The sequence below is a fragment of the Rhodococcus sp. BP-332 genome, assembly GCF_019836065.1.
Lineage (GTDB): Bacteria > Actinomycetota > Actinomycetes > Mycobacteriales > Mycobacteriaceae > Rhodococcoides.
Map to the genome: position 1 here is coordinate 284530 of NZ_JABUEC010000002.1, position 57671 is coordinate 342200.

The following is a 57671-nucleotide window of genomic DNA, read 5'->3' on the forward strand; positions in this document are numbered from 1 at the left end:
CGACTCCTGGCCGATCTGCCGGGCGGAGCGTCCGATCTGCAGCTTCGCCCGCGACGCGACCGTGGGATCCGGAGATCCGTCGGCCAGCGACATCGTCGCGTAGAGCGCCATGCTGCGTGCCAGTTCGAGCTGCACGTACATGTCCGCAGCGCGGAACGTCAGTGCCTGGAACTTGGCGAGCGGCACACCGAACTGCTTGCGCTGCTTCAGGTACTCCGTGGTGAGTCGCAGCGACTCCTCCATCGCACCGAGCGTCTCGGCAGCGAGAGCCGCCTGCGCACGGACGTTGGACGCCACGATGGCGGCACTGGCGTCGCCGCCGTCACCGAGCGGTTCCCCCGCGACGTCCGACAGCTCGAGCGACGCGCCGCGCAGACCGTCGTGGGTGCGGTAGGTCTTGCGCGTGAGTCCCTCGGCATCGGCCGCGACCAGGAACAGGCCCACGCCTCCGCCGGGCAGCGCTGCGCTGATGACGAAGTGATCGGCGCAGTCACCGTGCAGCACAGGGTTCTTCACACCCGAGAGTGCCCACGAGCCACCCGATCCGGCCGGCCTCCGGCCTTCACGCAGGTCCTCGGTGGCCGACGTCGACACCTCGGCCGCCGGCCAGCGGGTGCCCGGCTCGGAATGCGCGAACGCGAGAAGGGTCTGCCCCTCCGCGACGCCCGGCAGGATGCGCTGACGCTGATCGGTCGATCCGACCTCGGTGATGAGACCACCCGGAATCAGCACGCAGTCCAGCAGCGGCTCGGGTGCGAGGCGGCGACCGATCTCGGTCATGACCGCGAAGGTCTCGACCGGTCCGGCGTCCATGCCGCCGTCGTCCTCGGCGAAACTGAGGCCGAGCAGGCCCAGCTCGGCGAACTGCTTCCAGACCGATTCGGTCCAGCCGCGCTCGCTCTCCACCGCTGCCTTGCGCTTCTCGTTGTCGTAACTGCGGGCGAGCACGTCACGCACCGTGTCGCGCAGCAGCTTCTGTTCTTCGTCCAGTTCGAACTGCATGTCGTGCGCTCCTAGAGACCGAGAATGCCGGACGCGATGATGGTGCGCTGCACCTCGTTCGAGCCGCCGTAGATGGATGTCTTGCGGAAGTTCAGGTAGGTCGGGGTCGCACGCTGCGCCCAGACCGGTGTCGGCGAGTCCTCTCCGGCCGCGAACGGGAGCGAGTCCGGTCCCGCCACGTCGGTGAGGATCTCGGTGGCCAACTGCTGCAGCTCGCTGCCCCGGAGCTTGAGCACCGACGACGCCGGGTTCTCCTTGCCGGAGACGTAGCTGGAGACGATGCGCAGCTGGGTGAGCTCGAGTGCGAGCACCTGGTTCTCGAGCTCGGCGAACCGAGCGGCGAAGACCGGATCGTCGAGCAGCGTGCCGGTCCCGACCGTGGTCTCGGCCGCGAGCGCCTTGGCCTGCGCCAGCTTGGTCTTGGTGAAGCCGAGTCGCGTGATGCCGGTGCGCTCGTTGCTCAGCAGGAACTTGGCGTAGGTCCAGCCGGCGTTCTCCTCGCCGACGAGGTTCTCGACGGGGACGCGGACGTCCTCGAACCAGACCTCGTTGACCTCGTGGCCGCCGTCGATCAGCTTGATCGGGCGCACGGTGATGCCGGGGGTCTTCAGGTCGACCAGGATGAACGAGATACCGGCCTGCTTCTTCGGCGCGTCCGGGTTGGTGCGCGCCAGCACGAAGATCCAATCGGCGTACTGGCCGAGCGTGGTCCACGTCTTCTGACCGTTGATGACGTACTCGTCACCGTCGCGCAGAGCGACCGTGCGCAGCGACGCGAGGTCCGATCCCGCCTCGGGCTCGGAGAAGCCCTGGCACCACCAGATGTCGAGGTTCTGCGTGGGCGGGAGGAACTTCTGCTTCTGCTCCTCGCTGCCGAAGGTCGCGATGACGGGCCCCACCATCGAGATGTTGAAGGCCAGGGGCTCGGGCACCGACGCGAGCTGCAGCTCGTCCAACCAGATGTGGTGCTGCATCGGGGTCCAGTCCTTGCCACCCCATTCGACGGGCCAGTGCGGGCTCGCCATGCCGTGCTTGTTCAGGATCTGCAGCGTCGTGATCATGTCCTCGCGCTCGAGTTCCTCGCCTGCCGCGTTGCGCTCGCGGATATCGGCAGGGATCTCGGTACGGAAGAAAGTTCGCATCTCGTCGCGGAACGCAGCTTCCTCATCGGTGAGTGCCAGGTTCATCTGTGACCTTTCGAAGTCCTTCGCTGATCTCTAGCACCGTACTCTCCGGTAACCAGGCTCGGACAGGGGTGCCGTCGACCGATATTCTGGGCCCGACCATGACCGATCACCTCGACTCCCGGGCGCGGAGCACCTCTGTCCGAGTGGCCCTCGTGCGCCACGGCGAGACCGACTGGAACGTCGAGGGGCGTCTGCAGGGCTCCTCCGACATCCCGCTCAACGACATCGGGCGCAGCCAGGCCCGGACAGCGGCCGCCGCGCTGGCCGACGACTCGTGGGACACCCTCGTCAGCTCGCCGCTCTCGCGGGCGTCGGAGACCGCCGACATCATCGGCCACGTCATCGGGCTCACCCGCTCGGCCGACCACGAGGACCTGATGGAACGTCGCTTCGGACGTGCCGAGGGCATGACCGGCTACGAGGCGTGGGCGTACTGGCCCGACGGTGACTACCCGGGCGCCGAGTCGCACGAGGCGCTCGCCGAGCGGGGGCGTCGTCGACTCGACCTGCTGGCCGACGAGAACCCCGGCAGGTCCCTCGTCGCCGTGGCACACGGCGGCATCATCCGGGCCGTGCTCAGGTCCATCACCGGCCACCCTGCGCCGCGCATCGCGAACGCCGGCGTGAGCATCGTCGTCCGCGACGACGACGGCTGGTCGGTCCGCACCGTCAACTCGGTTCCCGTCCGCCACGGCCGACGGCTCCGCTGACGCGTCAGGAGAGGAACGTCTCCACGGGCGCGGGGCGCCCGTAGAGGTACCCCTGTGCGTACGTGCAGCCGAGTTCGGTGACGATGCGCTCCTGCTCCGTCGTCTCCACGCCCTCGGCGACGGTGCGCATGGTCAGCGCGGTGGCCATGGCCTCGATGGCCGTCACGATGGACACCGACGCGTCGTCGACCGGGACGCGGTCGATGAACGACTTGTCGATCTTGATGACGGTGATGGGCAGATCTCGTAGGCGACCGAGCGAGGAGTACCCCATCCCGAAGTCGTCGAGCACCAGCACGATGTCCTGCTCGGCGAGACGTGCGAGGACCCGATTGGCCACCACCGGATCGGCGATGAGGGCACTCTCGGTCACCTCGAGCCCGAGCACCGACCCGTCCAGACCGTGCGACGCCAGCAGGTCCGCGACGACGTCCGGGAGCCGCTCGTCACGCAGCTGCAGCACGGAGAGGTTCACCGACATCGACATGCGCGGCGCTCCCGCCGCCCGCAATCGCACCAGATCGCCCAGAGCCGTGTCGAGTACCCAGGTCCCGATCTCGGAGATCATGTTGGTGGCCTCGGCGACCGGGATGAACTCGTCCGGCCCCACCCAGCGGCCGCGATGCTTCCACCGCACCAGGGCCTCGTAGACCAGCACGTCGTGGGTCCGCAGCGACACGATGGGTTGGTAGTGCACCGCCATCTCCCCGCGCGCGACCGCGCCGCGCAGCGCGCTGCCCAGCTCGACCGACCGGGTCGCCGCGGTGCGCAGGGACTCGTCGAAGAACGCGTAGGCCGCCGGCCCGCGGAACTTGGCGTCGTACATCGCCGTGTCGGCCTCGCGGACCAGATCGTCCGCCAACCCGGCGGGACCGCAGGACGTCGCGATGCCGATGCTGACGCTCACGTACAGCGACGCCACACTCAACTCGAACGGTTCCGCGAACGCGGCCAGGAGCAGTTCCGCGAGTTCCTCGGCACGGGCCCGGTCACAGTGCGCCACCACCACGAACTCGTCGCCGGCGTACCGCACCACGTCCTCGTCGGCGGAGACCACGCGCCGGATGCGCTGCGCCGCCGCCTGGATGAGCTCGTCGCCCGCGCGGTGGCCGTACGAGTCGTTGACGACCTTGAAGTTGTCGAGGTCCGCGAACAGCACGGTGGTGGCCGACGCCGACGAGGACGGCCTCCGCGCAGCGCGTTCCAGGATCGACTCGAGCATGGACCGATCGGGGAGACCGGTGAGCGAATCGTGGGTGGCGTCGTGGCGGGCCTTGTCCTCGCTGCGCTGCACCCGGCTCAGCGCCCGCTCACCGCGGACGAACATTCCCACCAGGATCACGGCCAGGAATGTCGAGCGGACCACCACGTCCGCGGTCCCCACCGCGTCGCCGACGAGCGGCAGCGCGGCGCAGGTGGCGACGAGCGCGACGGACACCGTCATCCGCTGCCGGGTGAGCGCGGCCGTCACACCTCCCGCGCGGCCCACCCACGCCATCGACGGATGCAGCGACGCGGCGGCCAGCAGGACGAACGCGAGCAGATACATCGCGTCGAGGACGACCGCGGGCGGGGCGACCGAGCGGGCCGTCGCGATCGCGTAGCCGAGATCGCCGACGATGGTGACGAGCAGTGCGGCGACGAGGAGAACCAGGGACACGTTGAAGCGGCTCTTCGACAACAGCAGGAAGAACGCCATGGTGAACAGGCCGGCGTCGATCGCGGGGAACAGCCCGTTGAGCACCACGGACGGTACGTCCCGCGTGGTCGAGAGGACCGGAGCCACCAGCAGCACCCAGGACACGAACGTCATGCCCAGCGTGACCAGGACCGCGTCGATGATGGTCGGGGTGGGCCGCGAGTTTCCCCCTCGCCGCGACCAGCCCACGATGCCGAGGACGAGCAGCAGGTAGCCGAGCAACACCAGCACCTCCGGCAGCAGCCGGATCGCCGAGGGCAGGTCCGCGCGCACGCTCCGCGCGGACAGGCCCACCAGGAAGGACGTCGCCGCGCCGAGCATGCACCGCCAGGCGTACGTGTCGGTCGGGCTGTTGCGCCGCAGGCCGATCAGGACCACGACCATGCAGCCGATGGCGCCCACCGCGAAGACGCCGGTCCGGATCGATGCGGGCACGATCAGGTAGACGGCCAGCACCACGGCGGCCACCGTGAACGACGCCGCCAGGTAGCGCCCCGGCGACCGGACGGGCCCACCGAGGCGCGATCGGTCCAGCGCCGCAGCGGTCAGTCGTGGGGGAACGGGCGTCGACACCATCGACTCGTCCTCCTCGACCACCGCGCGTGAGCGTGTCCCCCGAACCACGACCTGTCCGACCACAATCTATCCGTCCACAACCTAGCTGAGCAGTGGAAAGACGAGCAGCGCCGAGGCAGCAGTCATGCCTGCGCGGACGGCGCCGAGGCTGCCGACAGTGCCCGAGATCGGATGCCGCCGCTCCCGCGCCGCGACACCGACGACGACGGTCCGTGCGAGGGCCAGGTGAGAGGTGGTTTCCGGTGCCGAACGGCCACTGTCGCGGCAGCCCGGGCGCCGTAACGACTCGATAACGAAGAGACCGATCGCCCCTCTCGATGCTGAGGTTCGGCCACTACTTCGGTAGGTCTGGGTGAGTGAGTACTTCCGAATCAGGTTCTGTCGACAACCCGACACCGGCGCTGAAGGACGCTCCGCCCGGGGTTCTCCGGCGCGCGATCGGCGCATCGGCGATGGGCAACGCGACCGAGTGGTTCGACTACGGCGTGTACGCCTACACGGCCACGTACATCTCGCGCGCGTTCTTCCCGGACGACCTCGAGTCCGCCACCCTGCTGACGCTGGGCATCTTCGCGGTGTCCTTCCTCGTGCGGCCGCTCGGCGGCCTGGTCTGGGGACCACTGGGGGACCGTCTCGGCCGCAAGCACGTCCTCGCACTGACCATCATCCTGATGGGCACCGCGACCTTCCTCATCGGTGTCATCCCGAGTTACGCCTCGATCGGCTTCTGGGCACCGGTTCTGCTGGTGATCCTGCGCATGATCCAGGGCTTCTCCACCGGCGGTGAGTACGGCGGCGCAGCCACCTTCATGGCCGAGTACTCCCCCGACCGCAAGCGCGGCTTCTACGGCAGCTTCCTCGAGTTCGGCACACTCGGCGGCTTCTCCCTCGGCGCCCTCGTGGTGCTGGCCGTCGACCTGCTCTCCACCGACGCGTTCATGGACACGTGGGGCTGGCGCCTGCCGTTCTTCGTCGCCGGGCCGCTGGCGCTCATCGGGCTCTACATGCGGTCCAAGCTCGAGGACACCCCGGTGTTCCGTGAACTCGAGAACGAGGACGCGGTGGAGCACAAGACGTCCACCCAGTTCCGCGAACTGATCGCCACCTACTGGCGACCGATCCTCACGCTGATGGGCCTCGTCGTCGCGCTCAACGTCTGCAACTACACCCTGCTGAGCTACATGCCGACCTATCTGGAGAGCCGGATCGGCCTGTCGAGCACGTCGTCGCTGTTCCTCGTCGTCATCGGGCAGTTCGCCATGATGCTCGTCATTCCGTTCGCCGGAGCACTGTCGGACAAGGTGGGGCGCAAGCCACTGTGGCTCGTCTCGATGGTCGGACTGCTGATCTTCGCGATCCCGATGTACATGCTGATGACGGTCAACTTCGGCTGGGCCATCGTCGCGTTCACCGTGCTGGGCCTGCTCTACGTCCTGCAGCTCTCGACCATCTCGGCGACGTTCCCGGCCATGTTCCCGACGCACGTCCGGTTCGCCGGCTTCGCCATCGCCTACAACGTGTCGACCTCGTTGTTCGGTGGCACGGCGCCGGCGGCCAACGAGTGGCTCGTCGAACGGACCGGCAACGATCTCGTCCCGGCGTTCTACATGATGGGCGCCTGCGTCGTCGGACTGATCGCACTGCTCTTCGTCGCCGAGACGGCGGGCGCGTCGATCCGCGGCCGCGGAGTCCCCGGTGTCGACACCGACGCGCATCCCTCGGCGTTGCAGAAGAGCTGACGCACCGCACCCCCGCGAGACTCTCGCGGGGGTGCGCTGGTGTCAGTGCTTGCCGCGGGGCGGTCCGCCGTCGCGCTGCAGCTGAATGAGCACTCCGCTGATCCTGGTGCGGCGCAACGCTTCCAACGTCTCGTCCGCGAGATCCGCCGGGAGCTCGACCAGGCTGTGATCCGGCCGGATGCTGATGTGCCCGAAGTCGCTGCGCCGCAGCCCGCCCTCGTTGGCGATGGCACCGACGATGGCACCGGGCGCCACCTTGTGCCGCTTGCCGACGCTGATCCGGTACACCGCCAGATCCTGATCGCCCTTGCGAGACTTGCGCAACGGCGGTGCGTCCCGATCGTCGAACTTGCGCTCGGGGCGCTCGCGCTTCTCCCTCGGCGGGGGCGGCGGCTCGGGCGACATGAGGAACGCGTCGCCGTCCCGCGACTGCGTCGCCAGCGCCGCGGCGATGTCCGCGAGCGGCACGTCGTGCTCGCGCTCGTAGTCCTCGATGAGTCGACGGAACAGACCGAGCGACGTCGAGGACAGCGACTGGGTGATGGAGTCGGCGAACTTGGCCACGCGCTGCGCGTTGACGTCGTCGACGCTCGGCAGCTGCATCTCGGTGATCGGCTGCCGCGTCGCCTTCTCGATGGCCTTGAGCAGATGACGCTCCCGCGGCGCGACGAACAGCAGCGCCTCGCCCGCGCGCCCGGCGCGACCGGTCCGCCCGATGCGGTGCACGTACGACTCGGTGTCGTGCGGGATGTCGTAGTTGACGACGTGCGAGATCCGCTCGACGTCGAGACCGCGGGCCGCGACGTCGGTGGCGACGAGCACGTCGAGCGCACCGTTCTTGAGCTGACCGATGGTCCGCTCGCGCTGCGCCTGCACGATGTCACCGTTGATGGCGGCGGCCGAGTAGCCCCGCGCCCGCAACTTCTCGGCGAGCTCCTCCGTGGCCTGCTTGGTGCGGACGAAGATGATCATCGCCTCGAAGTCCTCGACCTCGAAGATCCGCGTCAACGCGTCGAGCTTGCGCTGATGCGCCACCTGCACGTACCGCTGCGTGATGTTGGGGGCGGTGGACGTCTTCGTCTTCACCGTGATCTCGACCGGATCGTGCAGATACTGCTGCGAGATCTTGCGGATCGCCGACGGCATGGTGGCCGAGAACAGCGCCACCTGCTTGTACTCGGGGGTGTCCGCGAGGATGCGCTCGACGTCCTCCTGGAATCCCATCTTCAGCATCTCGTCGGCCTCGTCGAGCACGAGATACTCGAGGTGCGACAGATCCAGCGTGCCCTTCTCGAGGTGGTCGATGACGCGCCCGGGCGTGCCGACGACGATGTGGGCGCCGCGCCGCAGACCGGAGAGCTGGATGCCGTACGCCTGCCCGCCGTAGATGGGCAGGATGTGCAGGCCCTCGATGTGGATGGCGTACTTGCCGAACGCCTCGGCCACCTGGATGGCCAGCTCGCGGGTGGGCGCGAGAACCAGCGCCTGCGGCACCCGGTTGGCGACGTCGAGGCGCGAGAGGATCGGCACGGCGAACGCGGCGGTCTTGCCGGTGCCGGTCTGCGCGAGGCCGACGACGTCGTTCCCGGCCATCAACGGCGGGATGGTGGCTGCCTGAATGGGCGACGGCGTCTCGTACCCGACGTCCGCGAGGGCTTTCAGCACACGCTCGTCGATACCGAGATCGACGAACGAGGGGGTGTCGGTGGACACCGTTTCCGACTCGGAAGTGCTCATGTGCACCAGAGTCTAGTCCAGCGACCACCTGCAGAACGACAACTGTTCGAACAGGACAAAGCGGATACGGCACTACGATCACCGCAGCATCGCTTCATGTGATCCAATACACAACAAACCTGCTGCTACTGGAAGGTACAGACACCGTGCACGAATACTCGGTACCCGCGTCCTACACGATCCCGGACGACGTCTCGATGGCCGACACCGTGTTCCGCTACGCGAGCGAGACCCCGGAGTGGGTGGCGTTCCAACGGCGAGTCGGCGGCTCGTGGAAGGACGTCACGGCGCGCACGTTCGCCGACGAGGTCGCGGGCGTGGCCAAGGGCCTCATGGCCTCCGGCATCGAGTTCGGTGACCGCGTCGCCATCATGGCCGGCACCCGCTACGAGTGGGTCGTGCTCGACTACGCGATCTGGACCGCCGGTGGCTGCACCGTGTCCATCTACGAGACGTCCGCAGCCGATCAGGCGCAGTGGATCCTCGAGGACTCCGCGACCAAGCTCTTCGTGGTCGAGACCTCCGAACACCTCACCCGCATGAAGGACGTCACCGACAGCGCCGCGGATCTCCGCGAGACGCTGAGCTTCGACGGCGGTGCGATCGACGAGCTCACCACCCGCGGCGCCTCCGTGTCCGACGACGATCTGCACGCCCGTCGTCAGCAGGTGTCCGCGTCGTCGGCCGCCACGCTCATCTACACCTCGGGGACCACCGGCCGCCCGAAGGGTGTCCAGCTCACGCACTCGAACTTCTACGCCGAGACGACGGCCACCCAGGTGGCGCTGCACGACCAGATGACCGAGGGCAAGCGCACCCTGCTGTTCCTCCCGATGGCGCACGTGTTCGCTCGCGCTGTGTCGTTCGGCGCCTTCGAGGCCAAGGTCACGGTGGCGCACACGTCCGACACCACGACGCTGGTCGAGCAGTTCGCCGAGTTCCAGCCCGACTTCATCCTCTCGGTCCCCCGCGTGTTCGAGAAGGTCTACAACTCGGCCAAGCAGAAGGCGCACGACGGCGGCAAGGGCAAGATCTTCGATCAGGCCGCGGACGTCGCGATCGAGTGGAGCATCGCGCAGGACAAGGGCGGCGCCGGCCTGGTGCTCAAGGCGAAGCACACCCTGTTCGACAAGCTGGTCTACTCGAAGCTCCGCGCCGCGCTCGGTGGACGGTGCACCAGTGCGCTGTCCGGCGGCGGCCCCCTCGGCGCTCGACTGGGCCACTTCTTCCGCGGCATCGGCGTTCCGGTGCGTGAGGGCTACGGACTCACCGAGACCAGCGCCGCCGTCACGGTCAACACCACCGACAAGCAGCGCATCGGTTCCGTCGGCCGCCCGCTCGCGGGGCACGCCGTGAAGATCGCGGAGGACGGCGAGATCCTGGTGAAGGGTCCCGTCGTGTTCTCCGGGTACTGGCACAACGAGAAGGCCACCGAGGAATCGATCCGCGACGGCTGGTTCCACACCGGTGACCTCGGCTCACTCGACGACGAGGGCTTCCTCTCGATCACCGGTCGCAAGAAGGAGATCATCGTGACGGCAGGTGGCAAGAACGTCGCGCCCGCCGGCCTCGAGGACTCCATCCGGTCGCACCCGCTGGTCAGCCAGTGCCTCGTCGTGGGCGACGCCAAGCCGTTCATCGGGGCGCTCATCACGCTGGATCCCGAGGCTCTGCCCGGCTGGCTCGAGCGTCACGGTCTCGACAAGAGCACGTCCGCGAGTGATCTGACGACCAACGCCGACCTGATCGCCGAGATCGACAAGGCCGTCGACACGGCCAACTCGAAGGTCTCCAAGGCCGAGCAGATCAAGAAGTACACGATCCTGCCCGGTGACTTCACGATCGAGTCGGGAGAACTGACGCCGACCATGAAGCTCAAGCGCAACGTCATCCTGGAGTCGCACGCCACCGAGGTGGCCGACATCTACGGCGGCTGAACACTCGTCCGACCCACCCGAGGCGCGCCCGTGAGAACTCCTCACGGGCGCGCCTCGCTCGTTGTGGCTCGTCAACACGCCCACCGGAGCAAGCCGCCACTGCCATCGTGACGAATAGCAGTCATGACCACGACGACCACCGAACGCCAGACCTCGGGTGACTCCGCGCGCACGCGCGTCCACCCCTTCGCACGCATGCTCAGCGGAGTGGTCGCCGCCGGCGTCGTGCTCGGCGTGGGCGAGATCCTCTCGCTCCTCTTCAGCTCGGCGTCGTCACCGTTCTTCGCCGTCGGCTCCACCACCGTGGACCGAACGCCCGCGTTCGCCCGCGAGTTCGCGATCGACACCTTCGGCACCAACGACAAGGCCGCCCTGTTCGTCGGCATGTCCATCGGCATCGCGATCATCGCCGCCATCGCCGGCCTGCTCGAGCGCCCGTCGCGTCCCATCGGATCGGTGATCCTGCTGGTGCTCGGCGCCGTCGGTGTCTACGCGGTGCTGCAGCGGCCGACGTCCTCACTCGGTGACGTCATCCCCACCGTGGTGGGTGTCGTCCTGGGCATCGCGGTCCTGCAAGCCCTCACGCGAGCGCTCGAGGTGCCGGCGGGCACGGTCGACGGGTTCATGCCGCGTCGCAAGTTCCTCGTCCTGTTCGGCGCTGCCGCCGCGGTGGCCGTCGCAGCCGGCACGGTCGGCCGGTACCTCGGCGATCGTGTGGCCGGTGTCGCCGAGGACATCAAGAACTTCCGCCTCCCCACGGTCGCGGCGGGCGAGAAAGCCGCCGCCATTCCGGCCGGTACCGACATCGGCGTCGAGGGCGCGACCACCTTCGTCACGCCGAACAACACCTTCTACCGCATCGACACCGCTCTGCAGGTCCCGCAGCTGACCACCGCCGAGTGGCAGCTCAAGATCCACGGCAAGGTCGACCGCGAGATGACGCTGAGCTGGGACGACCTCATGGCTCGCACTCCGATCGAGCGCGTCGTGACGCTGACGTGCGTGTCCAACGAGGTCGGCGGACCGCTCGCCGGCAACGCGACCTGGATCGGGTTCCCCATCAAGGACATCCTCGACGAGGTGGGTGTGCAGGCCGACGCGGACATGCTGCTGTCCACGAGCATCGACGGCATGACCATCGGTTCGCCGGTCGAGGCCCTCACCGACGGCCGCGACGCGATGCTCGCGGTGTCGATGAACGGCGAGCCGCTGCCCGTCGAGCACGGCTACCCGGTGCGTCAGGTCGTGCCCGGTCTGTACGGATTCGTCTCCGCCACCAAGTGGGTCGTCGACTGGGAACTGACGCGATTCGACGAGGCGACGGCCTACTGGACCGACCGCGGCTGGGGCGACAAGGCACCGATCAAGACGGCGTCACGCATCGACGTGCCGGCCGCCTTCGCCCCCGTCGCACCCGGTCCCGTCCGTGTCGCGGGTACCGCCTGGGCGCAGCAGCGTGGCATCGAGCGCGTCGAGGTTCGTGTCGACAACGGACCGTGGCAGGAGGCGACGCTCGCCGAGCAGTACACGATCGACACCTGGCGCCAATGGTTCTGGGACTGGGACGCCACTGCGGGCAACCACAACATCCAGGTCCGCGCGACGGATCAGGACGGGAACACGCAGGTCGAGGAGCGCACCCCGCCGATCCCCGGTGGTTCGACCGGGTGGCACACCCGCACCATCATCGTCAGCTGACGTCAGGCGTTCTCGAGGACGTGGTCCGCGGCCGCGTCGGTCACGGTCCGGTGGATCTTCTCGTGCAGCAGGTCGTGTCCGGCGTCGGCGTACTCGCGCAGGGTGATCGTCGGGATGCCGCGCACGAGGTCTCGGACGCCGTCGATCGGCACCATGCGGTCGTCCACACCGTGCAGTGCCAGGGTGGGCGATCGGGTCGCTGCCGTCAGATCCTCGCGGGAGATCGCGCGCGGCGGCATCGCCACCAGCACGACGGCGGGCGCGCTCCCGCCGGTCGCGAGCATCCGCACCGCGGTCGCGGACCCCAGCGAGTGGCCCATCACCGCAGGTCGGTGGCCGGCCTCGACCACGACGTCGAGGAGATGTCGTGCGTTCTCCGCCAGCGCGTCGAGGTAGGCGGCGTCGTCGGCCGCCTCTCCTTCGGACAAGCCGTGGCCGATGTGGTCGAGGCCCCAGGTGGCGATGCCGTGTGCTGCCAGGGCAGCGCCGAACCGGTGGTACTGGCCGGTGTGCTGTCCCCGCCCGTGCAGGAACACGAGGGTCGCGGCAGGGTCCTCGGTGGGTCCCCACTGGCGGTAGTGGGCGCGACCTCGGGGTCCTTCGAAGAACGGCATGTGGCCATTGTGGCTGATGTGACTCAATAGTCACCGGTTCGACACAGAACCGAACCCCACGGTTCCCTCCGCCGTGCGAGCATCGAACCATGAGGTTGGTTTTCGTCATCGTCGTCGCCATCGTCGCGGCTCTTCTCGGGGCGCCCGCCGCCACCGCTGCGGAGCCTGCCCGAGTGGTCGGGGTGCGGCAGCTCTCGCCGACACACTCGGTCGTCGACGTCTACTCCCCCGCCATGAACCGCGTCGTGCCGAACGACGTGCTCCGCCCGGCTCGCGGCGGGTCGCTCCCCACGCTCTACCTTCTCAACGGCGCCCTGGGCAACGAGGACGGAGTCGGCTGGATCAACAACTCCGGCGCCCCGGGATTCTTCGCCGACAAGAACGTCACCGTCGTGCTCCCCATCGGTGGGCGTCTGAGTTTCTACACGGATTGGCTCGCCGACGATCCGATCCTCGGATCCAACAAATGGCAGACCTATCTGACGCAGGAACTGCCCGGCGTCATGGACCAGCACTTCGGCAGTACGCGCCGCAACGCGGTTGCAGGGGTGTCGATGAGCGGCGGTCCGGCACTCGATCTCGCCGTGCAGGCGCCCGGCCTCTACCGTGCCGCGGCGTCCATCAGCGGGTGCCCCGCCTCGTCGAACCCGCTCGCCCAGGCCGCGATCTCGATCATGATCGGCGGCGCCCTGAACAACCCCTTCAACATGTGGGGCCCTCCCGGCGCTCCCGCATGGGCGCAGCACGACCCGTCCCTCCACGCCGACCGCCTCCGCGGAACGGCTGTCTACGCAGGATCCGCGAGCGGTGTTCCCGGCCCCGTCGACCGCATCCCGCCCGGCAGCATTCCCCCGTTCGGTGGAGCAGCCGTCGAAGCCATGGTGAACACGTGCACCGGCATCTTCGCCGACGCGGTGCGGAGGGCGGGCGTGCCTGCGACCATCTCGATGCGCGGCGAGGGCTCGCACAGCTGGGCACTGTTCGAGGACCAGCTGAAGGAAGCGTGGGGCACGACGATCGCACCGGCCCTCGGGACCCGCTGACCTGTCGGCCGGTCTCGTTAGGGTGGCGGCATGTTCGTCACCGGAGACACCCTCGTCCACAGCGCAGGCGACCTCGCGCTGGCGTCTCGGTGCGAGTACGCACTCCTGCGCACGCTCGACGCGAACCTCGGCCGCATCGAGACCGAGCAGGTCGACGACGCGATGTTCGCCCGGCTCGCGCGCCTCGGCAGTCAGCACGAGGCCCGCGAGCTGCTGAGACTGAAGCGCGAGCATCCGGACGGCGTCGTGACTATCGAACGGCCGGCCGAGAGCATCCCGTCCGCGCTGGCCGCCGCCGCACAGGCCACCCTCGCCGCGGCGCAGCAGCGCGTCCCCGTCATCTACCAGGGCACGTTCTTCGACGGCGAGTTCCTCGGCTTCAGCGACTTCCTGATCCACGACCCGTCGACCGACACCTATACGGTGCACGACACCAAGCTGTCGCGCACCGAGCGCGTCCCGTCGGTCCTGCAGATCGCGGCGTACGCCGACGCGCTCGAGGCTGTCGGAGTTCCCACGTCCGCCACGGGCCACCTCGTCCTCGGTGACGGCACCGACCATCTCGTGCACCTGCCGGACGTCCTCCCCGTCTACCGCCGCGCACGGCGCGAGATGGTGGCCCTGCTGTCCGGCCACCTGACGCAACTGCTCCCGGCATCCTGGGCCGACCTCGACATTCGCGCCTGCTTCCGGTGCGAGCACTGCACCCCCGAGGTCGAGGCACAGCGCGACCTGTTGCTGGTCGCCGGGATGCGCGTCTCCCAGCGGTCCACGTTGCACGCCGCGGGGATCACGACCGTCGACGAGTTGGCCGCACACACCGGTTCCGTCGCGGACCTCTCGGAGCGGTCCCTCGGCACCCTGCGCGCGCAGGCCCTGGCCCAGGTTCAGCAGGAGCAGTCGGGGTCACCGGTGGTCGACGTGCACACCCCGAGTGCTCTCGGCGCACTGCCCGCTCCGGACGAGGGCGACATCTTCTTCGACTTCGAGGGCGACCCGCTGTACGCCGAACGCGGCTCCTCCGACTGGGGGCTCGAGTACCTCTTCGGCGTCATGGAGTCCGACGGCGCGTTCCGGCCGTTCTGGGCCCACGACCGGCACGAGGAGAGGGCCGCCTTCGTCGCCTTCGTCGAGTACGTACGCGCACGCCGCGAGGCGTTCCCCGGCATGCACGTGTATCACTATGCGGCATATGAGAAGTCGGCTCTGCTGCGTCTGGCCTCGCGGTACGGGGTGTACGAGAACGAGGTCGACGACCTTCTCCGGCAGCAGATCCTCGTCGACCTGTATCCCGTCGTGCGGTCCGCCCTGCGCATCGGCGCACCGAGCTACAGCATCAAGAAGCTCGAACCGCTGTACATGACCGATCACCGCGGCGACGTGGCAGACGCCGTCGCTTCCATCACCGAGTACGCGCGCTGGTGCGATCTGCGCGACCGTGGCGACCTCGACGAGGCGGCCGGCGTCCTCGCCGAGATCGCCGACTACAACGAGTACGACTGCCGCTCCACACTGGAACTGCGCGACTGGTTGCTCGGTCACGCCGAACGCGCGGGTGTGGTGCCCCGCGGTCCGCTCGACGCGGCCGAACCGGTCGACGAGGACCGGGACGCGGTGCGAGACGCCCTGTGGGAGTTCGCCGGTGAACCGGTCTCACGCACGACCGACCAGCAGGCGATCGCCCTGCTCGCGGCCGCTGTCGGCTACCACCAGCGCGAGGAGAAGCCCTACTGGTGGGCGCACTTCGACCGACTGGCCTCGCCGATGGACGAGTGGGCCGACACCCGCGACGTGTTCATGGTCGAGGAGGTGGAGTCCATGACCGAGTGGGCGACACCGCCCGGCAAGCGGGTCCAGCGGCGCACGAGCGTGGTGCGCGGTGAGTTCGGGCCCGGCAGTGGGCGCGTGGGGTCGAAGGTGACCGTGCTCTACGCGCCGCCTGCTCCGGACTGGATCGCGCCCGACAGACGCGCGAACCCGCAGTATCGCTGGACGATGCCCGGAACGATCGTCGAGGTGTCCGAGGACGGCGCCCACCTCACGCTCGAGGAGTCGCTGTCCAAGGGCGCCGAACCCCACGATGTCGCACCGGTCGCCACGACGCCCGATGCCTTCGTCAACACGACCACGCTGCGGGAGGCCATCGCCGCCACCGCGGCGGAGGCAGCGGATCGCCTTCCCGAAGTCCGCGCCTCGGCCGTGGTCGACCTCCTGCGTCGTGATCCTCCCCGGACCCGGTCCGGCGCACCGCTCGCCGAGGTCGTCGACGAGCAGGTCGCTGCGGCCATCACGGCGTCGCTCCTCGATCTCGACGATTCCTACATCGCGGTCCAAGGGCCGCCGGGAACGGGGAAGACCTACACCGGATCGCGAGTGATCGCCGCACTCGCACGCGATCACGGCTGGCGCATCGGGGTGGTCGGCCAGTCGCACTCGGTGATCGAGAACCTTCTCGGCGGTGTTGTCGCCGCCGGGCTCGATCCCGAGAGCGTCGCCAAGAAGGGGTCGTCCGACAGCACGCACTCGTGGCTCGGCGTGGACTCGTACTCCGGGTACCTGGCCACACACACCGGCGGATGCGTCGTGGGTGCGACGGCCTGGCCGTTCACCAACCGCAAGGAGTTCGCAGAGCAGGAGCTGGACCTGCTGGTCGTCGACGAGGCGGGCCAGTTCTCGCTCGCCAACACCATTGCGGTGGCGCGGGTGGCACGCAACCTCCTGCTGCTCGGCGATCCGCAGCAGCTGCCGCAGGTGAGCCAGGGCAGCCACCCCGAACCGGTGGACACCTCTGCTCTGGGCTGGCTCGCGGACGGCTCCGACACGCTCCCGGCCGACCTCGGGTACTTCCTGGCCACCACTCGCCGCATGCACCCCGAGCTGTGTTCCGTGGTGTCCGACCTGTCCTACGACGGACGGCTCCGCTCGCACGACACAGTGCTGAGACGGCACCTGGACGGCGTCGACCCGGGAGTGCACACAGTTCTCGTCGACCACGAGGGCAACGCGACGTCCTCGCGAGAGGAAGCGGTCGAGATCGTCCGACTGGCACGGTCACTGGTGGGATCGGCCTGGACGTGTGACGGGGAGACACGGCCGCTGGGCGCCTCGGACCTGCTCGTGGTGGCGGCCTACAACGCCCAGGTCGCCACCGTGCGCGCGGCGCTCGACGATGCCGGACTGCACGAGGCCTCGTGCGGCACCGTCGACAAGTTCCAGGGTCGGGAGGCCGCCGTCGTGATCGTGTCCATGGCCGCGTCGGCCCCCGAGGACGTGCCGCGCGGCATGCAGTTCCTGTTGTCGCGCAACCGCATCAACGTCGCCTTGTCGCGGGGGCAGTGGGCCGCGTACGTCGTCCGCTCACCCGCGCTGACGCACTATCTGCCCTCGACACCGGCGGAGCTGTCGTTGGTCGGCGCCTTCATGCGGGTGAGCCCCGACGAGTGATGCCGGTCAGCCGAAGGCCCGGCCCTCACCGCGGTAGGTGGGCAGTGTCGTGCGAGAACCGTCCGCGGACACGAGGTGTGCCTCGGTGAAGCGCTCGCACACCTCACCGGCCTTGGCATGCCGGAACCACAGCCGATCCCCCACCGCCGCACCGGATCCCGCCACCGGCGTCTGGACCTCCCCGGCCCCCTCGGTGCGGATCAACGCCCCGCGTCCGATCAGTGACGGCACACGAGAGGCCCCCGTCGGTCCCGAGGCGATGTACCCACCCGAGAACGCTGTCGCGATGGTCCGCGTCGGCGTGCGGACGACGGGGAGTGCGAAGAACAGCGCCGGTCGTGCAGTGAACGCGTCGTAGCGATCGAACAGCGTCGGCGCGAACAAGCCGGAGCCCGCCGTCACCTCGGTCACCGCCGGATCCGCAGCCGACACCTCGATCGACCCGGTGCCGCCACTGTTCACGATCTCGAGCACGCCCACCTCGTCCTGCACGGCATCGACCACGGCGCGTCGCCGGAAGGCCAACTCGGACGCCGACTTCCGCTTCATCCACCGCACTGCTCGTCCGGAATCGGGCAGCCCCGCGATCTGCGCCTCGTAGAACATGACGCCGACGACGGACGCGCCGCGCCGGACCGCCTCCCGCGCCAGCGCGGCCACCTCGGCCGGACGACGTAGCGGCGACCGACGAACGCCGATGTGTGCGGGTCCGATGCGGAGCGACGCGTCGACGTCGAGACACACCCGCACCGGAGCTGCCCACGGACCGGCGGCGTCGATCACGTCGAGGTGTGCTCGCGAGTCGATCATGAGAGTGATGCGGCGGCACGCGTCGGCGTCCGCGGCCAGGGTGGCGAGCGCCTGTCGATCCACGGTCGGATAGCCGACGAGGATGTCCGGTACCTCGTTCAGCCACAACGCCTCTCGCAGCGAGTAGGCCATGACGCCCGCGAACCCCCGAACGGCCAGCGCACGCTCGAGGACACCGCGGATACGGACGGATTTCGACGCGAGACGGATGGGCGTACCGCCGGCCCGTCGCACCAGATCCGCGAGGTTGGCCTCGAGCGACTCCTCGTCGATCGCGAGCAGCGGCGGGTCGAGCTCTGCCGTCGCGGCACCGAGCCGATCGAGCCCGGTCACGACGGCACCGCCTTCGCCGCGATGCGCGCGGCCAGGTCGTCGAGTTCCGCGATGACGGCGAGAGTGTCCTGGTCGACGAGCCACCGGAGAACCACCCCGTCGATGGTCGCCAGTGCGGAACGCGTCAACGACGCCATCGGTTCGGTCCACCGCATCCGTGATGCCTCGGCCGCCGCCTCGAGGAAGCTCTCCGTCTCGGTGTCCATGACGCGGTACTGCAACGTGCCGATGCCGGGTCCGGCTCCCGCGGAGCGCACCGAGTAGGCGGTGATCTCGTAGGTGAGCAGCTGCCGGTCGGCCGTGCTCTCGATGACCGACCAGAGTGCGGCCACGCCGCGGTGCAGTATCTCGCGCAGCGCACGGGGGCCGGCGCAGTCCCGCCGACCGTCGGCGGCGGCAGCGTGCAGGGCCGTGCCGACGGCGGCGCCGAGCTCCTGGACCAACGCCTCGCCCATGGCCGTGACGAGCGCTTCCTTGTTCTCGAAGCAGTAGTGGACGACGCCGAGCGAGACCTCCGCGTGTTCGGCGACGGCGCGCACGGTGACGGCGGCGATCCCGGCCTCCGCTGCCACGGTGAGCCCGGCCTCGATCAGCTGCGAACGCCGGAGATCGGCGGGGAGGCGCACGGTCATGGTCGAAGTCTAGGGGGTTGACCTGGACGGTTGTCCAGTACTTGTATCCATCCATGACCGAATGGACGAACTGGGCGGGAAACCAGCGCGCACGGCCCGCGTCGATCGTGAGACCGCACAGCGCCGACGAGATCCGGGACGTCGTCGTGCGCGCGCAGGGCCGGGTCCACGCGGTCGGAGCAGGCCATTCGTTCACCGGCGCCGCGCTGACGGACGGCGTCCTGGTGGCGCTCGACCATCTGACGGGCATCGAGGGTGTGGCCGCGGGACCGGACGGCACCACCGACGTCACCGTGCGCGCCGGAACGCGGCTGCACACCCTGAACGATCTCCTGCATGCCCGCGGACTGGCGCTGACCAACATGGGCGACATCGACGTGCAGACACTCGCGGGTGCGATCTCGACCGGCACGCACGGCACCGGGGCGCGGTTCGCCGGGCTGTCCGCCCACGTGGTCGGGGCGCGACTGGTGCTGGCCGACGGCACGGAGGTCACGGTGTCGGACGGGCCGCTGTTCGAGTGCGCGCGACTCGGCCTCGGGGCGTTCGGGATCCTGACCGCCGTGACGATGCGGTGCGTTCCGGCCTTCGCGCTGCACGCCGACGAGACCCCGGGTCGCCTCGGCGAGGCACTCGAGCGTTTCCCCGACGACATGCGCGACGTCGACCATCCGGAGTTCTACTGGTTCCCGCACACGGATCGGGTGCTGACCAAGCGCAACACGCGGCTGCCCGCCGACACGCCACTGTCTCCCGTGGGCCGCGTGTCGTCCTGGATCGACGACGAACTGTTGTCCAACAGCGCCTTCGAGGTGATCAATCGCGTGACGACGCGAATCCCGTCCATCATCCCGAGGGTGAACACGGTGTCGGCGGCGGCCTGGTCGGGTCGTACGTTCACCGATCGCAGCTCGTCCGTGTTCGCGTCCTCCCGTCGGGTCCGCTTCCGCGAGATGGAGTACGCGGTGCCGCCCGAGTCCGTGCCGAGCGTGATCCGCGCGATCGAGGCCTGGATCGCGCGGACCGGTTACCGCGTGACCTTCCCGGTCGAGGTCCGCTGCGCCGCCGCCGACGACGTCTGGCTGTCCACCGCGCACGGCCGTGACACCGCCTACGTCGCGGTCCACCAGTACCACCGGCGGCCGGTGGGTGGGTACTTCGACGCGGTGGAGGCGATCGCTCGTGATGTCGGTGGACGACCGCACTGGGGCAAGCTGCACTCCCTCACCGCGGGCACACTTCGTTCGCTGTACCCGCGCTTCGACGACGTCGTGGCCGAACGCGAGCGAGTGGATCCCCACGACACCTTCGGAAACGACTATTCGGACACGGTGCTCGCGCGACTAGAGTGACACAGTGAACGTGATGCGCAGGGCCCTGTCCGGAATCCTCTCGGCCGCCCTCGTGCTCGGTGTCGGTGAACTCCTCGCCGCCGTGGTCGGCCCGGACTCGTCACCGATCGTCGCTGTGGGGTCGGCGGCGGTGGACAACACCCCCGCAGGCGTCCGCGAGTGGGCCATCGACACGTTCGGCACCTCCGACAAGCTCGCCCTCTTCATCGGTATGGGTGTCGTCATCGCCCTCCTCGCCGCCGGAGCAGGCATCCTCGAACGTGCTCGGCGACCCATCGGATCGGCACTGTTCGTGGTTCTCGGCGTACTCGGGGTCCTGGCGGCGATCTCGCGCTCCGGCAGTGGATCGATCGCAGCGCTCCCCACCGTCGTCGGCGTCGCGGTCGGCATCCTCGTCCTACGGTCGCTCGTCGAGCGCGCGGACCCGGACGCGTCGGAGGGGTTCTCCCGTCGACGCTTCGTGATGCTCGCCGGGATCAGCGCTGCCGCGGCCGTCGCGACCGGCGCCGCGGGACGGATGCTCGGCGCCTCCACGCGGGCGGTCACGCAGGACCGCAACGCCTTCACCGTCCCGGTGCCCGACAGCCCGGCGCCGCCCGTGCCCGCCGCCGCGGATCTCCGGCTGCCCGGCCTGTCCCCGTACGTCACGTCGAACGCCGAGTTCTACCGGATCGACACCGCTCTCGTGGTGCCGCGGGTGAACTCGCAGGACTGGAGTCTGCGCATCCACGGCATGGTGGACAACGAGATGACGCTGACGCTGGCCGATCTCGAACAGCGCGTGTCCATCGAACGGATGGTGACGCTCACCTGCGTGTCCAACCCCATCGGCGGCGACCTCGTCGGCAACGCCACCTGGACCGGCTACTCCCTGAAAGACATTCTGGCGGAAGCACGTCCGCAGGCATCGGCCGACATGGTGCTGTCCTCGTCGCACGACGACTTCACGGCCGGCACCCCGCTGGACGTCCTCATGGACGGGCGCGACGCCATGCTCGCCGTCGCCATGAACGGGGAGCCGCTGCCGATCGAGCACGGCTACCCGGCGCGCCTCGTCGTCCCCGGCCTGTACGGCTACGTCTCGGCGACCAAGTGGGTCACCGACCTCGAGGTGACCAAGTTCAGCCAGGCTCGCGCGTACTGGACCGACCGCGGATGGTCCGAGCGCGGACCGATCAAGACGGCCTGCCGTATCGACACACCCGTCGGCAGCAAGGACGTCCAGGCTGGCACGGTGATGATCGCCGGCGTCGCCTGGGCGCAGCATCGAGGCATCTCCCGCGTCGAGGTCCGCGTCGACGACGGCCCCTGGACCGAGACCACCCTCTCCGACGAGTACTCGCGTGACACCTGGCGCCAATGGTCGTACGCCTGGACCGCCACTTCCGGCCAGCACCGCATCGAGGCTCGGGCCACCGACGGCACCGGTGAGGTGCAGACGGACGTGCGCGTCGACACCGTTCCCGACGGTGCGAGCGGGTACGCGAGCATGCCCGTGACGGTGCAGTAGGTCGACTGGTCCAGCGTCTGGGCCGGAGCGCACACCCCTCTCGGTGTCCGCACACCCCGTGTAGCTGACTGAAAGGTGTGTGCAGTCACCACTGCCGGTGTACACACCCCCTGCAACGGCCGATGAGCGCCGGCGCGCACAGGTTCCCGCGCCGCACACCCTCGTCCGCCGGACAGAAGGGGTGTGCACATCACGGAACCCGTGCACCCCACGCACGAGAGAGCGGACGCACCCGAATCGGGTGCGTCCGCTCTGTCGTCGTCGAACTAGTTGTGCGAGGCGTCGAATCGCGAGTGCACGTCCGGCACGTGGACGTCACCGAGAACGCGAGCGATCTGGTCCTCGCTGAGACCCAACCGGCGCAGTCGTTCGCACACGGCGTCGAAGCTCAGCATCTTGGAGTCGAGTTCCTGCTGGAGCTCGGCGACCTCGGCGCGCAGCACCTCGGCCTCCTCGAGTGCGTCGAGAGTCTCCGCGGGCTTGGGCAGCAGCAGCGACAGCAGCCGGTCGCGGGCATCGGTGCTCAGTCCGTCGAACGGTGCGGAGCCCTCCGCGGCCTCGTGCTTGCCGACGGGAGCGGTCACCGGTGCGATCTCGGTGGTGTCCGCGGCGTCGGTGCGAGCCTCGTCCTTCTGCATGTCAACGGCGGTCTCGCCCTGCACGTCCGAGCCCTCGACGGGCACGGCCTGCTCGCCCTGCGGCTTCAGGTCGATCGTGGTGCGCAGCGGGCGGTTCGGGATGAACAACACCGCGAGCACGGTGACCAGTGCGACGAACCCGGCGATCAGGAAGATGCGCCCGGTGGCGTCACCGTAGGCGGTGCGGACGACCGCGGCGATCGGGTCGGGCAGCGACGCGATGTCGAGCGTGCCGCCGCCGGTGGAGCCGGCGGGAACACCGAGGGCAGCGAGTCCGGCCGCCGAGTTGTCGGCGACGCGGGTGGCGAGAACCGAGCCCAGAACCGAGACACCGATGGCGCCGCCGAACGTCCGGAAGAACGCGACCGTGGACGATGCCGCACCGATGTTCTGCACACTCACCGTGTTCTGCACGGCCAGCACCAAGTTCTGCATCAGCATGCCGGTACCGAGGCCGACGATGGCGATGAAGACACCCACGAGCCACAGGTTGGTGGCGTGATCGAGGTTGCCCAGCAGACCGAAGCCGACGACGAGCAGGAAGGATCCGGTGACGATGAACGGCTTCCACTTGCCGAAGCGGGAGATCAACTGACCCGAGCCGACCGACGAGACGAGCATGCCGGCGACGAGCGGGATGGAGAGCAGTCCTGCCGCGGTGGGCGAGTAGCCACGAGCGGTCTGGAAGTACTGACCCAGGAAGGTGGTGGCTCCGAACAGGCCGACACCGACGGCGACCGAGGCGATGATCGCGAGTCCGGTGGTGCGCTCGGTGACGATCTTCAGCGGGATGATCGGGCTCTTCACCTTCGCCTCGACGAGGACGGTGAGGATCAGCAGAGCGACACCGCCGCCGACGTACATCGCGGTCTCACGAGAGATCCAGTCGTAGTACCCGGCCTTGCCGGCGAACGAGACCCAGATGAGCAGCACGGAGACACCGGCCGTGAGGAGCAGCGCGCCGAGCCAGTCGATGGAGACGTCCTCCTTGCGCTCGGTGGTGATGTGGAGCGTGCGCTGCAGCAGCAGGAGTGCGATGACGGCGAGCGGGATGCAGACGAAGAAGCACCAGCGCCAGCCGAGGGGGCTGTCGACGATGACGCCGCCCAGGATCGGGCCACCGGACATCGAGACGGCCATGACGGCACCCATGTACCCGGAGTAGCGGCCGCGCTCACGCGGGGACACGATGCTGCCGATGATGGCGACGACGAGGGCGGTCAGACCGCCCATGCCGATGCCCTGCACCACGCGAGCGGCGAGCAGAATCGGCACGTTGTGTGCGAGGCCGGCCATGACGGAGCCGGCGACGAAGATCACGAGCGAGCTCTGGACCAGCAGCTTCTTGTTGAAGAGATCGGCGAGCTTGCCCCAGATCGGTGTCGACGCCGCGTTGGCGAGCAGTGCCGTCGTGATGACCCAGGCGTACGCGGTCTGCGAACCCTTCAGGTCACCGATGATGGTCGGCAGTGCCGTCGAGACGATGGTCGTGCTGAGCAGGGCGGTGAAGAGCCCGGCGAGCAGACCGATCAGAGCCTCGAGGATCTGCCGGTGTGTCATCGGGGTCGAGTCCGCGGCGGCCTCGGCGGGAGCCGAGAGCTGATCGGTGTCACTCACCCGGGAGGGCGGAGTGTCGTGTGTGACGGTCATGTCTGTCGTTCTTCCTATTCTCAGTTATGTGAGAGGACGCGCTGGCCGGAGTGCCGGGCCTGCGCTTCGTCGGTGAAGGTGGTGGTGAGTCGACGGATGGAGTCGAGGGCGGCATTCGCCTGGTCCTCGTCCCAGTCCCCCAACATGCGGGACAACCGTGCGACTCGGTGTTCCTTGATGCGGTCCAAGCAGGCGAGTCCGGCGTCGGACACCCGAACCCGGGTGGCACGTCCGTCGTCGGGATCGGGAGTGCGCACGACGTGGCCCGCATCCACCAGCTCGGCGAGCTGACGGCTGAGCACGGACTGGCTGGTGCACATGACGTTCGCCAGTTCGGACTGTCGGCACTCGCCGTGGGTGGCGAGCGTTCCCAGTACGCCGACCAGGGCGGCCGGCAACTCGGTGCGGTCGTCCCCCGTCGACACGGCCACGCGCAGTGCGCGGCCGAAGCGGAAGACTTCTTCCATCAGCAGCTCTGCTGTCTCGGTGTGGACGGCCACGGCGATCTCTCCTCGAACTCGTTTACTTGCTGTCTGCAACTATATAGATAGATACCTGGGTTAAACAACTATTAATGTGTCTCTCTTCCCGAGCTGTGGGGCGTGGCCCGGACCAGCGGGCGCCGTCGCCTCCTGTGAGTCCTCCAGAAGACGGCGAGCCGGGCCGACCGGCCGATTCCCGCGGATAGGTTTCGTCTCGTGCGAGACGACCGGAACGAGGGGGCGGTCGTGTCCCCCGAACCGGACGGCGGCCGCGCCCGAGTTCCGCTGACGGGCGCGCAGCGGCCGTTCTGGCTGGCCCAGCACCTCGATCCCGACGCGGCCCTCACCGTCGCGCTGTACGTCGACATCTGCGCTCCGGCCGGTCCCGGTGTCGACCTCGCTCGGCTGGAGCGGGCGATGTACGCCGCGGGCACGGAATCCGGCCTGCGGCAGACCCGCCTCGCGCAGGGGCCGGACGACCAGCCGTGTCTGATCCACGTCGAGGACGCCGTCATGAACCTGGACGTGCTCGACCTGCGCGACGACGCCGACCCCGAGGCGTCCGCCCTCGCATGGATGCGCGCCGAGTTCCGAGAGCCCGTCGATCTCCTCGGAACCGTGCTGGTCCGATGCGTGTTCCTCCGACTCGACGATCACCGCACGTTCCTGTACCTGCGGGCCCACCACGTGGTGCTCGACGGCCAGGGCGCCTTCACCCTCCTCGGACGGATCGCCGGCCACTACTCGGGGACACTCTCTCCGGGACCGGCGCCGACGCCCGACACCGCCGCCCGCATCCATGACGCGGAGGTCGCCTACGCCGCCTCGCGTCGCCACGACGCCGACCTGGCCCACTGGCGCGAGCACCTCGCCGGCGTCGGCGGCCCCACGGCCCTGTCGGCGGCACCCCCGAGCGCACCCCGGCAACCCGTCGCGACGCGCCTGCCGTGGACTCAGCCGAGGGGAACCGCGGCCGACCCGCTCGCCGTCGTCGCCGCTCTCGCCGTGCATCAGTCGCGGGTCCTCGACACCGTCGACGTCGTCCTCGGATTCCCCGTGACCGGACGCACCACCGCCGCGCTGCGGGCGACGGCCGGGATGATGGCCAATCTGGTGCCGCTGCGACTGACGGTCGACGCGTCCACGACGGTGCGGGAACTGCTAGTACAGGTACGGCGGGAGATCACCGGAGCGCTTCGGCACCAACGCTTCCGGGACTGGGACCACCTGCTGGCGCCGGAGGTGCGGCCGTTCGGCGTCTCCTTCGGCCCCGTCGTGAACATCATGCCGTTCGTCGCCCCGTTGCAGTTCGACGACATCTCGGCGCCGGTGGCCATCCTGTCGTCGGGCCCCGTCCACGACACCGCGATCAACATCTACACCGGCGACACACTGACACTGGACATCCAGTGGAACCCGGAGCGCTACGACGCCTCCGACATCGACCGGCACGGAGTGCGGCTGACGCGACTTCTCGGCGGCATCGTCACGGCGGACCACCACACCACCGTGGGCGATCTCGCGTTCCTGGACGACGGCGAGGCGGCCGATCTGCTCGACCGGTCGGGTGGGCCGGCACCCACGGCGACGACGCTGGGGGACCTCATGGCGGCGGTCGTGCGCAGCGACCCGGCGGCGCCGGCCGTGCGCGGCGGAACGGCCACGCTCACGTACGGCGAACTCGACGACGCCTCCGGGCGCCTCGCCCGCACTCTCCGCGATGCGGGGGCGACTCCGGGAACCGTGGTGGCGCTGGCACTTCCGCGGTCCGTCGACCAGGTGATCGCGCTCTGGGCCGTCGTGCGCACCGGTGCCGCGTTCTTCCCGGTCGACCCCGCGGACCCCGTCGAGCGGCTCGCCGCCGTGCTGGCCGAATCCGGGGTGACCCTCGTCGTCACGGCAGATCGACATCCCGTCGATCTGCCGAGCGGAACGACCCGGGTGGCCGTCACGGACGTCGCACCGGAGCCGCTGACGAGGGAGCGCCCGGCGATCACCGAGCTCGCCTACGTCATGTACACCTCCGGCTCCACCGGCCGTCCGAAGGGCGTCGCCATCACCCACACCGGACTGCACGGTGTCGTGGCCGGCCACCGCGCACGCGGTCCGGAGACACGGGTTCCGGACATGGGGGGCGGTCGCGTCCTCGCCGTCGCGGCTCCGACCTTCGACGCGTCGATATCGGAACACCTTCTTGCCCTTGCACTGTCCGGCTGCCTCGTCGTCGCCGATTCCGACGCGTACTCCGGTGCACCTCTGCAGGATCTGCTGCGACGAGAATCGATCACCCACGCGATCCTGACTCCGCGGGTGCTCGAGACACTGTCCCCGACCGGAGCTCCGTCGCTGCGACAGGTCCTCAGCGTCGGCGACGTGTGCTCGCCCGCGCTGGCGTCCCGGTGGTCGACGTCACCGGACCTCCTGCTGCACAACGACTACGGGCCCACCGAGACCACGGTGTGGGCCACCGGGACCGCGCCGCTGGCGGAGTCCGGAACCGTCACCATGGGGCGTCCCCTGCCCGGAGTGCGCGTCGTGGTGCTCGACTCCCGCCTGCGACCCGTCCCGGTCGGAGTTCCGGGTGAGCTGCACCTCGCCGGAGCCGGCCTGGCCCGCGGGTACGTCGGACGGTCGGCGGAGACCGCGGCGCGCTTCGTGGCCGGGGTCGACGGAACGCGGCTGTACCGCACGGGTGACCGCGCACGGTGGACGTCGTCCGGTGACCTGGAGTATCTGGGGCGCACAGACAGTCAGGTCAAGGTACGAGGACGCCGCGTCGAACCCGGCGAGATCGACACGGCCCTCGTCGCGGTTCCCGGTGTGACGCAGGCCGTCACAGTGGTCCGCCGTGACGGCGACAGCGAGCAGCTGGTCTCGTACGTGACCGGTGACGCCGACCCCACGGACGTTCTCGCCGCCGTCGTCCGGACGCTGCCGAGCCACCTCGTCCCGGTGCACGTGGTGCCGCTGGACGCGCTCCCACTGACCGCCTCCGGCAAGGTGGACGTCCGCGCACTCCCCGAGCCGGAGCGCCGGACCACGACCCGCCGTGAACCCGCCTCCGACGTCGAGCGGCGGCTGCTCGACGCGGTGTCACACGTGCTGTGCCGCAACGATGTCGGTGTCGACGACGACTTCTTCGCGCTCGGCGGTGACAGCATCCTCTCGATCCGACTGGTCACCGTCGCGGCGGCGTCGGGCGTGCGGATCAGCGCTCGTGACGTCGTGGAACAACGCAGTGCCGCCGGGCTCGCGCGCGTGGCGGACACGGTCGGCACCGTCGACGAGCCACCCGGCAGCGGCATCGGCCGCGTCGACCCGACACCCATCGTGCGCCACCTGCTGGAGCGTGGCGGAACACCGGATCGGTTCGCTCAGACCCTCACGCTCTCGCTCCCGGTCGGCATCGACCGCGCATCCCTGGTGTCCACGATCGAGGCCGTGGTCGCGCACCACGACATGCTGCGCTCCGTGCTCGTCCGCGACGCGGACGGCGTACACCTCGAGGTGCGCCCGCGGGATGTCGTCCGGGTCGACGGACTGCTGCGCCGCGGCGCCGATCTCGCGGTGGAGGACATCGTCGCGACACTCGATCCCGAGAACGGCGTGATGCTCGGGCTCGGCTGGAACGACCTCGGCGAGCACACGGCGGGACGCCTCGTGATCGCGGCGCACCACCTGGTGGTGGACGTGGTGTCGTGGGGCGTCCTCGTCGCCGATCTCGTCGCGGCGTGGGCCGCGGTGCGCGACGGGGTCGCACCGACTCTCGCCCCCGTCCGCACGTCGATGCGGCGCTGGTCGTCCGGTCTCGCAGCGCACGACGCGAGCGCGCGGCTGCCGTACTGGACCGGCGTTCTGGACGGCCCCGATCCCGTTCTCGGACAACGACTCCTCGACCCCGTCGTCGATCGGGTACGGGACACGACGGTCCGGGACGTCGCCTTTCCAGCAGAGATCGCCGACGCACTACTGGTCCGCGCGCCCACCCTGTTCCACGCCGGACCGACCGACGCCCTCCTCGCCGCGCTCGCCCTCGCGGTGGCCGCGTGGCGACAGGACGACGCACCGACCAGGCTCGTCCAACTCGAGGGACACGGACGGGAGGACGACCTGGTTCCCGGCGCCGACACCGCGCGCACCGTCGGCTGGTTCACCACGGTGTTCCCCGTACGACTGGACCTCACGGGTCTCGACATCGCCGCGGCGCTGCGCGGCGGACCTGCTGCGGGCGAGACGATCCGGCGGGTCAAGGACCACCTCGCACGAATTCCCGACCACGGCGCGAGCTACGGGCTGCTGCGGCACGGGGCCGACGACGACGCGCGCGACGCCCTGCGCTGGACACCGCAGATCTCGTTCGCGCACCTCGGCAGGATGACGACGACGGACACCGGTGACTGGCTCCCGGTTCCCGGCATCTCCCCGCTGTCGGGACCACGGCCCGACGACCTGGGTGCGGCCGCCGTGCTCGAGATCGACACCGTCGTCCTCGGGGACACCCTGATCGCACGACTGAGCACGCTCGACGCCGTCCTGGCGGACGCGGACGTCGAGGCCTTCGTCTCGCTGTGGGTCGAGGCGGCGACGGCCGTCGCGCGGCACGTCGACACCCCCGGCGCCGGCGGGCGGTCACCGTCGGACTTCCCGCTGGTCGATCCGACACCATCCGATGTCGACGGGTGGACCGGGCGTCATCCCACGCTGATCGACGTCCTGCCCACCGCGCCACTGCAGGCGGGCCTGCTGATGCATGCCCGCCTCGCCGCCGGGAGCGTCGATCCCTATGTGGTGCAGACGATCGTGCACCTCGGTGGAGCGCTCGATGGCGGCCGTCTGCAGCGGGCCGCGCACTCGCTGCTGGACCGTCACGACGCGCTGCGGGTCGCCTTCGACACCACCGCCGACGGGACGGACGTCCAGGTGATCGCGGCATCCGTCACGGTGCCGTGGACGGAAGTGGACGTCCGGGCCGATCCGGACCCGGCCGCCGTGCTCGACGCCTTCCTCGCGCACGATCGCGGCGTCGCCGTCGACGTGGCCACCGCACCGCTGCTGCGCGTCGCTCTGCTGCACACCGGGGACGAGCGGCACACCCTGGTGCTCACCCATCACCATCTGCTCCTCGACGGCTGGTCCCTGCCGATCGTCCTCGTCGACCTCCTGGCCGACTACGCCGGCGAGGACCCCCGGCCCGCGCCGCCTTCACTCCGCGGCTTCCTGCAGTGGGTGAGGGAACGCGACACCACGGCCTCGCTCGCGGCATGGTCGGAGGCCCTGACCGGGTCGACCGAGGCGACGCTGCTCGCTCCCGCGCACGGTTCCGGAACCGACGAGGCACCGGGACAGCGCATCGCGACGCTGAGCACCGAGCGCACCGCCGAACTCGTGGCGCGCGCCGGCGTCGCGGGGGTCACGGTCAACACCCTCGTGCAATTCGCGTGGGCACTCGTACTGGGCTCCGCGGTGGGCCGTACCGACGTCGTCTTCGGAGCCACCGTCTCGGGCCGACCGGCCGAGCTGGACGGTTCCGCATCCATGGTGGGGCTCCTCATCTCCACCGTTCCGGTTCGCGTGCGGCTCGATCGCACAGCGACGGTGCGGGAGTCGGCTCAGCGACTGCAGCGTGAGCAGGCCGCGCTGCTCGATCATCATCACCTCGCTCCGTCCGCCATCGAGGCGGAGGTCGGGCCGGGCGCCGGATTCGACACGTCGCTCGCCTTCGAGTCGTATCCACTGGACCGCACCGCTCTGACCGCGGCGGCAGGTGACCTCTCCGTTCTCGGCGTCGAGGCACGGGACGCGACGCACTACCCGCTGTCCCTGGCGGTCGAACCGGGAGAGAGCCTCGTCGTGCGCGCGACGCACCGCCGCGACGTCCTCGACACCGACGCCGTGGACCGACTGCTGGACCGACTCCTGCGGGTGCTCGAGGCACTCGACCCCTCGCGTGTGCTCGCCGAGATCGACCTGCTCGGGGTCACGGAGCGCACCCTCGTCACCGAGACGTGGAACTCCACCCAGCACCCCCTCGTCCCCACCACACTCCTGGACGCCGTGCCGGCTCTGGATCCGTCCCGTGTGTCCTTCACTCACGGCGATCGACACGTCACCCGAGCCGAGTTCTCCGCTCGCGTGCACCGCCTCGCCCGGTACCTCATCAGCCGCGGCGCCGGACCGGAGACGGCCGTCGCGGTGGCGCTCGAGCGGTCGATCGATCTGCTCGTCGCCGTGCACGCCGTCGTGGCCACCGGCGCACACTACGTCCCGCTCGATCCCGGCCATCCCGCGGAGAGGCTCCGACACGCAGTGACCATGTCGGGTGCGCGGTTCGGTATCGGGAGTGCGGCAACGCTTCCCGAGGACGTCGAGTGGATCACGATCAGCGATGCGCCCCTCGGGTCCTTCTCCGACACACCCCTCACCGACGACGATCGCCTCGCACCCCTGCGCCCGGACCACCTCGCCTACGTGCTCTTCACGTCCGGCTCCACCGGGCAGCCCAAGGGTGTCGGGGTGTCGCACGCCGCGATCGTGAACCAACTGCGCTGGCGCGCCGAGTTCGTCGGTGTCACCGCGGACGACGTCGTGCTCCACAAGACACCCGCCACCTTCGACGTCTCGGTGTGGGAGCTGTTCCTGCCGTGGCAGATCGGTGCCCGGGTCGTCGTCGCGGATCCGGACGACCACCGCGACGCCGATCTGCTGGTGGAACTGATCGCACGGCACCGCGTCACCGTGGTGCACGCCGTCCCGTCGACGCTGGCGCTCATGGCGGACGCACCGGGCCTCGCCGCCTGCACGTCGCTGCGCACGATCCTGTCGTCGGGCGAGGCACTGCCCGCGGGGGTCGCCGCCGCCGTCCGCGCCGTGCTCCCCGTACGAGTGGTGAACCTGTATGGGCCGACCGAAGCGGCGGTGGACGTCACCGCCCACGTCGTGACCGACGCCGACACGACGGACGTCCCCCTCGGGGGGCCGGTGTGGAACACGACGACCCTCGTGCTGGACGACGCCCTGCGCCCCGTTCCCGTCGACGTCCCGGGCGAGCTGTATCTCGGTGGTGCGCAACTCGCCCGCGGCTACGCGCATCGCACCGCGTTGACCGCGGAGCGGTTCGTCGCCGGACCGGACGGATCTCGTCTCTACCGGACCGGCGATCGTGTCCGCTGGTCCGCCGCCGGCGACCTGCACTTCCTCGGCCGGAGTGACGACCAGCTGTCCGTGCGCGGCGTGCGCGTCGAGCCGGCGGAGATCGAGGCCGTGCTGACGCGGTCGGGCCTGATCGACCGCGCGGTGGCAACGGTCGTCGGAGACCGACTGGTCGCGTACGTCGTTCCGACACGGGGCCGTTCAGCCGTCACGGAGGCGCTGCTGCAGTCGCTGCGCTCGTCGCTTCCGCGCCATCTGGTTCCCGACGACATCGTGGAGATCGAGACCATTCCCCTCACCGCGTCGGGCAAGGTCGACAAGCGTGCGCTGCCCGCGCCCGCGCGCCGCGGCCGGGTCCACCGCACTCCCTTCACACCGACCCAGCGTGTCGTCGCGGACATCGTGGAGGCCGTCCTGCAGACGTCCGCTCCGGTGGGTGCCGACGACGACGTCTTCGCGCTCGGCGCCACCTCCCTCAGCGCGGCGCGGGTCGTCGCGCGCATCCGGTCGGCGACCGGACGCGACCTGACGCTCCGCACGCTCTTCGACGTCTCGACCATCGCGGGGCTGGCTGCCGCCGTCGATGCGGGAGACGCGTACACCGACCACGGGTTCCACGCTGCGCGTCCCGACCGCATCCCGCTCACGCACGCCCAACACCGGATGTGGTTCCTCGACCGGTACGAACCGGGGTCCTACGTCATGCCGCTGGCGTTGCGCGTCCGCGGCGACCTGGATCTCGGCGCGCTGTCGTTCGCGATCGGTCACGTCATGACTCGCCACGAGATCCTCCGTACCGTCTACGCCGATGCGGACGGTGTCGTGCACCAGGTCGTGCTACCGCCCCCGGCGCCGACCACCCTCACGGTCACCGCCGTCACACCCAACGCACTGGTGGAGCGACTCTCGGATGCCCGGACCACGCGGTTCGACCTGGCCACCGAACCACCTCTACGAGCCGAGGTGCTGCGCCTCGCCGACGACGAGCACGTCCTGCTGCTGACCGTGCACCACATCGCGGCGGACGGTCTGTCTCTCGCCCCTCTCACGCGAGACCTGCTGTCGGCGTACCAGTCCCATCGCTCGGGACGGGTACCGGCACAGTCGCCGCTGTCGGTGCAGTACGCCGACGTCGCTGTGCGGCAGACGGAACAGGGCATCGACTCCGACGCGGCGGCATGGTGGGAGCGCCGTCTCTCCGGACTGCCCGACGTCCTCGACATGCCGCTCGACCGACCGCGCCCGGAGCGGCGCGGCCGGGCGAGTGCCGCGGTGCGCCTCGATCTCGACGACGCGACCGTGGCCGCACTGAGCGAGCTCGCCGTCGCTCACCGGGCCACGGTGTTCATGGTCGTGCACACCGCCCTCGCCGTCGCCCTCGCGCGCTGGACCGGGTCGACGGACATCGCGGTGGGGTCACCGATCTCGGGTCGACCGGATCCTGCGCTCGACGACCTCGTCGGCCTGTTCGTCGACACCGTCGTGCTGCGCACCCGCGTGGATCCGTCGGAGTCGTTCGCCGAGTTGCTCTCCCGCACCCGAGACGAGACGGTGGACGCCTTCGCGCACGCGCACGTCCCGTTCGATCACGTGGTCGACACCCTCGGTGCGGCTCGCACGTCGGCGCATCACCCGGTCTTCCAGGTCGTGCTGGCCTTCCAGGACGTGGATCCGCTCCCGGGCAGTCCCGACATCGAGGTGCTCGACGTCGGGCCTGCACCCGCGACCTTCGACCTCACCGTCGACGTCCGCCCCGCCGGCGCCGGCCTCGCGGTCGTCCTCACCTACGCGTGCGACCTGTTCGATCACACGACCGCAGAATGCCTCTCGTCCGTCCTCGGGCACGTGCTGCGCGCGGCGGCCCGGGGTTCCGAGATCGCAGTGGGCGACATCGCGATCCGCGGAGCGGACGAGCCCGACACGTGGACGCATCCCGACGCCCGCACGACCCCGACGACGCTCCCCGCCCTGCTCGACGCCCACGCGGACGGCTCCGCGGTCGCGGTGATCGAGGGCGACACCGTTCTCACGCGGGACGAGTGGGCACGAGCGTCGAACCGGTGGGCGCGCCGTCTGATCGCGCTCGGTGCCGGTCCCGAGACCGTCGTCGCGGTCGCCGTCGCCAGGTCGGCGCGGTACCTCGTTCTCGTCGCGGCGATCAGCCGCGCGGGAGCCGCGTTCGTCCCGCTCGATCCCGAGCAGCCGCGGGCTCGGCTCGCGGACATCCTGACCGAGGCGGCGCCCACGCTGGTGCTCACCGACACGGCGGCGCCGTTCCCGACCGACGTCGTCCGGATCACGGTCGACGATCCCGCCACGCTCGCCGCGGTCGCGGCGCTGTCGGACGCACCGATCACCGATCGCGACCGTCGCTCGGCTCTGCGACCCGACCACCTCGGCTACGTCCTCTACACCTCGGGATCCACCGGACGGCCCAAGGGCGTCGCCGTCACGCACCGCGGACTCCACAACGCCGTCCAGGACCAACGGGCCCGGCACGCACCGGCATCCGATGCCCGGGTGCTCGCTGTGTCGTCGACGACGTTCGACGCGTCCGTCGGCGAACTGGTCATCGCACTCGCGCTGGACGCCGCACTCGTCGTCGCCCCTCCCGAGGTCTACGCCGGTGTCGAACTCCGCGACCTGATGCGGCGGCACCGTGTCACCCACACCCTGATGACACCCCGCGCGCTGGACGCGACACCCGATCCCGGCGGTGACCTCCGCGTCGTCATGAGCGCCGGCGAGGCATGCCCGCCGAGTCTCGTCGACACGTGGGCACCCGGCCGGACGATGACCAACGTCTACGGACCCACCGAGGCGACCATCTGGTCGACGACGGCACTCCTGGCCGCCGGGGATCCCGTGATCGTCGGGTCCCCGACTCTCGGCGTCGAGGTCTCGCTTCGCGACGTCCGCCTGCACGCGGTTCCGGACGGCGTGGTCGGTGAGCTGTACGTCGCAGGCGACCATCTCGCACGCGGGTACCTCGGTAGGCCGGGACTCACCGCGTCCCGCTTCGTCGCGGCTCCCGACGGACAGCGGACGTACCGTACCGGAGACCTGATGCGCCGCAACGCCGTCGGCGACCTGCTGTACCTCGGACGGTCCGATCACCAGATCACGGTGCGCGGCCTGCGGATCGAGCTCGGGGACGTCGAGACCGCGCTCGTCGGCGCCGCGGGCGTCGGCGCCGCCGCGGCCGGGGTGATCGACGAGCGTCTCGTCGGCTACGTGGTCGCTGCCGACGGGCACAGTATCGACGCGGCAGAGGTGTCGGCCGCAGCCGCGGCGGCACTGCCGCGGTATCTGGTTCCCGCCGCGGTGGTCGTGATGGACGCACTGCCGATGACGACGTCGGGCAAACTCGACCGCGCGCGGCTGCCCCGCCCGGCCCTCGACACGGCCGAGTTCCGCGCTCCGTCCACCGCCGGGCAGGTCGCCGTCGCGGCCGTCTTCGCGACGGTCCTGGAACTCGCGGACCCCGTCGGACTCGACGACGACTTCTTCGCGCTCGGTGGCCACTCCCTCAGTGCCACCAGAGTCGCTGCCCGACTGCAGGTTCCGGTCCGTAGCGTGTTCGAGGCACCGACCGTGCACGCACTCGCCGCGCAGATCGACGCCGTGCCTCGGAGCGCTCTCGCACCGCGGCGGACACGGCCGCGCCCCGACATGGTGCCTCTGTCGTTCGCCCAACAGCGCATGTGGTTCCTGAACACGGTCTCCAGCGACAGCGGCTACGTCATCCCGCTCGCACTCGGGCTGCGCGGTGTCCTCGACCACGGCGCGCTACAGGGCGCACTCGCCGACGTGGTCGACCGCCACGAGATACTGCGCACCGTCTACCCCGCCGTGAACGGTGTTCCGCAGCAACACGTTCTCGATCACGTGCGGATCGCGATCGACCGGGAGTCGGAGACACCGGAGGCCGTCCTCGACCGGATGGCGTCGGCACCGTTCGACCTGGCAGCGGATCTCCCGCTGCGCGCCTCCGTCGTGGCGGTGACCGAGGAGCATCACGTCCTGCTTCTCGTGCTGCACCACATCGCCGCGGACGGCTGGTCCCTGGCGCCGCTCACCCGTGATCTCACGGCGTCCTACGCGGCGCGCCGGTCCGGCCGAGAGTGGACTGTCGACCCCCTGCCCGTGCAGTACGCGGATCACGCCGTGTGGCAACAGGATCACGCGGACGACATCCGTGGTCGAGTCGCGTTCTGGACGGACCGCCTGGCCGGTCTCCCGGACGTGCTGCCATTGCCGACCGATCGACCGCGGCCGCCGGTGGCCTCGCACCGCGGGGCGCGTGTACGCGTGACGGTGCCGGACGCCACGACCGCGGCGCTGCGTGCGCTCGCCACCGCCCACCACGCGACGCTCGTCATGGTCCTGCAGGCGGCCTGGGCCGTCACTCTCGCCCGCGTGACGGGAAGCGAGGACATCGCCGTCGGAACACCGGTGGCAGGCCGCGGTCACGAGGATCTCGACGAGCTGGTCGGCATGTTCGTCGACACGGTCGTGCACCGCGCGTTCGTCACCGGTACCGATACCGTCGCGGCTCTGGTCGATCAGGTGCGCGAGGACACCGTGGCGGCCCTCGACCACGCCGACGTGCCGTTCGAGCTGATCGTCGACGCTCTCGATCCGGTGCGCTCCACCGCGCACCATCCCGTCGTGCAGGTCATGTTCGCGTTCCAGAACCAGACTACGCCCACTCTCGTGGCCGCCGGACTGGAGATCGACGTCCTGGACTCGGTTCCCGTGGCCGCGCCGGTGGACCTGACCCTGGATCTCACGGAGACCGGGGACGGACTGAGCGGCGCACTGACCTACGCCGTCGACCTCTTCGACCGGCGGACCGCGGCCGGAATCGTCGACGTCCTGCTCCGCGTCCTCGACGCGGTGGCGCGCAGGCCCTTCGACCGGATCGGCGCCCTCGAGATCCTGCACCCGTCGGAGCGGGCACTGTTGCTCTCCCAGCACGGCAGCGCCGGACTACCACCGCGCGTGCTGCCTCGTCTGCTGGCCGACGCGGTGGCCGGCAACCCGGACGGGCCCGCCCTGATCGGGGAGCGCACGCTCACCTACACCGAGCTGGACCGCCGCTCCAACCGCTGGGCGCGGGCACTGATCGCCCTCGGCGCCGCGCCCGACACCGTCGTCGCCGTCGCGCTGCCGCGCTCGGTGGACCAGATCACCGCGGTGTGGGCGGTAGCGAAGACCGGCGCGGCGTTCCTGCCGATCGACCCCGACGGGCCACCGGACCGACTGCGGCACATGCTCACCGAGACGGGCGCCAACGTCGCCGTCACCGCCGTGACGGTTCCCGCCGCACTGGTACGTCTCGCCACGGTGTCACCGACGGTCCTCGACACGGGCGCGGAGTCCGAGGCCGACGTGACGCCGGCCGACCGGCTCGGTGCCATCCGTCCCGACACCCTCGCGTACGTCATCCACACCTCCGGCTCCACCGGAACCCCCAAGGGCGTGGGCGTCACGCACCGCGGCCTCGTGGACGCGCTGTGGGACCAGCGACTGCGCGGCACTGCGCTGCCGGACCAGCGACTGCGCGAGGCTGCGGAGGCACGTGTGCTCGCGGTCGCGTCCCCCACGTTCGACGCGTCCATCGCCGAGCTGCTCATCGCCGTGGCCCTGTCCGCTCCCCTGGTGGTCGCTCCACCGGACGTGTTCGGCGGACCGGCACTGGGTCGCCTCGTGGCGCAGTCCGCGGTGACCCACGCTCTCCTCACGCCGCGAGTCCTCGACTCACTGACCCCCGAGGACGTTCCGTCACTCCACGTCCTGGTCACCGCCGGTGAGGCGTGCCCACCGGCACTGGCCGCCCGATGGGCCCCCGGTCGGCGCCTGTTCAACGACTACGGTCCCACCGAGACCACCGTCTGGGCCACGAGCAGCGGCCCGCTCCGGGCGGACGACGCCGTGACCATCGGGCGGCCCGTCCGCGGAGTCGGCGCGCGGGTGCTCGACACGTTCCTGCGTCCGGTGCCGATCGGGGTGGTCGGCGAGCTCTACCTCGACGGCACCCACCTCGCGCGCGGGTACGTCGGCCGCCCCACCGCGACGGCCGAGCGGTTCGTCGCTGCGGCTCAGGGCACGCGGCTCTACCGCACCGGCGACCGCGTGCGCTGGACCAGCGGCGGAGATCTGGAGTATCTGGGCCGCACCGACGTCCAGGTCAAGCTGCGCGGGTTGCGCATCGAGCCAGGCGAGATCGAGGCGGCACTCGCCGCGCACCCGTCGGTCGACCGTGCCGTGGTGCTGGTGCAGGACGACCACCTCGTCGCGTACGTGGTGCCGTCCGGCGCGAGTGCCGTCGACCCCGCCGCCCTCCGACACGACGCTGCGCGCCGCCTGCCGCGGTACATGGTGCCCGCGCACATCGTCACCGTGGACGCGATCCCGTTGACGGCGTCGGGCAAGCTCGACCGTCGCGCACTTCTGTCGGCCCCTCGCCGACCGGCCTCCAGCCTTCCCGGGACCGTGGCGACGGTTCCGCGTCGCGAGGCGGTCGGCCCGGCCGAGCGCGCCGTCGCCGAGGCCTTCGCCACCGTGCTCGAGTTGCCGGAGCTGCCGGGGCCGGACGACGACTTCTTCGCTCTCGGTGGCCATTCGCTGTCCGCGACACGGGTGGCCGCACGGGTGTCGGCGGCGACGGAGCGCGAGGTGTCGGTGCGCGCGGTGTTCGACCACCCCACCGTGGGTGCGCTCGCCGCAGCGCTGGTCGCGGCGCCGACCGCGGCGCGCACTCCCCTGACGGCGGCGCCGCGCCCGGACAGGGTGCCGCTCTCCTTCGCTCAGCACCGGATGTGGTTCCTCGGCCGCGTCGACGCCGACCGCGGTGGACAGCTGATCCCGCTCGCGCTGAGGCTGACCGGTCCGCTGGACGTCGACGCGCTCCGGTCCGCCCTCGACGACGTGACCCTCCGGCACGAGATCCTGCGCACCGTCCATCCCGCCCTCGACGGCGTGCCGCACCAGGTGGTGTCGCCCACGGTCGACGTTCCCCTCGACCTCGTGCGCACCACTGCCACAAACGTGCCCGCGGCGGTACGCACGGCCGCGGCGGCGCGCATCGACGTCACCACCGAGACCCCGCTGCGCGCCACTCTTCTCGTCGTGTCGCCGACCGATCACGTGCTGGTGATCCTCGTGCACCACATCGCCGCGGACGGGTGGTCGATGGCGCCGCTCACGCGCGACGTCGTCACGGCGTACGCCGCTCGCGCGGAGGGACGGCCACTCGACCTACCACCGCTGCCCGTGCAGTACGCCGACCATGCCCTCGCGCAACGCGCAGCGTTGGGATCGCTGAACGATCCCGGCTCCGCGTTGTCGCGACACCTCGCGCACTGGCGGGAGCGGTTGGCCGGCGTACCCCTCGATCTCGCGCTGCCGACCGATCGCGCCCGGCCGAGAACCCCGTCACAGCAGGGCGATCGGGTGCGGACCGTTCTCGACGCGGACGCGCTGGGCGCGCTCCGATCCGTCGCGCAGGCCCACGACGTCACCCTCTTCATGGTCGCGCACACCGCGCTGTCGATCGTGCTCGCCCAGTGGGCGGGAACCCGCGATCTCCTCGTCGGGACGGCCGTCGCGGGTCGCACCGATCCGGCACTCGACGACGTGGTCGGCATGTTCGTGGACACGGTGGTCCTGCGGTCCACGATCGACGAGGACGGCACCGTCGCGGACCACCTCGCCGCGGCGCGCGAGACCACCCTGGACGCCTTTGCGCATGCCGCTCTGCCGTTCGAGACCCTGGTGACGGCCCTCGACCCGGTGCGTTCCACTGCGAGTCACCCTGTGGTGCAGGTGATGCTGACTCTGCAGAACACTGCGCCGCCGCGATTCCCCGTCACCACACCGGCCGTTGAGGTGCTCGATCTCGGCGGCGCTCCCGTGCAGTTCGATCTCGCCGTGACGCTGCGCGAGGACCAGGGGCGCCTGCTGATCGAGCTGTCCTACGCGACCGATCTGTTCGACCGGAGCACCATCGAGCGGGTCTCGCGCAGACTGGTGTGGACACTGCGGTCGATGACACGCGACACCTCGGTCAGGATCGGGGACCTCGAGACGGTGGAGCCCTCGGAGCGTGCCGCGATGCGTCCCCGCAGCGGTGCCCCCGCGCTGGCGGCCCGGACTCTCGACCACCTCGTGGCCGACGCGGTAGCGGCCCGTCCCGGCGCGATCGCCCTGCGGGCGAACGGCATCGACCTGAGCTACGCGGACCTGTCCGCGCGCGCGAATCGTCTCGCGCGGGAACTCATCGCATGCGGCGCAGGACCCGACGTCGTGGTCGCGCTGGCGATGCCGCGCTCGATCGACCATGTCCTGTCCGTGTGGGCCGTCGCCGCGGCCGGGGCCGCGTTCCTGTCGGTCGATCCCGCGCAACCCGCCGACCGAATTGCGTACATCCTCCAGGACTCCGGCGCCGTCGTCGTGATCACGGACTCCCGGTCCGAGCAGGCCAATTCGACAGCCGCGCCGTGGATTCCGCGCATCGTGCTCGACGATCCGGACGTCGTGTCGGCGCTCGACCGTCACCCGGCCCACACGGTGCTCGCGTCGGAGCGTCGTCCGGGGCTGCATCCGAGCTCGATCGCGTACGTCATCTACACCTCCGGCTCCACGGGCCGACCCAAGGGCGTCGCCGTGACCCACGCGGGCCTGGCGGATGCGCTGGCGGACCAACGTTCCCGGCGCGGCGACGTGCCGGACGTGCGGGTGCTCGCGGTGGCCTCGCCGACCTTCGACGCCTCGATCGCCGAGATGCTGATGGCGCTGGCGCACTGCGGCACTCTCGTTCTCGCGCCGGCGCACGTACACAGCGGCGACGAGGTCGGCGCGCTGATTCGCCACGAGAGGGTCACGCACACGATCATCACGCCCCGGGTGCTCGACTCCCTGGACCCCGCCGGCCTCGACTGCGTGCGCGTCCTCGTCGTGGGCGGCGAGGCCCTCCCGGATCACCTCGCGGCGACGTGGTCCGCCGGACGCGAGATGTACGACGACTACGGCCCCACCGAGACGACCGTCTGGGCCACCGCGCACGGACCGATCACGCCGGACCGCCCCGTCGGCATCGGCACACCGGTCCGCGGTGTGGACGCGGTGGTGCTCGACGGCCGACTGCGGCCGGTACCTCTCGGGGCTGTCGGTGAGTTGTACCTGTCCGGACCACATCTCGCCCGCGGGTACGTCGAGCAGACCGGGCTGACGGCGAGCCGGTTCGTCGCCGCGCCGTACGGACCGCCGGGCGCGCGCCTGTACCGCACCGGCGACCTGGTGCGGTGGAACTCGGCCGGTGAGCTGGCGTATCTGGGACGTAGCGACTTCCAGATCAAGCTCCGCGGACTGCGCATCGAGCCGGGCGAGATCGAGAACGCCGCCCTCGCCCATCCCGCGGTGACGCAGGCGGTGGTCCTTCTCCACCGCGACGCCGGAACCGGATCGGATCATCTCGTCGCGTACGTCGCCGGCGACGGGATCGACGTCGCATCTGTCAGAGAGGCGGTGGCGGAACGGGTTCCGCAGTACATGGTGCCGTCGCGCGTCATCGCTCTGGACGCGGTTCCGCGCACCACCGCGGGCAAGGTGGATCGGGCGGCCCTTCCCGCACCGACGTTCGCACCGACGGTGTACCGCGCGCCGACGACCTCGACGGAACACATGGTCGCCGACGCCTTCGCCCTCGTGCTGGGCGTCGGCGACATCGGACTCGACGACGACTTCTTCGCCCTCGGCGGGACCTCACTGACCGCGACCAGGGTGGCCGCACACCTCGGTCGTGCCGCCGGGGTCGACCGCGTGCTCCGACTCCTGTTCTCGCACGGCACCGTCGGCGCCGTCGCCGAGCATCTCGACCGCGAGGACGACGACGAGTCGATCGCCTCGTCCGACGCAGTCGGTCCCGTTCTCCGACTGGGCGGCGGAGACGAGCTCGCCCCGGTGTTCTGCATCCACCCGATGATGGGGCTGGCCTGGCCGTACTTCGAGCTCGGCCGCCACCTCGAGAGCGGCCGCCCCCTGTACGGCGTGCAGACGCCGGCGGTGGCGGACCCCGACTTCGCACCACGGTCGATGGACGACGTCGTCGAGCGCTACCTCGAAGAGATCCGTCGCGTGGATCCCGTCGGCCCGTACCACCTCGTCGGATGGTCGGTCGGCGGTGTGCTGGCCCATGCCGTCGCGGCCCGGATGCAATCGCAGGGCCACACCGTCGCGTCGCTGTCGCTGCTCGACCCGGTGCACAGCATCGTTCCGGGCAGTGCGGTCAAGAAGGCGCAGGCGGACGCCATGTTCGGCGCGTACCAGCACCTGACCGACGACCTGGCGGACATGACGCCGGACGCGCTGTGGTCGGTGTGGTCGGCGATGGGTGGCGACCAGCTACCGGTCTCGGACATCCAGGCGCGGTTGATCACCAAGGCGATGCTCACCCTGTTCGCCCTCGTCGACGAGCACGTGCCGCCGACCTACAGCGGCGCCGTCCTGATGATCGACTCGGACGTCACCGCCGTCGAACTCGGCCGCATGTCGGACTTCTGGTCGCAGTACTGCACCGGACCCGCCGACGTGGAGTCGGTGCCGTGGCGACACGGCGAACTGCTGTCGAGCGACGCCGTGGCGGACATCGGTCCCCTGGTGGGACGGTGGCTCGGACGCGTGGAGACCGCGTCGTTACTGTCGACGGGTGAGTGAACGCAGCACGGATGGTTCCGAACCCGGCCAGTTCCACCTGCACGGCGCGTGGAACTTCCGCGACACCGGCGGCCTGCGCACGTCCGACGGCGGACGCACCCGCAGCGGACTTCTCTTCCGCGCGTCGGCACTCACGCACCTCTCCGACGAGGGCCGGGCCACGCTGGCCGGACTCGGGGTCAGCGACGTGTTCGACCTGCGCGGCGACGCCGAGGTGACGCGGTGGGGCTCGGACCGGGCCCCGGACACGGTCACCGTGCATCGCGTCCCCTACATCGCCGCGGAACGCGACGCGCCGCACGAGCGCGCCGTGCCCGCCACCACCGCCCGGGGCTACCTCGACGGCGCCTACCGCGCCTTTCCGACGCTGCCCGGCGCGCGGGTGGCGATCAGGGCGGTGGTCGAGGCCCTGTCGTCCGGCACCTCGTCGCTGGTGCACTGCGCCGCCGGCAAGGACCGCGCGGGGTGGACCGTCGCCACCGTGCTGCGCGCCGCCGGCGTCGTCGAGGAGGACATCGTCGCGGACTACCTGCGCAGCAACGCCGCCGTCGCTCCACTCCGGCGCCACATTCTCGATCACGACGAGGTGGCCCCCGCCGACCTCGACGACGACCTGCTGGGCGTGCGGGAGGAGTACTACCGCGCCGGGCTCGAGGCGATGACCACGGCGCACGGCTCGTTCGACGGCTACCTGGACTGGCTCGGCCTCGACCACGACGCGGTCACTCGACTGAGGAATGCGCTGGTGGACACCCAGCGCTGATCAGTACTAGCGCCCGGTGTAGGTCGCCTTACCAGGCCCCACATCGAGGAAGCTGCGCACCGCGCCCTGCAGATCCTCGGTCTCGAACAGAGCACCCGACACCGCGGACGTCACCGAATCCGCATGGCGCACACCGCCGGAGCGCCACGCACCGATGATCTCCTTCGTGGCCGCATGGGCGCGCGTCGGCCCGTCCGCGAGCCGTGCGACGAGAGCCCTGGCGGCGGAGTCCACGTCCTCGTGGATCTGGTTGACGACTCCCCATTCTCGCAGCGTCTCCGCCGTGTACAGATCGCCCGTCATGACGAACTCACGTGCCCGGCCGCTGCCCGCACGCTCCGCCATCCGCTGCGGACCACCCATCGACGGAGTCAGACCCACCACCGTCTCCACCAGACCGAACTTCGCCTTCGGCGACGCGAGGATGATGTCGCAGGCCAGGGCGATCTCCAGCGCGGCCGTCAACGTCAGACCGTGCGCGGCGAACACCACCGGGCAGGGCAGCGCCTCGAGCGGGTGGGCGATGGCCGCGAAGAGCCCCTCCCACAACGCCGTTCCCTCGGCCTCCGACAGCCCCTCGAAGACGTGCACGTCGACCCCACCCGAGACCACCTTGCCCTCCGCGCGCAGCAGCAGCGCACGCGGAGGAGCGGCCACCAGCTCGGCCACGTCGGCCGTCACGGCATCGAACATCGCCTGGTCGAACAGGTTCAGGGCGCCGTGGGCGAACGTGAGGATCGCGACCTCGGCGCCCGCGTCGGTGGTGGTGCGCTCGAGACGGGTGGGCTTCTCACTCATGGATCGGAGCATGCCAGGTGCGCACACATCCTCGTTCTCCGGCCTCCGGCCTGCCCGCCTACCCCGACCGGCCTCCGGCCTGCCCGCCTCAGCGGACGGGCGTCGTCCCGGCCGGAACACTCGCCTCGACCGACGGATCCGGAACCGCAGCCCCGTGCCCACCGAAGTTGGGGCGCGCGTAGAAGAGCGTCGCGATCGCTCCGACCAGCAGGACCGCGGCCGGGAGGTACAGCGACTGGGCGAGCGCGGTGGCGAACGGTTCCGCCACCTGTGCCGGCACCCGGCCCGTGGACAGCTCGCCCGACGCGCCGGCCGCACCGGCGAACGGCACCTCGGCGGAGATGCGGGACTGCATCAGCACGCCGATACCCGCACTGCCCAGCACGGACCCGATCATGCGGGTGGTGTTGTAGACGCCGCTGCCCGCGCCGGCCTGCGACATCGGCAGGTTGCGGGTGGCCGTGGCACCGAGCGGAGACCAGATGAGCGCGTTGGCCACACCCATCAGGGCGATGGGCATGAGGAGCCGGACGATCGCCGTGGTCGGTGTCATCTCCATCGCGAGCCAGACGAGGGCGACGGTGAGCAGGGTCAGGCCGGTGCCGGCGATGTAGCGCGGGTGCACGCGGTCCACCAGACGGCCGACGTTGGGCGCGAGCACGCCGGTGAGCACCGCCATGGGCACGAACAGCAGGGCCGAACGCGTGGGCGTCAGTCCGGTGACGCTCTGCGCGTAGAACATGATCGGCAGCATCATGCCCGTCATCGCGAAGCCCATGGCCGCGATGCCGATGTTGCTGAGCGAGAAGTTCCGGTCGCGGAACAACCCGAGCGGCACCAGAGGCTCGTTGCGGTTGCGCGACTGCCACACGATGAACGCGGCGAAGACGACCACGCCGACGGCGATGGAGGTCCAGATCCACCCGTTCCAGTCGTACTTCTGCCCCTCCTGCAGACCGAAGACGATGAAGAACAGGCCGGCGGCGGACAGTACGACGCCGGGGATGTCGAACTTGTGGTCGTTGGTGGGGAGCGTCGGCACGAACTTGACGGCCAGTGCGATGGCGACGACACCGACGGGGAGGTTGATGAAGAAGATCCACTCCCACCCGAACGCGTCGACCAGCACGCCACCGAGCAGCGGACCCACCAGGGTGGCGACGCCGGCGACCGCGCCCCAGGCGCCCATCGCGGCACCGCGCTTGTCCTTGGGGAAGATGCGGGTGATGACGGCCATGGTCTGCGGCGTGATCATCGCGGCGCCCAGGCCCTGCACGGCGCGCGCGGCGATGAGCATCTCGATCGACCCCGACACGCCACACCACAGCGAGGCGAGAGTGAAGACGACGAGCCCGCCGATGTAGAGGTTCTTCGGCCCGAACCGGTCGCCCAGACGGCCGGTCACGAGGAGCGGTACCGCGTACGCGAGCAGGTACGCACTGGTCACCCAGATGACGTTCGAGATGTCGGTCTGCAGACCCTCGAGGATCGCCGGCTGCGCGACGGCGACGATGGTGGTGTCCACGAGAATCATGAAGAAGCCCAGGCACAGGGTCCAGAGCGCGATCCAGGGGGACGCCTCCTTCACGGCCGGGCTGGTGGTGCTGGTCATCGGTGGTCCTGTCGTTCGGTGAGAATGCTGTCCAGCCAGGGGAGACGTCCGGAGTCGATGTCGTCGACGAAGGCCCGGAGCCAGGTGAGTTCGGCCTCGCGCAGGGCGAGGGTGTAGTCGAGGCCCACGGAGAAGAGCCGGGGAACGTGGCGATCGACGGCCATCGCATCGATGACGCGCATCTCGTCGAGATCCTTCTCCAGCAGAGCGATACGGGTACGGACGAGTGTCGCGACCTCCGGCCCGGGGAGGTTGTGCGACTCGGACAAGGCGAGGGTGAACTGCGAGTACTCGGGCGTGGGTTCCGCCAGGAGAGTACGCAGGGTGTCCGACAGAGCCGCCCGACCCGAGTCGGTCACCGAGTAGGTGGTGCGCTCGGGCCGATTACCTTCCCGTTCGGTGCCGACCGCCACGATCAGCTCACGCTCCGCCAGGCGGTCGACCGCGTGGTAGAGCGACCCCGGACGTACCTTGAGCAGTCGGTCGTCCTTGCGCTCGAGCAGGAGCTGATACATCTCGTACGGGTGCATCGGCCGCTCGAACAGGCACGCGAGCACGGCGATGGCCAGCGGTGTCACGCGTTCCATGTCGATCCCCTCGCCCGTATATTCCGCTTGGAATATACGGCGCCGAGCATGGTCGCCACAAGCGGCGCTAGCGTGGACGGCGATGAACTCCCACCAGATCGACATCGTCCGTCTCGCCTGGGCGCGAGAACTGGGTCTTCCCGACGACGCCTCGCTCGACGACGCGGAGCGGTTGCACGTGGTCGACGACGACGCGACCCGCCTCACGTTCGTCGTCCTGGACGGCCACGCGGTCCTGGTCGGACCCGGCGACATCCTCGACCGCGCCGAGGCACTGGGCAACGACGTGCTCGCGACGCGGGACGGTCTCGCCGAGCTCGCGGGACAGCGCCGGGGTCGTTGCGGTGGACCACGGGTCCTCGCCTTCCTCGACGACAGTCGCGACGACGTGCGCGTCGAACACCCTCTGATCTCCCACGACGGGCACGATGTGGACCGCGTCCTCGCACTGGTGCCTCCCGACGACGCCACCGGGATCCGCGCGGTCGGCGTCGACTCGTGGTTCACGGTGTTCGACGACGCCGACGGTGAGGACGACGCTCTCCCCGCGGCCGCTGCCGGGTACGTCGAGTGGCGCGGCTTCCTCGCCGACACCGTCGCGGTCACCGTGCCGTCACGACGCCGGCGGGGGTACGGCTCGACCGCCGCACGGCTGGCCACGAACGAGGCCATCGACGCGGGACTAGTGCCGCAGTGGTCGGTGCCGATGGACAACGCGACCGCCCGGCTGTTCGGCCTCTCGCTCGGCTTCACCGAACTGGGAGTGCACATCGGGATGGAATTGACCGACCCCGGGTAAGTTACGACCATGAGCACCGACAGCGGTACCCCGTCCTACGTGGAGAAGGGCGGCTTCGACCGCGACACGAACTACATCGAGGACCGCATCATCGACGATCCGTCGTCGCGCTACCCGGTGGAGCCCGGTCGTTACCGCCTCGTCGTGGCCCGCGCCTGCCCGTGGGCCAACCGCGCCATCATCGTGCGTCGGCTCCTGGGTCTCGAGGACGCCATCTCGATGGGAGTGTGCGGACCGACCCACGACAAGCGGAGCTGGACCTTCGATCTCGATCCGGACGGCCTCGACCCGGTGCTGAAGATCCCACGTCTGCAGGACGCGTTCCTCGCGCGCTTCCCCGACTACCCACGCGGGATCACCGTGCCCGCCATGGTGGAGGTGTCGACGGGCGAGGTGGTCACCAACGACTACCCGCAGATGACGCTCGACTTCTCGACGGAGTGGACGCGGTACCACCGTGAGGGCGCACCCGACCTGTACCCGGAAGCGTTGCGCGGCGAGATCGACGAGGTGGCGGAACTGATCTTCCACGACGTCAACAACGGCGTCTACAAGTGCGGTTTCGCCGGCTCCCAGAGCGCGTACGAGAAGGCGTACGACGCTCTCTTCGCGCGACTGGACTGGCTGAGCGACCGTCTCGAGAACCAGCGATTCCTGGTGGGCGACACCATCACCGAAGCCGACGTCCGTCTGTTCACGACGCTGGCGCGGTTCGATCCCGTCTACCACGGCCACTTCAAGTGCAACCGGAGCAAGCTCTCCGAGATGCCGGTGCTGTGGGCCTACGCCCGAGACCTGTTCCAGACACCGGGATTCGGCGACACCACGGACTTCGTGCACATCAAGTCGCACTACTACGAGGTGCACACCGACATCAACCCGACCGGCATCGTGCCCAAGGGGCCGGACCTGTCGAGCTGGTTGAGCCCACACGGCCGGGAAGCGTTGGGCGGCAGGCCGTTCGGAGACGGCACTCCCCCGCCGCCGCCGAAGGAGTCGGAGCAGGTTCCGGCCGAGCACTGGGCCTGACGACCCGGACGGGTCGGAAGGATCTGCGTCAGGGACGCAGAGTGAGAATCCTCGGCCCGTCCTCGGTGACGGCGACCGTGTGCTCCCAGTGCGCGGATCGCGATCCGTCCATGGTGACCACGGTCCAGTCGTCGTCCAACACGCGGGTCTCGTGGGTGCCCAGTGTCAGCATCGGCTCGATGGCGAGCGTCGACCCCACCACCAGCTCGGGGCCCTTGCCCGGCGCACCCTCGTTGGCGAGGAACGGCTCCATGTGCATCTCGCGGCCGATGCCGTGGCCGCCGTAGCCGTCGACGATGCCGTAGGTACGTCCGTGCGCCGCAGAGGCGGCCAGCGTGCCCTGCTCGATGGCGTGCGAGACGTCGGTCAGGCGGTTGCCCGGGAGCATCGCTGCGATACCGGCCTCCATCGACAACCGAGTGGCCTCGCTCAGCTGCTCGTCTGCCTCGATGACGGCACCGACACCGAACGTCCAGGCGGAGTCGCCGTGCCAGCCGTCGAGAATGGCGCCGCAGTCGATCGAGATGAGGTCACCCTCGGCGAGCACGTCGGACGAGTTCGGGATGCCGTGCACGACGCGATCGTTGATCGAGCTGCAGATGCTGCCCGTGAAGCCGTGGTACCCGAGGAACGACGGCACCGCGCCCGCGTCCCGGATCACCGCCTCGGCCACCGCGTCGAGTTCGAGCGTGGACACGCCGGGCTTCGCCGCGTCGCGCACCGCCACGAGAGCGGCGCCCACGACGGCCCCGGCCGCAGCCATGGCATCGAGCTCACCGGCGCTGCGGAACGGGACCACCTTGCGCTTACGTCCGAAAGCCATGGGTCAGTCGTCGCCCTGGATCGCGTCGATGACCTTCTTGTTGACGTCCTCGACCTCGCCGACGGCGTCGACGGTCACGAGTAGTCCCGACCGGCCTTCGGCCTGCCCGCTGCGACCATGGCTCTTGTAGTACTCGAGCAGCGGAGCCGTCTCGTCGCGGTAGACCTTCATCCGGTTCCGGATGACGCTCTCCTTGTCGTCCTCGCGCCCACGGGCGAGCATGCGCTCGACCACGACGTCCTCGTCGATGACGAAGGAGACGACGGCGTCGAGCGTCGTGCCCGCGTCCTCGAGGATGGAGGCGAGTGAGTCGGCCTGATCGGTCGATCGCGGGAAGCCGTCGAGGATGAAGCCGTTGGTGGCGTCGGGCTCGGCCAGACGGTCGCGCACCATGTCCACGGTCAGCGCACTCGGGACCAGGTCGCCCGCGTCGAGGTACTTCTTGGCCTCGATGCCCAGGGGCGTCTTCTGGCCGATGTTCGCGCGGAAGAGATCGCCCGTCGAGACGTGGGGAATTCCCAGCTTCTCCGACAGCAGCGTCGCCTGCGTACCTTTGCCTGCTCCGGGAGGACCGAGGAGGACGAGTCTCACTTGAGGAACCCTTCGTAGTTGCGCTGCATCAGCTGGCTTTCGATCTGCTTCACCGTGTCGAGTCCCACGCTCACCATGATGAGCACCGCGGTTCCGCCGAAGGGCAGGTTCTGGGCGCCACCGGAGTTACCGATGTCGAGGAACAGGTTGGGAAGCACAGCGATGGTGCCGAGGTAGATGGCACCGGGCAGCGTGATGCGACTGAGAACGAAATTGAGGTAGTCGGCCGTCGGACGTCCCGGCCTGATGCCCGGGATGAATCCGCCGTACTTCTTCATCTCGTCGGCACGTTCCTCGGGGTTGAACGTGATGGCGACGTAGAAGTAGGTGAAGAAGACGATGAGGCCGAAGTAGATCGCGATGTACACCGGGTTCGCCGGGTTCACCAGATACGTGTTGATGGCGCGTTGCCACCAACTCGGATCCGCCGCCGTGCTGGCATTGGTCAGCTGGGCGATGAGATTGGGGAGGTACAGCAGCGACGACGCGAAGATCACCGGGATGACACCGGCCTGGTTGACCTTCAGCGGCAGGTAGGTGGACGAACCGCCGTACATGCGGCGGCCGACCATGCGCTTGGCGTACTGCACCGGGATGCGGCGCTGGCCCTGCTCGACGAAGACGACGCCGATGATGATGGCGAGAGCGGCGAGGCAGACGAGCGCGAAGACGATGCCGCCGCGGCTGTCGAGAATCGACTTGCCCTCGGACGGGATGCGCGAGGCGATGCCGGCGAAGATGAGCAGCGACATGCCGTTGCCGACGCCGCGCTCGGTGATGAGCTCGCCGAACCACATGACCAGGGCAGCACCCGCGGTCATCACCAGCACGATGGTGACCAGTCCGAAGATGGACGAGTCCGCGATGATGTCGAGGTTGCAGCCCTGGAGCAGCTGCCCGCGCGAGGCGAGCGCAACGAGACCCGTGGCCTGCAGGATCGCCAGCGCGATGGAGAGATAGCGCGTGTACTGCGTCATCTTCGCCTGGCCGGCCTGGCCCTCCTTGCGGAGTTCCTCGAACCGCGGGATGACCACGGTGAGGAGCTGGACGATGATGCTCGCGGTGATGAAGGGCATGATGCCGATCGCGAACACGGACAGCTGCAGCAGAGCGCCGCCCGAGAACAGGTTGATCAGCGAGTAGATGCCGGCGGAGTCGCCACCCGACACCTGGTCGATGCACTGACGGACGTTGCCGTAGTCGACACCGGGCGACGGCAGCGTCGCGCCGAAGCGGTACAGAGCGATGAGGCCGAGAGTGAAGAGGATCTTCCGTCTCAGGTCAGGTGTCCTGAGGGCCGACACAAAGGCGGAAAGCAACGATCCTCCTGGACGGGGTGACTAACGAGGGAGATGGTCGGGGCGCACTGGCACCCCGTCGAACTCTAACAGCGCCGCGGAGTGCGCAGCCCGGGCCGAGCCGGACAACCCACTCACCGTGGCACCGAACGGCCGATGGCCGCAGCACGAGAGTCGTACCACGGCCATCGGTCCGTACTGCCGGAGGCCCGCTCACTCGTCGAGTGAGCGGGCCGCCGAACTCACAACTCGGTGACGGATCCGCCGGCTGCGTTGATCTTTTCCTTGGCACTGCCGGTGAACTTGTCGGCGGTGATGGACACCTTCACCGACAGGTCGCCGTCGCCCAGGATCTTGACGAGACGGTTCTTGCGCACCGCACCCTTGGCGACCAGATCGTCCTTGGAGATCTCGCCACCCTCGGGGAACAGTCGCTCGATGTCGACCAGGTTCACGACCTGGTACTCGACCCGGTTGCGGTTGGTGAAGCCCTTGAGCTTCGGCAGCCGCATGTGGATCGGCATCTGGCCACCCTCGAAGCCGGCCGGGACGTTCTTACGAGCGCCCGTGCCCTTGGTGCCACGACCTGCGGTCTTGCCGCGCTTTCCGCCTTCACCGCGACCGACGCGGATCTTCGCGCTCTTCGAACCCGGTGCGGGGCGAAGATGATGCAATTTGATGGTCACTTGGTGACCTCCTCAACGACGACGAGGTGACGCACCACGTTGATCAGCCCGCGGGTCTGCGGGGTGTCCTCGCGAATCACCGACTGGCGGATCTTCTTGAGGCCCAGCGTGCGAATGCTGTCACGCTGGTTCTTCTTCTGACCGATGGTGCTCTTGATCTGGGTCACTCTGAGGTCAGCCATGAGCTGCTCCTGCTGCTGCCTGGGCGCGAGCGCGCAGCATGCCGGCGGGAGCGACGTCCTCGATCGGCAGACCACGACGAGCCGCGACCTCTTCCGGACGCTGCAGGCTCTTGAGAGCCGCAACGGTGGCGTGCACGACGTTGATCGCGTTGTCGCTACCCAGCGACTTCGCGAGGATGTCGTGGACACCTGCACACTCGAGCACGGCACGCACCGCGCCACCGGCGATGACACCGGTACCGGGGCTTGCCGGGCGCAGCATGACCACACCGGCCGCAGCCTCACCCTGGACGGGGTGCGTGATCGTGCTACCGATCAGCGGGACGCGGAAGAAGCTCTTGCGAGCCTCCTCGACACCCTTCTGAATGGCGGCCGGAACTTCCTTGGCCTTGCCGTAGCCGACGCCGACCAGACCGTTGCCGTCTCCGACGATCACGAGGGCGGTGAAGCTGAAGCGACGACCACCCTTCACGACCTTGGAGACGCGGTTGATCGCGACGACGCGCTCGAGATTGTTCTTCTCGGGAGCGTTGCCGCCCCGCGAGTCGCGACGGTCGCGACCTCCACGGTTGTCTCCGCCGCGGTTGTCACCTCCGCCTGCATTGGGTCCTGCGTTGGCTCCGGCGGGTCCGCTGCCGCCGTCACGCCGTTGACGTCCCGGCATCAGGCTGTCCTTCCGTTGGTGAGCTGAATCTTCGCTGCGTTGGTCATCAGAACGTCAGCCCGCCTTCGCGAGCTGCATCGGCGAGAGCCGCGATGCGTCCGGCGTAACCGTGGCCACCGCGGTCGAAGACCACTGCCTCGATGCCGGCCGCCTTGGCACGCTCGGCGATGAGAGCGCCGACCTTCGCGCCACGGGCCTTCTTGTCGCCCTCGGTCGCGCGCACATCGGCCTCGATGCTGGACGCGGACGCGAGAGTGCGGCCGGTCAGATCGTCGATCAGCTGTGCGTGCAGGTGACGCGAGGAACGGTTGACGACCAGACGGGGACGCTCGGCGGTTCCGGAGACCTTCTTGCGAAGACGGAAGTGGCGGCGCGTCTTGGACAGGCGACGACGCGTGGAGGCGTCCTTGCCCAGCGGGATGCGCTTCGGGTTCGCGTCGGAACCCTTCGTTGCTGCGGAGTTGCTCATCACTTACCTGTCTTTCCGACCTTGCGGCGGATCTGCTCACCCTCGTACCGAACGCCCTTGCCCTTGTACGGGTCGGGACGACGGAGACGACGGATGTTGGCAGAGATCTGGCCGACCTTCTGCTTGTCGATACCCGAGACCGAGAATCGGGTGGGCGTCTCGACCGCGAAGGTGATGCCGTCGGGCGCCGTGATCGGCACCGGGTGGCTGTAGCCGAGAGCGAACTCGAGGTCGCTGCCCTTCAGTGCCACGCGGTAACCGACGCCGTGAATCTCCATCTTCGTGGTGTAACCGGTGGTCACACCCGTGATGAGGTTCGCGACGAGAGTGCGCGAGAGGCCGTGGAGCGAGCGGCTACGACGCTCGTCGTCCGGCCGGTTGACCGAGAGGGATCCGTCATCGTTCTTGGCGATGGTGATCGGCTCGGCGATGGTGAGACTCAAGGTGCCCTTGGGTCCCTTGACGGTGACATCCTGGCCGGCGATGGTGACATCGACTCCGGCGGGAACTGTCACAGGAAGCTTTCCGATACGCGACATAGTGGTGGCCTCCCTTACCAGACGTACGCGAGGACTTCGCCGCCGACGCCCTGATTGGCCGCCTGGCGATCGGTCAGCAGGCCGGTGGACGTGGAGATGATCGCCACGCCGAGGCCGCCGAGCACCTTGGGCAGATTGGTGGATTTTGCGTACACACGCAGTCCGGGCTTGGACACCCGACGCACACCGGCGAGGCTGCGCTCGCGGCTGGGGCCGTACTTGAGGTCGACGATGAGGGACTTGCCCACCTCGGCGTCCTCGGTGCGGTACTCGGAGATGTAGCCCTCACGCTTGAGGATCTCGGCGATGTTCGCCTTGATCTTCGAGTGAGGCAGCTTCACCTGATCGTGGTACGCCGAATTGGCGTTGCGCAGACGCGTCAAGAAGTCTGCGATCGGGTCGGTCATGGTCATGACAGAGTTCATGGCCCTTTCTCGCAGCGGTTCCCATGCAGCACGTGCGAGCTGGTGCCCTGGTAGCAGGGCCTGACTCGTCCCGTCGTGGGCCTACAGCGAAGTGTTCTGTCCTGACCGACTGTTGCCGGTCAGGGGTTGCGCTCCTGCCAGTGCAGACGTGAGCACTGGCGGGTGTTTCGAGCATCATGGCAAGAAACCTGAGTAGCTCGGGTCGTATGCAGGCATGACGGTACCCGGGCAACCGGTCAAGTGTAAGGGAGTGACCTGCGGGGACCAAATCGGTGCAGGTAGGGCGGGTGGTGCCGGTACTGCAGGGGTGTGCGCACCGGTTCCGGTGGGCTCGGGGTGGACGGCGTGGGGTGCTGCGAGGGGTGTGCGCACCGGTTCCGGTGGGCGGACACCCTATGCAGCCTGCGGCGAGGGGTGTGCGCATCACGGAACGAGTGCGCGGCGGTGGTGTCGGCCGGGTGCGGCGTGAGGTGCCGGTGTGGCACTCGCCAGTGCCGCAGGGGGTGTGCACACAGGTTGCGGTGGGCGAACACCCCCTCCGGCCTGCCGCGACAGGTGTGAGCCTCACGGGAGGTGTGCACGGTGCCCAGCGCCGGCCCGAACGGTTCACCGCGACATCGGTCGGGTTCAGCCGCGGAACCAAGTTCGGTGACCGATTGGTCCGTTTCGCTCCGCCATTCTCGTTCAGCCTTTTAGTGTCCATTCAGAACGTTTATCGCGCACGACGAGTGATGGAGGACGATGTGAAGACCGGTGTACGCACATTCGGCAAGGTCGGAATGGTGGGAGCGGCAGCTGCTGCGGCGCTGTTGGCAGGGTCGGGAACGGCGTCGGCGGCGGTGCTCGCCGTCGTCGCGGTACCCACGCCCGGCGTCGAATCGATCAGCACGCTGGTGACCGTGACACCCGCTCTCGCCTTCACGGGCGCGGTGGACTGCACCGTCACCGCGACCGAAGTGGGTGACGAGACCAACACGGCGAGCGCCTCGGGCCCCGCCACGCCATTCCTGCCGATCGCTCCCGCCGTCGGCACCATCGTCATCGACGGACTCGAGGCCGGGCTCTACAGCGTCGCGGTGACGTGTGACGACGGCGGCACATCGGTCGACACGCTCGTCGACCTCCCCGTCACAGTGCTTCCGGAGGGCAGCCTCCCGCCTGTCGTCCCACCTGTCGGTGGCGGTGGCTCTCTGCCGTTGGACATCTTCGAGAGCTGACGCTCGACGACGCGAGCCCCGGTCCTCAGGGAGGTCCGGGGCTCGTCTCGTGCGCGGGTCGACCCCGCCGGTCAGTCCTTGCCGTCTCCCCGATCACGCACCCGGTCACCGAGGTTCGCCTTCTCGTCGCGGTCGAGCGCATCCACGTCGATGAAGCGCGACTTGCCCTGCGTGGCACGGTTGACGAAGAACGTCACCACCCACAGCGCCACACCGAGCAGCAGCATCGCGCCGGCGATGCGGTACTGGATCATCTGCGCATCGGTCCGCGCCCACGGTCCGACGAGGAACAGGCACAGCGTGCCGCCCGTCACCGGAACCCACAGCGGTGCACTGAAGCCCGTCGTCTCCTTCTTGCGCTTGAGCACCAGGTTGGCGACGTTGACCACCGCGAACACGCAGAGCAGCAGCAGCCCGGTCGTTCCGGACAGAGCGCTGACGACCGAGTTCCCCTGCAGCTGGTTGACCACCACGATCAGCACCAGTGCCATGACGGTGGAGAACATGATGGCCGCCCACGGCGAGCGACGCGTCGGCAGAACCGCGCTGAGCGACTTCGGCAGGATGCGCTGACGGCCGAGGCCGTAGATCAACCGACTCGCCATCAGCATGTTGATGAGCGCGGTGTTGGCGACGGCGAACACCGTCAGGTACGGGAAGATCTCGTCGATCGGCAGTCCCGGTGCGCCGAGTCGCACGACGTGGAGCAGGATGCCCTCACTGCCGGAGTCGTAGTCCAGCGGCAGGACCGCGATCACGGCCACGACGACGAGAACGTAGATGAGGCAGGCGATGCCGAGTCCGGAGAGCATCATCTTCGGGAAGATCTTCTCGGGCTCCTTGGTCTCCTCGACCATGTTCACCGAGTCCTCGAAGCCGACCATCGCGAAGAAAGCAATGGTGGTCGCGACGGTGACGGCGAGGAACCAGCCCTTCTCGTTGGCGTCGTCGAACACGACCAGGTTGGCGATGTCGCCCTCGGCGCTACCACTTCCCACCGCGACGAAGCCGATCGCGATGACGATGGCGAGCGCTGCCATCTCGATGATCGTCAGGATCACGTTGAACTTGACCGACTCGCCGACACCGCGCAGATTGATCGCCGCCAGCAGCAGCATGAAGGCCAGTGCGACCACCAGTTGCGCTGTGTCGCCGGTGGGTACGTCGAACCACCCGATGCCGTCCTCGGTACTGAAGGTCTCGTGCAGGCCGGCCAACAGGTTGCCCGCCACCACGTTCGAGGACGTCGAGGCGCTGGTGATGCCGGAGCAGATGACGGCGAACGCGACGAGGAACGTCGCGAAATGGATGCCGAAGGCCTTGTGCGTGTACAGCGCGGCGCCGGCGGCCTGCGGGTACTTGCACACCAGCTCGAGATAGGAGAACGCGGTCAGCGTCGCCACGACGAAGGCGAGGATGAACGGCAGCCACGCCATTCCGCCGACATTGGCGATCATGTCGCCTGTCACGGCGTAGACGCCGGCGCCCAGGATGTCGCCGACGATGAAGAGCAACAGCAGTCCGGGTCCGAGGACCCGCTTGAGTTCCGGCGTGGCCGAGGTCTCGGTCTCCGCGGTCTGAGTCATGATTCCTCCGCTCGCTCCCCCGTCGCGCAACACTAGGCCCGGTGAGGCGCCGGCGCGAGGCATACGGCGGGAGACACGCAGAGAGGAACAGACTGTTCGGACCGCGCGACCTTCCTCAACGCACTGCACCCGTGAACGCCGACAGGCCCGAGCCGTGATGGCTCGGGCCTGTCGGGTCGATCAGGTGATCAGATCACCAGGAGGCTTGTCTCACCAGGAAGACTTGTGCACTCCGGGGAGCTCGCCGCGGTGCGCCATCTCGCGCACGCAGATACGGCAGAGGCCGAACTTGCGGAACACGGAGTGCGGACGGCCGCAACGCTGGCAGCGGGTGTACGCGCGAACCGCGAACTTCGGCTTCTTGTTGGCCTTGTTGACCAGTGCCTTCTTAGCCATACGCTCAGTTCTCCTTGAACGGGAAGCCGAGGTGCTTGAGCAGCGCGCGGCCTTCGTCGTTGTTGGTGGCCGTCGTGACGACGGTGATGTCCATGCCGCGAGGGCGATCGATCTTGTCGACGTCGATCTCGTGGAACATCGACTGCTCGTTCAGGCCGAACGTGTAGTTGCCGTTGCCGTCGAACTGCGTGCCCGACAGGCCACGGAAGTCCCTGATGCGGGGAAGCGCGATGGACACGAGACGGTCCAGGAACTCCCACATGCGGTCGCCGCGCAGCGTGACGCGCGCGCCGATGGGCATGCCCTCGCGGAGCTTGAACTGCGCGATGGACTTGCGGGCCTTGCGGATCTCGGGCTTCTGGCCGGTGATCGCGGCGAGGTCTGCGACCGCACCGTTGATCAGCTTCGCGTCACGGGCGGCGTCGCCGACACCCATGTTGACGACGACCTTGACGATGCCGGGGATCTGCATGACGTTGGCGTACTCGAACTCGGTGTTCAGCGCGTCCTTGATCTCCTCGCGGTAGCGAGTCTTCAGGCGCGGAA

The 57671-nt window shown here is 69.3% G+C and carries 37 protein-coding genes (2 of these 37 only partly in view); 13 read left to right on the forward strand and 24 right to left on the reverse strand.

The features are described from left to right. Positions 1-1002 carry the 5' portion of an acyl-CoA dehydrogenase family protein gene (locus tag HQ314_RS07130; RefSeq protein ID WP_222649712.1) on the reverse strand. Its footprint begins 159 nt before the window's first position, so the window shows 1002 of its 1161 coding nt (coding positions 1-1002); it begins with the start codon at positions 1000-1002; the stop codon falls past the left edge of the window. An 11-nt stretch (positions 1003-1013) separates the two neighbouring features. After that, on the reverse strand, positions 1014-2189 hold the full coding sequence (locus HQ314_RS07135) for an acyl-CoA dehydrogenase family protein (RefSeq protein ID WP_027504702.1): 1176 nt from the start codon (positions 2187-2189) through the stop codon (positions 1014-1016). 98 nt (positions 2190-2287) lie between these two features. Here HQ314_RS07135 and HQ314_RS07140 point away from each other — a divergent pair, with 98 nt between their 5' ends. Then, the gene (locus HQ314_RS07140) at positions 2288-2899 is read left to right on the forward strand and encodes a histidine phosphatase family protein (RefSeq protein ID WP_051613109.1); all 612 of its coding nucleotides are present in this window, start codon (positions 2288-2290) and stop codon (positions 2897-2899) included. A 4-nt stretch (positions 2900-2903) separates the two neighbouring features. On the opposite strand, the gene HQ314_RS21695 is transcribed toward HQ314_RS07140, so the two are convergent. Further along, a complete protein-coding gene (locus HQ314_RS21695; RefSeq protein ID WP_222649713.1) occupies positions 2904-5195 on the reverse strand; it encodes a bifunctional diguanylate cyclase/phosphodiesterase in 2292 nt (763 codons plus the stop codon). A 431-nt stretch (positions 5196-5626) separates the two neighbouring features. Between HQ314_RS21695 and HQ314_RS07150 the strand changes: the two genes are divergently transcribed. Continuing rightward, positions 5627-6913, forward strand: a complete 1287-nt coding sequence (locus tag HQ314_RS07150) for an MFS transporter (RefSeq protein ID WP_081821135.1) — start codon at positions 5627-5629, stop codon at positions 6911-6913. Between the two features lie 42 nt (positions 6914-6955). On the opposite strand, the gene HQ314_RS07155 is transcribed toward HQ314_RS07150, so the two are convergent. After that, the gene (locus HQ314_RS07155) at positions 6956-8650 is read right to left on the reverse strand and encodes a DEAD/DEAH box helicase (RefSeq protein ID WP_222649714.1); all 1695 of its coding nucleotides are present in this window, start codon (positions 8648-8650) and stop codon (positions 6956-6958) included. Between the two features lie 146 nt (positions 8651-8796). On the opposite strand from HQ314_RS07155, the gene HQ314_RS07160 reads away from it, so the two are divergent. Beyond that, on the forward strand, positions 8797-10587 hold the full coding sequence (locus HQ314_RS07160) for a long-chain fatty acid--CoA ligase (protein ID WP_027504699.1): 1791 nt from the start codon (positions 8797-8799) through the stop codon (positions 10585-10587). Positions 10588-10710: 123 nt separating this feature from the next. Next, entirely contained in the window at positions 10711-12285 is a 1575-nt protein-coding gene (locus HQ314_RS07165) for a molybdopterin-dependent oxidoreductase (protein ID WP_222649715.1), read from the forward strand. A 2-nt stretch (positions 12286-12287) separates the two neighbouring features. On the opposite strand, the gene HQ314_RS07170 is transcribed toward HQ314_RS07165, so the two are convergent. Next, positions 12288-12899, reverse strand: coding sequence for an alpha/beta hydrolase (locus HQ314_RS07170; RefSeq protein ID WP_222649716.1), 612 nt, complete (start codon positions 12897-12899; stop codon positions 12288-12290). A gap of 89 nt (positions 12900-12988) precedes the next feature. Between HQ314_RS07170 and HQ314_RS07175 the strand changes: the two genes are divergently transcribed. Then, the gene (locus tag HQ314_RS07175) at positions 12989-13942 is read left to right on the forward strand and encodes an alpha/beta hydrolase family protein (protein WP_222649717.1); all 954 of its coding nucleotides are present in this window, start codon (positions 12989-12991) and stop codon (positions 13940-13942) included. Positions 13943-13972: 30 nt separating this feature from the next. Continuing rightward, positions 13973-17386, forward strand: a complete 3414-nt coding sequence (locus HQ314_RS07180; RefSeq protein WP_222649718.1) for a bifunctional RecB family nuclease/DEAD/DEAH box helicase — start codon at positions 13973-13975, stop codon at positions 17384-17386. A gap of 6 nt (positions 17387-17392) precedes the next feature. On the opposite strand, the gene HQ314_RS07185 is transcribed toward HQ314_RS07180, so the two are convergent. Together HQ314_RS07185 and HQ314_RS07190 are read right to left on the reverse strand one after the other, a co-directional pair. Further along, a complete protein-coding gene (locus tag HQ314_RS07185; protein WP_222649719.1) occupies positions 17393-18529 on the reverse strand; it encodes an amino acid deaminase/aldolase in 1137 nt (378 codons plus the stop codon). Beyond that, complete coding sequence (locus HQ314_RS07190; protein WP_027504693.1) at positions 18526-19161, reverse strand: TetR/AcrR family transcriptional regulator; 636 nt, start codon at positions 19159-19161, stop codon at positions 18526-18528. The genes HQ314_RS07185 and HQ314_RS07190 overlap by 4 nt, the downstream gene beginning before the upstream one ends. A 53-nt stretch (positions 19162-19214) precedes the next feature. Between HQ314_RS07190 and HQ314_RS07195 the strand changes: the two genes are divergently transcribed. Continuing rightward, the gene (locus HQ314_RS07195; protein WP_222649720.1) at positions 19215-20513 is read left to right on the forward strand and encodes a D-arabinono-1,4-lactone oxidase; all 1299 of its coding nucleotides are present in this window, start codon (positions 19215-19217) and stop codon (positions 20511-20513) included. Positions 20514-20526: 13 nt separating this feature from the next. Beyond that, positions 20527-22023, forward strand: a complete 1497-nt coding sequence (locus tag HQ314_RS07200; RefSeq protein ID WP_222649721.1) for a molybdopterin-dependent oxidoreductase — start codon at positions 20527-20529, stop codon at positions 22021-22023. Between the two features lie 266 nt (positions 22024-22289). Here the strand turns inward: HQ314_RS07200 and HQ314_RS07205 are convergent, their stop codons facing one another. Further along, a complete protein-coding gene (locus HQ314_RS07205) occupies positions 22290-24221 on the reverse strand; it encodes an MDR family MFS transporter (protein ID WP_222650052.1) in 1932 nt (643 codons plus the stop codon). Positions 24222-24331: 110 nt separating this feature from the next. Then, the gene (locus tag HQ314_RS07210) at positions 24332-24811 is read right to left on the reverse strand and encodes a MarR family transcriptional regulator (protein ID WP_222649722.1); all 480 of its coding nucleotides are present in this window, start codon (positions 24809-24811) and stop codon (positions 24332-24334) included. Positions 24812-25009: 198 nt separating this feature from the next. On the opposite strand from HQ314_RS07210, the gene HQ314_RS07215 reads away from it, so the two are divergent. Together HQ314_RS07215 and HQ314_RS07220 are read left to right on the forward strand one after the other, a co-directional pair. Then, complete coding sequence (locus HQ314_RS07215; RefSeq protein ID WP_222649723.1) at positions 25010-42661, forward strand: amino acid adenylation domain-containing protein; 17652 nt, start codon at positions 25010-25012, stop codon at positions 42659-42661. Next, positions 42654-43424 (forward strand): tyrosine-protein phosphatase, encoded by a 771-nt coding sequence (locus HQ314_RS07220; protein ID WP_222649724.1) that lies wholly within the window; start codon positions 42654-42656, stop codon positions 43422-43424. The genes HQ314_RS07215 and HQ314_RS07220 overlap by 8 nt, the downstream gene beginning before the upstream one ends. A 6-nt stretch (positions 43425-43430) precedes the next feature. Here HQ314_RS07220 and HQ314_RS07225 read toward each other — a convergent pair whose 3' ends face one another. The 3 genes from HQ314_RS07225 to HQ314_RS07235 all read right to left on the reverse strand — a co-directional run bounded on the left by HQ314_RS07225 (position 43431) and on the right by HQ314_RS07235 (position 46421). Next, entirely contained in the window at positions 43431-44222 is a 792-nt protein-coding gene (locus tag HQ314_RS07225) for an enoyl-CoA hydratase/isomerase family protein (protein WP_222645526.1), read from the reverse strand. Between the two features lie 88 nt (positions 44223-44310). Further along, on the reverse strand, positions 44311-45834 hold the full coding sequence (locus HQ314_RS07230; RefSeq protein WP_222639404.1) for an MFS transporter: 1524 nt from the start codon (positions 45832-45834) through the stop codon (positions 44311-44313). Continuing rightward, the gene (locus HQ314_RS07235; protein ID WP_056441868.1) at positions 45831-46421 is read right to left on the reverse strand and encodes a PadR family transcriptional regulator; all 591 of its coding nucleotides are present in this window, start codon (positions 46419-46421) and stop codon (positions 45831-45833) included. Before HQ314_RS07235 ends, HQ314_RS07230 begins: the two co-directional genes overlap by 4 nt. 82 nt (positions 46422-46503) lie before the next feature. Here HQ314_RS07235 and HQ314_RS07240 point away from each other — a divergent pair, with 82 nt between their 5' ends. Both HQ314_RS07240 and HQ314_RS07245 read left to right on the forward strand, forming a co-directional pair. Beyond that, positions 46504-47220: a GNAT family N-acetyltransferase gene (locus tag HQ314_RS07240; RefSeq protein ID WP_056441865.1), complete on the forward strand. Its 717-nt coding sequence runs from the start codon at positions 46504-46506 to the stop codon at positions 47218-47220. A gap of 9 nt (positions 47221-47229) precedes the next feature. Further along, a complete protein-coding gene (locus HQ314_RS07245) occupies positions 47230-48249 on the forward strand; it encodes a glutathione S-transferase family protein (RefSeq protein WP_222639397.1) in 1020 nt (339 codons plus the stop codon). 28 nt (positions 48250-48277) lie between these two features. Here HQ314_RS07245 and map read toward each other — a convergent pair whose 3' ends face one another. The 9 genes from map to rpsH form a co-directional block, all read right to left on the reverse strand. Further along, positions 48278-49072 carry a type I methionyl aminopeptidase gene (gene map, locus HQ314_RS07250; protein ID WP_222649725.1) on the reverse strand — a complete coding sequence of 265 codons (795 nt, stop codon included), beginning with the start codon at positions 49070-49072 and terminating at the stop codon, positions 48278-48280. 3 nt (positions 49073-49075) lie between these two features. After that, a complete protein-coding gene (locus HQ314_RS07255) occupies positions 49076-49663 on the reverse strand; it encodes an adenylate kinase (RefSeq protein ID WP_027504674.1) in 588 nt (195 codons plus the stop codon). Further along, entirely contained in the window at positions 49660-50982 is a 1323-nt protein-coding gene (secY, locus tag HQ314_RS07260; RefSeq protein WP_027504673.1) for a preprotein translocase subunit SecY, read from the reverse strand. Before secY ends, HQ314_RS07255 begins: the two co-directional genes overlap by 4 nt. Before the next feature lie 221 nt (positions 50983-51203). After that, the gene (rplO, locus tag HQ314_RS07265) at positions 51204-51647 is read right to left on the reverse strand and encodes a 50S ribosomal protein L15 (RefSeq protein WP_027504672.1); all 444 of its coding nucleotides are present in this window, start codon (positions 51645-51647) and stop codon (positions 51204-51206) included. Continuing rightward, positions 51644-51829 (reverse strand): 50S ribosomal protein L30, encoded by a 186-nt coding sequence (rpmD, locus tag HQ314_RS07270; RefSeq protein WP_027504671.1) that lies wholly within the window; start codon positions 51827-51829, stop codon positions 51644-51646. Before rpmD ends, rplO begins: the two co-directional genes overlap by 4 nt. Next, on the reverse strand, positions 51822-52493 hold the full coding sequence (gene rpsE / locus HQ314_RS07275) for a 30S ribosomal protein S5 (protein WP_027504670.1): 672 nt from the start codon (positions 52491-52493) through the stop codon (positions 51822-51824). The genes rpmD and rpsE overlap by 8 nt, the downstream gene beginning before the upstream one ends. Positions 52494-52539: 46 nt before the next feature. Further along, complete coding sequence (rplR, locus tag HQ314_RS07280; protein WP_037184745.1) at positions 52540-52962, reverse strand: 50S ribosomal protein L18; 423 nt, start codon at positions 52960-52962, stop codon at positions 52540-52542. Further along, the gene (gene rplF, locus HQ314_RS07285; RefSeq protein ID WP_027504668.1) at positions 52962-53501 is read right to left on the reverse strand and encodes a 50S ribosomal protein L6; all 540 of its coding nucleotides are present in this window, start codon (positions 53499-53501) and stop codon (positions 52962-52964) included. The genes rplR and rplF overlap by 1 nt, the downstream gene beginning before the upstream one ends. 14 nt (positions 53502-53515) lie before the next feature. Beyond that, positions 53516-53914 (reverse strand): 30S ribosomal protein S8, encoded by a 399-nt coding sequence (rpsH, locus tag HQ314_RS07290; RefSeq protein WP_222649726.1) that lies wholly within the window; start codon positions 53912-53914, stop codon positions 53516-53518. Between the two features lie 743 nt (positions 53915-54657). On the opposite strand from rpsH, the gene HQ314_RS07295 reads away from it, so the two are divergent. After that, a complete protein-coding gene (locus tag HQ314_RS07295) occupies positions 54658-55143 on the forward strand; it encodes a hypothetical protein (RefSeq protein ID WP_027504666.1) in 486 nt (161 codons plus the stop codon). Between the two features lie 71 nt (positions 55144-55214). On the opposite strand, the gene HQ314_RS07300 is transcribed toward HQ314_RS07295, so the two are convergent. The 3 genes from HQ314_RS07300 to rplE all read right to left on the reverse strand — a co-directional run. Next, complete coding sequence (locus HQ314_RS07300; RefSeq protein WP_051613170.1) at positions 55215-56729, reverse strand: APC family permease; 1515 nt, start codon at positions 56727-56729, stop codon at positions 55215-55217. Positions 56730-56939: 210 nt separating this feature from the next. Continuing rightward, positions 56940-57125 carry a type Z 30S ribosomal protein S14 gene (locus tag HQ314_RS07305; RefSeq protein WP_027504665.1) on the reverse strand — a complete coding sequence of 62 codons (186 nt, stop codon included), beginning with the start codon at positions 57123-57125 and terminating at the stop codon, positions 56940-56942. Positions 57126-57129: 4 nt separating this feature from the next. After that, on the reverse strand, positions 57130-57671 hold the 3' portion of the coding sequence (gene rplE, locus HQ314_RS07310) for a 50S ribosomal protein L5 (protein WP_027504664.1). It continues 25 nt past the right edge of the window; 542 of the gene's 567 nt are visible here — the last part of the coding sequence; its start codon lies off the right edge, out of view — the gene reads right to left on this strand; it ends in the stop codon at positions 57130-57132.

Excerpts from the sequence above, each read along its gene's own strand:
- HQ314_RS07225 (WP_222645526.1), bottom strand. The coding sequence starts at position 44,222 with ATGAGTGAGAAGCCCACCCGTCTCGAGCGCACCACCACCGACGCGGGC.
- rpmD (WP_027504671.1), bottom strand. The coding sequence starts at position 51,829 with ATGGCTGACCTCAGAGTGACCCAGATCAAGAGCACCATCGGTCAGAAG.
- HQ314_RS07230 (WP_222639404.1), bottom strand. The coding sequence starts at position 45,834 with ATGACCAGCACCACCAGCCCGGCCGTGAAGGAGGCGTCCCCCTGGATC.
- rpsH (WP_222649726.1), bottom strand. The coding sequence starts at position 53,914 with ATGACCATGACCGACCCGATCGCAGACTTCTTGACGCGTCTGCGCAAC.
- HQ314_RS07190 (WP_027504693.1), bottom strand. The coding sequence starts at position 19,161 with ATGACCGTGCGCCTCCCCGCCGATCTCCGGCGTTCGCAGCTGATCGAG.
- HQ314_RS07155 (WP_222649714.1), bottom strand. The coding sequence starts at position 8,650 with ATGAGCACTTCCGAGTCGGAAACGGTGTCCACCGACACCCCCTCGTTC.
- HQ314_RS07140 (WP_051613109.1), top strand. The coding sequence starts at position 2,288 with ATGACCGATCACCTCGACTCCCGGGCGCGGAGCACCTCTGTCCGAGTG.
- rplR (WP_037184745.1), bottom strand. The coding sequence starts at position 52,962 with ATGAGCAACTCCGCAGCAACGAAGGGTTCCGACGCGAACCCGAAGCGC.
- HQ314_RS07245 (WP_222639397.1), top strand. The coding sequence starts at position 47,230 with ATGAGCACCGACAGCGGTACCCCGTCCTACGTGGAGAAGGGCGGCTTC.
- HQ314_RS07300 (WP_051613170.1), bottom strand. The coding sequence starts at position 56,729 with ATGACTCAGACCGCGGAGACCGAGACCTCGGCCACGCCGGAACTCAAG.
- HQ314_RS07235 (WP_056441868.1), bottom strand. The coding sequence starts at position 46,421 with ATGGAACGCGTGACACCGCTGGCCATCGCCGTGCTCGCGTGCCTGTTC.
- map (WP_222649725.1), bottom strand. The coding sequence starts at position 49,072 with ATGGCTTTCGGACGTAAGCGCAAGGTGGTCCCGTTCCGCAGCGCCGGT.
- HQ314_RS07170 (WP_222649716.1), bottom strand. The coding sequence starts at position 12,899 with ATGCCGTTCTTCGAAGGACCCCGAGGTCGCGCCCACTACCGCCAGTGG.
- HQ314_RS07195 (WP_222649720.1), top strand. The coding sequence starts at position 19,215 with ATGACCGAATGGACGAACTGGGCGGGAAACCAGCGCGCACGGCCCGCG.
- HQ314_RS07150 (WP_081821135.1), top strand. The coding sequence starts at position 5,627 with ATGGGCAACGCGACCGAGTGGTTCGACTACGGCGTGTACGCCTACACG.
- HQ314_RS07205 (WP_222650052.1), bottom strand. The coding sequence starts at position 24,221 with ATGACACACCGGCAGATCCTCGAGGCTCTGATCGGTCTGCTCGCCGGG.
- HQ314_RS07135 (WP_027504702.1), bottom strand. The coding sequence starts at position 2,189 with ATGAACCTGGCACTCACCGATGAGGAAGCTGCGTTCCGCGACGAGATG.
- HQ314_RS07200 (WP_222649721.1), top strand. The coding sequence starts at position 20,527 with ATGCGCAGGGCCCTGTCCGGAATCCTCTCGGCCGCCCTCGTGCTCGGT.
- HQ314_RS07295 (WP_027504666.1), top strand. The coding sequence starts at position 54,658 with ATGGAGGACGATGTGAAGACCGGTGTACGCACATTCGGCAAGGTCGGA.
- rplF (WP_027504668.1), bottom strand. The coding sequence starts at position 53,501 with ATGTCGCGTATCGGAAAGCTTCCTGTGACAGTTCCCGCCGGAGTCGAT.
- HQ314_RS07240 (WP_056441865.1), top strand. The coding sequence starts at position 46,504 with ATGAACTCCCACCAGATCGACATCGTCCGTCTCGCCTGGGCGCGAGAA.
- HQ314_RS07180 (WP_222649718.1), top strand. The coding sequence starts at position 13,973 with ATGTTCGTCACCGGAGACACCCTCGTCCACAGCGCAGGCGACCTCGCG.
- HQ314_RS07175 (WP_222649717.1), top strand. The coding sequence starts at position 12,989 with ATGAGGTTGGTTTTCGTCATCGTCGTCGCCATCGTCGCGGCTCTTCTC.
- HQ314_RS07165 (WP_222649715.1), top strand. The coding sequence starts at position 10,711 with ATGACCACGACGACCACCGAACGCCAGACCTCGGGTGACTCCGCGCGC.
- rpsE (WP_027504670.1), bottom strand. The coding sequence starts at position 52,493 with ATGCCGGGACGTCAACGGCGTGACGGCGGCAGCGGACCCGCCGGAGCC.
- HQ314_RS07305 (WP_027504665.1), bottom strand. The coding sequence starts at position 57,125 with ATGGCTAAGAAGGCACTGGTCAACAAGGCCAACAAGAAGCCGAAGTTC.